At 48.9% G+C, this 57,671-nt stretch carries 48 protein-coding genes and 1 riboswitch (1 of these 49 running past the window's edge); of the genes, 22 read left to right on the top strand and 26 right to left on the bottom strand.

Annotated elements, in window-relative coordinates:
- Positions 1 to 618, top strand: the 3' portion of a protein-coding gene (locus tag ACN0T0_RS16825; protein WP_417227892.1) for a DMT family transporter. It extends 222 nt beyond the left edge of the window; the window shows 618 of its 840 coding nt (coding positions 223-840); the start codon falls outside the window, past its left edge; its stop codon occupies positions 616 to 618.
- Between the two features lie 385 nt (positions 619 to 1,003).
- On the opposite strand, the gene ACN0T0_RS16820 is transcribed toward ACN0T0_RS16825, so the two are convergent.
- From ACN0T0_RS16820 to ACN0T0_RS16810, 3 genes are all read right to left on the bottom strand, one after another.
- Positions 1,004 to 2,104: an extracellular solute-binding protein gene (locus ACN0T0_RS16820; protein WP_417227891.1), complete on the bottom strand. Its 1,101-nt coding sequence runs from the start codon at positions 2,102 to 2,104 to the stop codon at positions 1,004 to 1,006.
- A 203-nt stretch (positions 2,105 to 2,307) separates the two neighbouring features.
- Positions 2,308 to 3,780 (bottom strand): aldehyde dehydrogenase family protein, encoded by a 1,473-nt coding sequence (locus tag ACN0T0_RS16815; RefSeq protein ID WP_417227890.1) that lies wholly within the window; start codon positions 3,778 to 3,780, stop codon positions 2,308 to 2,310.
- A gap of 50 nt (positions 3,781 to 3,830) precedes the next feature.
- On the bottom strand, positions 3,831 to 5,240 hold the full coding sequence (locus ACN0T0_RS16810; RefSeq protein WP_417227889.1) for an aspartate aminotransferase family protein: 1,410 nt from the start codon (positions 5,238 to 5,240) through the stop codon (positions 3,831 to 3,833).
- A 322-nt stretch (positions 5,241 to 5,562) separates the two neighbouring features.
- Between ACN0T0_RS16810 and ACN0T0_RS16805 the strand changes: the two genes are divergently transcribed.
- Positions 5,563 to 6,444, top strand: coding sequence for a helix-turn-helix transcriptional regulator (locus ACN0T0_RS16805; RefSeq protein WP_417227888.1), 882 nt, complete (start codon positions 5,563 to 5,565; stop codon positions 6,442 to 6,444).
- A gap of 425 nt (positions 6,445 to 6,869) precedes the next feature.
- Positions 6,870 to 7,598, top strand: coding sequence for a GNAT family N-acetyltransferase (locus tag ACN0T0_RS16800; protein ID WP_417227887.1), 729 nt, complete (start codon positions 6,870 to 6,872; stop codon positions 7,596 to 7,598).
- Positions 7,599 to 7,700: 102 nt separating this feature from the next.
- Here the strand turns inward: ACN0T0_RS16800 and ACN0T0_RS16795 are convergent, their stop codons facing one another.
- The 3 genes from ACN0T0_RS16795 to dctP form a co-directional block, all read right to left on the bottom strand.
- Positions 7,701 to 8,999 (bottom strand): TRAP transporter large permease, encoded by a 1,299-nt coding sequence (locus tag ACN0T0_RS16795; RefSeq protein ID WP_417227886.1) that lies wholly within the window; start codon positions 8,997 to 8,999, stop codon positions 7,701 to 7,703.
- Positions 9,000 to 9,032: 33 nt separating this feature from the next.
- Entirely contained in the window at positions 9,033 to 9,521 is a 489-nt protein-coding gene (locus tag ACN0T0_RS16790) for a TRAP transporter small permease (RefSeq protein ID WP_417227885.1), read from the bottom strand.
- Positions 9,522 to 9,588: 67 nt separating this feature from the next.
- A complete protein-coding gene (gene dctP, locus ACN0T0_RS16785) occupies positions 9,589 to 10,605 on the bottom strand; it encodes a TRAP transporter substrate-binding protein DctP (protein ID WP_417227884.1) in 1,017 nt (338 codons plus the stop codon).
- A gap of 370 nt (positions 10,606 to 10,975) precedes the next feature.
- Here dctP and glyA point away from each other — a divergent pair, with 370 nt between their 5' ends.
- The 12 genes from glyA to ACN0T0_RS16725 all read left to right on the top strand — a co-directional run bounded on the left by glyA (position 10,976) and on the right by ACN0T0_RS16725 (position 26,005).
- Positions 10,976 to 12,229 carry a serine hydroxymethyltransferase gene (gene glyA, locus ACN0T0_RS16780; RefSeq protein WP_417227883.1) on the top strand — a complete coding sequence of 418 codons (1,254 nt, stop codon included), beginning with the start codon at positions 10,976 to 10,978 and terminating at the stop codon, positions 12,227 to 12,229.
- A 25-nt stretch (positions 12,230 to 12,254) separates the two neighbouring features.
- Entirely contained in the window at positions 12,255 to 13,640 is a 1,386-nt protein-coding gene (locus tag ACN0T0_RS16775) for an L-serine ammonia-lyase (RefSeq protein WP_417227882.1), read from the top strand.
- A 61-nt stretch (positions 13,641 to 13,701) separates the two neighbouring features.
- Positions 13,702 to 14,571, top strand: coding sequence for a formyltetrahydrofolate deformylase (purU, locus tag ACN0T0_RS16770; protein ID WP_417227881.1), 870 nt, complete (start codon positions 13,702 to 13,704; stop codon positions 14,569 to 14,571).
- Between the two features lie 234 nt (positions 14,572 to 14,805).
- Positions 14,806 to 16,125 (top strand): aspartate kinase, encoded by a 1,320-nt coding sequence (locus ACN0T0_RS16765; protein ID WP_417227880.1) that lies wholly within the window; start codon positions 14,806 to 14,808, stop codon positions 16,123 to 16,125.
- 22 nt (positions 16,126 to 16,147) lie between these two features.
- On the top strand, positions 16,148 to 17,344 hold the full coding sequence (locus ACN0T0_RS16760; protein ID WP_417227879.1) for a glycine C-acetyltransferase: 1,197 nt from the start codon (positions 16,148 to 16,150) through the stop codon (positions 17,342 to 17,344).
- The gene (gene tdh / locus ACN0T0_RS16755; RefSeq protein WP_417227878.1) at positions 17,341 to 18,366 is read left to right on the top strand and encodes an L-threonine 3-dehydrogenase; all 1,026 of its coding nucleotides are present in this window, start codon (positions 17,341 to 17,343) and stop codon (positions 18,364 to 18,366) included. Before ACN0T0_RS16760 ends, tdh begins: the two co-directional genes overlap by 4 nt.
- A gap of 237 nt (positions 18,367 to 18,603) precedes the next feature.
- On the top strand, positions 18,604 to 19,851 hold the full coding sequence (locus tag ACN0T0_RS16750) for a sarcosine oxidase subunit beta family protein (RefSeq protein ID WP_215952204.1): 1,248 nt from the start codon (positions 18,604 to 18,606) through the stop codon (positions 19,849 to 19,851).
- Positions 19,852 to 19,865: 14 nt separating this feature from the next.
- The gene (locus tag ACN0T0_RS16745; RefSeq protein ID WP_417227877.1) at positions 19,866 to 20,147 is read left to right on the top strand and encodes a sarcosine oxidase subunit delta; all 282 of its coding nucleotides are present in this window, start codon (positions 19,866 to 19,868) and stop codon (positions 20,145 to 20,147) included.
- Complete coding sequence (locus ACN0T0_RS16740) at positions 20,144 to 23,146, top strand: sarcosine oxidase subunit alpha family protein (RefSeq protein ID WP_417227876.1); 3,003 nt, start codon at positions 20,144 to 20,146, stop codon at positions 23,144 to 23,146. The genes ACN0T0_RS16745 and ACN0T0_RS16740 overlap by 4 nt, the downstream gene beginning before the upstream one ends.
- Positions 23,139 to 23,726, top strand: coding sequence for a sarcosine oxidase subunit gamma (locus tag ACN0T0_RS16735; protein ID WP_417227875.1), 588 nt, complete (start codon positions 23,139 to 23,141; stop codon positions 23,724 to 23,726). Before ACN0T0_RS16740 ends, ACN0T0_RS16735 begins: the two co-directional genes overlap by 8 nt.
- Before the next feature lie 64 nt (positions 23,727 to 23,790).
- Positions 23,791 to 24,810 (top strand): proline racemase family protein, encoded by a 1,020-nt coding sequence (locus ACN0T0_RS16730; protein ID WP_417227874.1) that lies wholly within the window; start codon positions 23,791 to 23,793, stop codon positions 24,808 to 24,810.
- A 133-nt stretch (positions 24,811 to 24,943) separates the two neighbouring features.
- Positions 24,944 to 26,005, top strand: a complete 1,062-nt coding sequence (locus tag ACN0T0_RS16725) for a GlxA family transcriptional regulator (RefSeq protein WP_417227873.1) — start codon at positions 24,944 to 24,946, stop codon at positions 26,003 to 26,005.
- A 22-nt stretch (positions 26,006 to 26,027) separates the two neighbouring features.
- Here ACN0T0_RS16725 and ACN0T0_RS16720 read toward each other — a convergent pair whose 3' ends face one another.
- The 11 genes from ACN0T0_RS16720 to ACN0T0_RS16670 form a co-directional block, all read right to left on the bottom strand.
- Complete coding sequence (locus ACN0T0_RS16720) at positions 26,028 to 27,308, bottom strand: amidohydrolase family protein (protein ID WP_417227872.1); 1,281 nt, start codon at positions 27,306 to 27,308, stop codon at positions 26,028 to 26,030.
- A gap of 137 nt (positions 27,309 to 27,445) precedes the next feature.
- Positions 27,446 to 28,393, bottom strand: coding sequence for an ABC transporter substrate-binding protein (locus tag ACN0T0_RS16715; protein ID WP_417227871.1), 948 nt, complete (start codon positions 28,391 to 28,393; stop codon positions 27,446 to 27,448).
- Positions 28,394 to 28,460: 67 nt separating this feature from the next.
- Positions 28,461 to 29,258 carry an ABC transporter permease gene (locus ACN0T0_RS16710; RefSeq protein WP_417227870.1) on the bottom strand — a complete coding sequence of 266 codons (798 nt, stop codon included), beginning with the start codon at positions 29,256 to 29,258 and terminating at the stop codon, positions 28,461 to 28,463.
- Complete coding sequence (locus ACN0T0_RS16705; protein WP_417227869.1) at positions 29,251 to 30,072, bottom strand: ABC transporter ATP-binding protein; 822 nt, start codon at positions 30,070 to 30,072, stop codon at positions 29,251 to 29,253. Before ACN0T0_RS16705 ends, ACN0T0_RS16710 begins: the two co-directional genes overlap by 8 nt.
- A complete protein-coding gene (gene thiD, locus ACN0T0_RS16700) occupies positions 30,026 to 30,877 on the bottom strand; it encodes a bifunctional hydroxymethylpyrimidine kinase/phosphomethylpyrimidine kinase (protein WP_417227868.1) in 852 nt (283 codons plus the stop codon). The genes ACN0T0_RS16705 and thiD overlap by 47 nt, the downstream gene beginning before the upstream one ends.
- A gap of 73 nt (positions 30,878 to 30,950) precedes the next feature.
- Positions 30,951 to 31,050: riboswitch (TPP riboswitch) on the bottom strand.
- 532 nt (positions 31,051 to 31,582) lie between these two features.
- Positions 31,583 to 31,849 (bottom strand): hypothetical protein, encoded by a 267-nt coding sequence (locus tag ACN0T0_RS16695; protein WP_417227867.1) that lies wholly within the window; start codon positions 31,847 to 31,849, stop codon positions 31,583 to 31,585.
- A gap of 200 nt (positions 31,850 to 32,049) precedes the next feature.
- Complete coding sequence (locus tag ACN0T0_RS16690; RefSeq protein WP_417227866.1) at positions 32,050 to 32,613, bottom strand: DoxX family protein; 564 nt, start codon at positions 32,611 to 32,613, stop codon at positions 32,050 to 32,052.
- Between the two features lie 9 nt (positions 32,614 to 32,622).
- On the bottom strand, positions 32,623 to 33,483 hold the full coding sequence (locus ACN0T0_RS16685; protein WP_417227865.1) for a DNA-binding domain-containing protein: 861 nt from the start codon (positions 33,481 to 33,483) through the stop codon (positions 32,623 to 32,625).
- A complete protein-coding gene (locus tag ACN0T0_RS16680; protein WP_417227864.1) occupies positions 33,483 to 34,409 on the bottom strand; it encodes a DUF692 domain-containing protein in 927 nt (308 codons plus the stop codon). The genes ACN0T0_RS16685 and ACN0T0_RS16680 overlap by 1 nt, the downstream gene beginning before the upstream one ends.
- Positions 34,399 to 34,746 (bottom strand): DUF2282 domain-containing protein, encoded by a 348-nt coding sequence (locus ACN0T0_RS16675; protein WP_417227863.1) that lies wholly within the window; start codon positions 34,744 to 34,746, stop codon positions 34,399 to 34,401. The genes ACN0T0_RS16680 and ACN0T0_RS16675 overlap by 11 nt, the downstream gene beginning before the upstream one ends.
- A gap of 456 nt (positions 34,747 to 35,202) precedes the next feature.
- Entirely contained in the window at positions 35,203 to 35,991 is a 789-nt protein-coding gene (locus ACN0T0_RS16670) for a helix-turn-helix transcriptional regulator (protein WP_417227862.1), read from the bottom strand.
- 132 nt (positions 35,992 to 36,123) lie between these two features.
- Here ACN0T0_RS16670 and ACN0T0_RS16665 point away from each other — a divergent pair, with 132 nt between their 5' ends.
- The 4 genes from ACN0T0_RS16665 to ACN0T0_RS16650 all read left to right on the top strand — a co-directional run bounded on the left by ACN0T0_RS16665 (position 36,124) and on the right by ACN0T0_RS16650 (position 39,091).
- Positions 36,124 to 36,714 carry a carboxymuconolactone decarboxylase family protein gene (locus ACN0T0_RS16665; RefSeq protein ID WP_417227861.1) on the top strand — a complete coding sequence of 197 codons (591 nt, stop codon included), beginning with the start codon at positions 36,124 to 36,126 and terminating at the stop codon, positions 36,712 to 36,714.
- 11 nt (positions 36,715 to 36,725) lie between these two features.
- Positions 36,726 to 37,061 carry a thioredoxin family protein gene (locus tag ACN0T0_RS16660; protein WP_417227860.1) on the top strand — a complete coding sequence of 112 codons (336 nt, stop codon included), beginning with the start codon at positions 36,726 to 36,728 and terminating at the stop codon, positions 37,059 to 37,061.
- Entirely contained in the window at positions 37,054 to 38,004 is a 951-nt protein-coding gene (trxB, locus tag ACN0T0_RS16655; RefSeq protein ID WP_417227859.1) for a thioredoxin-disulfide reductase, read from the top strand. Before ACN0T0_RS16660 ends, trxB begins: the two co-directional genes overlap by 8 nt.
- A gap of 70 nt (positions 38,005 to 38,074) precedes the next feature.
- Positions 38,075 to 39,091, top strand: coding sequence for a TRAP transporter substrate-binding protein (locus ACN0T0_RS16650; RefSeq protein WP_417227858.1), 1,017 nt, complete (start codon positions 38,075 to 38,077; stop codon positions 39,089 to 39,091).
- A 91-nt stretch (positions 39,092 to 39,182) separates the two neighbouring features.
- Here the strand turns inward: ACN0T0_RS16650 and ACN0T0_RS16645 are convergent, their stop codons facing one another.
- A complete protein-coding gene (locus tag ACN0T0_RS16645; protein WP_417227857.1) occupies positions 39,183 to 39,437 on the bottom strand; it encodes a DUF6552 family protein in 255 nt (84 codons plus the stop codon).
- A 141-nt stretch (positions 39,438 to 39,578) separates the two neighbouring features.
- Between ACN0T0_RS16645 and ACN0T0_RS16640 the strand changes: the two genes are divergently transcribed.
- A complete protein-coding gene (locus tag ACN0T0_RS16640; RefSeq protein ID WP_417227856.1) occupies positions 39,579 to 40,439 on the top strand; it encodes a LysR substrate-binding domain-containing protein in 861 nt (286 codons plus the stop codon).
- A 94-nt stretch (positions 40,440 to 40,533) separates the two neighbouring features.
- Here ACN0T0_RS16640 and ACN0T0_RS16635 read toward each other — a convergent pair whose 3' ends face one another.
- Both ACN0T0_RS16635 and ACN0T0_RS16630 read right to left on the bottom strand, forming a co-directional pair.
- Entirely contained in the window at positions 40,534 to 42,459 is a 1,926-nt protein-coding gene (locus tag ACN0T0_RS16635; RefSeq protein ID WP_417227855.1) for an FAD-dependent monooxygenase, read from the bottom strand.
- Positions 42,460 to 42,852: 393 nt separating this feature from the next.
- Positions 42,853 to 43,872 carry a TRAP transporter substrate-binding protein gene (locus ACN0T0_RS16630; RefSeq protein ID WP_417227854.1) on the bottom strand — a complete coding sequence of 340 codons (1,020 nt, stop codon included), beginning with the start codon at positions 43,870 to 43,872 and terminating at the stop codon, positions 42,853 to 42,855.
- 345 nt (positions 43,873 to 44,217) lie between these two features.
- Here ACN0T0_RS16630 and ACN0T0_RS16625 point away from each other — a divergent pair, with 345 nt between their 5' ends.
- Entirely contained in the window at positions 44,218 to 45,141 is a 924-nt protein-coding gene (locus ACN0T0_RS16625; RefSeq protein WP_417227853.1) for a LysR family transcriptional regulator, read from the top strand.
- Positions 45,142 to 45,146: 5 nt separating this feature from the next.
- Here the strand turns inward: ACN0T0_RS16625 and ACN0T0_RS16620 are convergent, their stop codons facing one another.
- From ACN0T0_RS16620 to ACN0T0_RS16610, 3 genes are all read right to left on the bottom strand, one after another.
- Entirely contained in the window at positions 45,147 to 45,983 is an 837-nt protein-coding gene (locus ACN0T0_RS16620; RefSeq protein ID WP_417227852.1) for a tetrahydrofolate dehydrogenase/cyclohydrolase catalytic domain-containing protein, read from the bottom strand.
- 114 nt (positions 45,984 to 46,097) lie between these two features.
- The gene (gene purU, locus ACN0T0_RS16615; protein ID WP_417227851.1) at positions 46,098 to 46,955 is read right to left on the bottom strand and encodes a formyltetrahydrofolate deformylase; all 858 of its coding nucleotides are present in this window, start codon (positions 46,953 to 46,955) and stop codon (positions 46,098 to 46,100) included.
- Between the two features lie 388 nt (positions 46,956 to 47,343).
- Positions 47,344 to 48,255, bottom strand: coding sequence for a LysR substrate-binding domain-containing protein (locus ACN0T0_RS16610; RefSeq protein WP_417227850.1), 912 nt, complete (start codon positions 48,253 to 48,255; stop codon positions 47,344 to 47,346).
- A gap of 251 nt (positions 48,256 to 48,506) precedes the next feature.
- Between ACN0T0_RS16610 and ACN0T0_RS16605 the strand changes: the two genes are divergently transcribed.
- Positions 48,507 to 50,948, top strand: a complete 2,442-nt coding sequence (locus ACN0T0_RS16605; protein WP_417227849.1) for a GcvT family protein — start codon at positions 48,507 to 48,509, stop codon at positions 50,946 to 50,948.
- Positions 50,949 to 51,254: 306 nt separating this feature from the next.
- Here the strand turns inward: ACN0T0_RS16605 and ACN0T0_RS16600 are convergent, their stop codons facing one another.
- From ACN0T0_RS16600 to ACN0T0_RS16590, 3 genes are all read right to left on the bottom strand, one after another.
- A complete protein-coding gene (locus ACN0T0_RS16600) occupies positions 51,255 to 52,985 on the bottom strand; it encodes a putative bifunctional diguanylate cyclase/phosphodiesterase (RefSeq protein WP_417227848.1) in 1,731 nt (576 codons plus the stop codon).
- A gap of 25 nt (positions 52,986 to 53,010) precedes the next feature.
- Positions 53,011 to 55,884, bottom strand: coding sequence for a response regulator (locus tag ACN0T0_RS16595; protein WP_417227847.1), 2,874 nt, complete (start codon positions 55,882 to 55,884; stop codon positions 53,011 to 53,013).
- Positions 55,881 to 57,671: hypothetical protein (locus ACN0T0_RS16590; protein ID WP_417227846.1), on the bottom strand; the 1,791-nt coding region annotated here is incomplete at its 5' end. The genes ACN0T0_RS16595 and ACN0T0_RS16590, both read right to left, overlap by 4 nt.

Raw genomic sequence — 57,671 nt, 5'->3', positions numbered from 1 at the left:
GCCGGGCAGTACGGCTGGTTTTTAGGGATAGGCGCTCTTCCGTTAGCTGAGGTTTTTGCCCTTGAGTTCACAGTCCCTATATGGACATTGATTATCGCGGCTATTTTTCTCAAAGAAGAAGTTACGCTCACCAAAATCGTCTCGGTATTACTCGGGATGGCGGGGGTTTTAGTTATTGTTCAACCCGGCTATGCCATCGTTGATCCCGTATCATTAATAGTACTCGGTGCCGCTGTTTGTTATGCCATATCACATACGGCGACAAAGTCCTTAAGTGCCTCTGAATCGGCGATCTCTATCTTATTTTATATGTGCTTAATTCAGCTTCCCATTGGCCTATTCCTGTCTATTGGTAACTGGTCTTGGCCGGTTGGCTTGCAATGGCTGTGGTTGGTCATTATCGGCATGACTGCACTGTCTGCCCACTTTTGCATGGCGAAAGCGATGCAATATGCGGAAGTAACGAAGGTGATTACATTAGATTTTCTGAGACTTCCGTTAATCGCCCTTGTTGGCATTTCGCTCTATGCCGAGGCGTTTGAGATCTCATTAGTGTTAGGTGGCGCGCTGATGTTTATCGCTAACTTAGTCGTTCTGAGGCGTCGCAGGGTGCTTTGATAAAACGGCACAAGCCATCACGCAAAACGAAAAGATAGCCACTAGATAGATTTAAAATAGATCTGGCTGATGAAAGGATGCCATTAAGGCTTACTTATCAGGTAGATCTTTTCAAACGATTATGCAGCCCTGTGGTGAATAGAATCACCTTCTGATTAACGACAACAATATAAACGGCATCCGTTTCGCCGAGGCAGAGGTGTTGTAAAAAGAAGCCAAGCCGCTTCAGAAGGAAGGCTTTAACCTTAATTTCTGGGCCTTAAATAGTGGAGCCTTGGTATAACGAGGAAACAAGGATATCACTCGTTAAATAACAACCTCAGCCGCTACGCTGATTTATTGATAGCACTCAAATTAATATCGGGGGCCTACAGCCCCCGAAAGCTTATCGATTAGCTTTAAAGTCGGTCCAGAGCCGTGTTGACACTCGGTCGATTTTCTTCGGCATCACCTTCAGCGAAAACAACTTGGCTTGCACCTCTTCACTTGGATAAATGGTTTCGTCACTGGTAATTGCGGTGTCGATTAACGGTAAGGATGCTTTATTACCATTCGCATAGGCAACATAGTTAGACACGCCAGCGATCACCTCGGCCTGAAGTAGGTAATCGAGTAGTTTATGCGCCTTATCGGGTTGGCTCGTATCTGAAGGGATCGCCAGCATATCAAACCAAACCGCAGTTCCCTCTTTCGGAATACTATAAGCCACCTTGACCCCGTTACCCGCTTCTTCTGCTCGAGTCGCCCCCTGCAGAATATCGCCAGACCAACCCACGGCAACACAGATATCACCATTGGCCAAATCATTGATATATTTTGAAGAGTGGAAGTAAGAGATACTCGGACGGATCGCAGACAGTAGCTGACCGAGCTCAGCATCACGACGATAATCGCCCTTTTCCATACTATTTGGATTCTTACCCAGATAGTTCAACGCGATCGGCAGTATTTCAGAGGGGGCATCCAGCAGAGCAACACCGCAGGAGGCAAGTTTCTCTAGATTTTCGGGTTTGAAAATCAGATCCCAACTATTCACCGGTGCATCATCACCCAGCGCTTTTTTGACCTGCTCCACATTATAACCAATACCCGTCGTCCCCCACAGATAAGGGATACCATAACGATTACCCGGATCGACTTCACTCAACACTTTCATCAAGCCGGGATCTAGGTTTTTATAATGGGGCAGCTTATCCCGATCAAGCTCTAGAAAAACGCCGGCCATAATTTGACGACCCAAAAACTGAGAGCCAGGCACAACCAGATCAAAGCCAGAACCACCCGCCATTAGCTTCGCTTCAAGCACCTCGTTACTATCAAACACATCATAGGTGACAGGTAAACCGCTCTCTTTTTCGAAATTAGACAGGGTGTCCGGGGCAATATAGTCAGACCAGTTATAGAACTTGATCGACTCGTTGGCCGAGGCGCTCATGGACACTGACATAGCTACAACAGCAGTAAGACTTAACTTCTTCAGATTCATGTGATGCTCCAATTAAGGTGCTTTCGATGTCACAATTTCAGCCGCTTCATCGTATAAGCTTGAACTCATTAAATGCCGTAAACGGCGCTTATCAGAGCCATATCGATTATATTTTTTATAATGGCTGCCCCGCTGATGTCGGCGGCAGCACTTAAGCTTCTCAAGTTGTCACAGTATGTTCTGCGACCAGGCAACGCTCAGTGTTACGATTTTAGATACCATCCCCAAGGCTTATCGCTGTTGTATTTGGTCACCTGTTTGGTTTCCAGGTAATTGTTTAATCCCCATTTGCCTAACTCGCGGCCAATTCCCGATTGCTTATAACCGCCCCAGGGCGCTTCGGTAAACGTTGGTTGAGAACAGTTAATCCAGACGATGCCCGCACGCAATTTGCGAGCAACTCGATCACACCGAGAGTCATCCTTCGACATCACCGCGGCCGCTAAACCAAAGCGAGAATCGTTAGCCATACGAACCGCCTCAGCTTCGCTACTAAAGGGCTTTACGCAGACCACTGGGCCGAAGATTTCTTCCTGCCAAACTTCGCTCTCTTCAGCCATATCGATCAGCACGGTAGGCTGAACATAATAGCCCCGCGGCATTCCAGCCGGACGCTGACCACCACAGGCGATCTTAGCCCCCTCTTTCACCCCCTGAGCGATAGCCGCCAACACTTTCTGGTATTGCGCCTCACTCACTAACGGGCCAAGCAAGACCGCTTCATTGCCTGGCCCAATGGTGATCTTATTCGCTTCTTCAACCAACCGTTCGAGCAGTGGGGCGTACAGAGAATCTTCTACCAGAACACGAGAGGTCGCGGAACACACCTGTCCCTGATTCCAGAAGATACCAAACATAATCCATTCAACCGCCGCCTCAATATCACTATCGGCAAAGACAATAAACGGCGACTTGCCGCCTAGCTCTAAACTGATGTTTTTAACATCCTTAGCGGCCGCACGCATAATCGTCGAACCGGTGGGTACCGAGCCGGTAAACGCTAGTTTATCCACTCCAGGGTGCTCAGACAGTGCCCGCCCAGCATCGGCACCAAAACCGGTAACAACATTCAGCACACCCGCCGGCAGTTTCACATCATCAACGATGTCAGCCAAGACCAAGGCTGTCAGAGGCGTCACTTCCGACGGTTTTAACACCATGGTGCAACCCGCCGCTAACGCCGGAGCCACTTTCCATGCCGCCATCAATAACGGAAAATTCCACGGAATAATCGCGCCGGCAACCCCTAACGGTTCTTTTACTGCGATGGAACTGAAACTATCGTCCGAGAGTTCGATCGTCTCATCAGCATCATCAAGCCCTTCAGCCAAATCGGCGTAAAAGTTAAAGGTGCCCACCGCGTCATCAATATCCCATTCGGCTTCAGGCTGAGGCTTACCATTATCCAGCACTTCAAGTCGAACAATCTCATCCTTGCGCTGCTCAATTTGGGTGGCTATCTGGCGTAAAAATACAGCCCGCTGCGCACCACTCATCATCGGCCAAGGACCATTATCAAAAGCATCACGAGCAGCCTTAACCGCCGCGTCTACATCTTCGGCATTAGCGGCCGCAACCGAATCAAAGACCTCCTCTGTCGCCGGATTGACCACTGGGATAGTCTTAGAGGATGTCGATTTAACCCATTTACCACCAATATAAAGCTGCTTACTCATACACGCATCCTACTCTCAATTCACATACATCAAGGTTATCCATTAAAAAATCAGACCGTCGATGTCACTAACGTCTCTTCCACTAGTTCGCTTGCCTCAGCAATCACCTTGTAAAGAATCGCCGCCATCTCGCTGATCTCTTTGCGCCCTGCGACCAAAGGTGGCGATAGCTGAATAACCGGCTCGCCTCTATCATCGGTACGGCACATCAATCCCTCTTCATAGAGTCTTGGCGAGAGGAATTTAAACAACACATTTTCAGATTCTTCTGCCGAAAAATGCTCTTTAGTCTGCTTATTTTTAACCAGCTCGATACCATAGAAATAACCTGCCCCTCGGACATCACCCACAATAGGCAACTCGAGTAACTTATCTAACTCACTCTTAAAGAACGCTTCATTTTCACGCACATTAGCTAATACATTTTCAGCTTCAAATGCATCCAGAGACGCTAACGCAGCGGCACAAGCAACCGGATGTCCGCCGAAGGTAGAACCATGTAGAAACAGTTTTTCTTCATCTGCGAGGAACGGCTGCATCAAGAAATCACGGCAGATCATTGCGCCCATCGGTACAAAACCACTGGTTAATCCCTTAGCACAGGTAATGATATCGGGCATATAATCAAAGCGCTCACAGCCAAACATATAGCCGAGTCGACCGAACGCACAGATAACCTCATCAGAGACCAACAGCACGCCGTACTTATCGCAGACTTTCCTGACTTCCTGAAAATAACCGTCAGGTGGGACAATACAGCCACCCACATTTTGTATGGGTTCCAAAAAGACAGCGGCAACGGTTTCTGGCCCTTCAATCTCAATGGCACGTTCGATATCCAAGGCGCATTTTTTCGCATAAGAAAGCTGACTGTCATTAAACTCGACACCATTGCAACGATATTGATCGGTATTCTCGACATGGCGAGCACCCGGCACCAACGGCTCGAACACATTCTTAATTCCAGTAGCACCATTAATCGACAATGCCCCTAGGCTAGTCCCATGGTATGCCAAGTTTCGCGAGATCACTTTATAGCGCCGCGGCTGTCCAATTTCGGCAAAGTACTGGCGAGCTAGTTTCCATGCAGCTTCTACGGATTCGCCACCGCCACTGGTGAAGAAAACCCGATTTAAATCCCCCGGTGCCATGTCCGCAATCCGCGATGCCAGTTCAATGGCTGAGGGGTGGGCATAACACCAGATTGGGAAAAAGCCCAACTTCTCTGTTTGCTCTGCCACTGCCTTGGCAATATCTTTACGGCCATGACCTAACTGCGATGTAAACAGCCCCGCTAAGCCATCAAGATATTTACGGCCTTGAGTATCATAGACATAGCAGCCTTCGCCATGAGTGATAATGGGAATCTCTCGATTTTGATAAAACCCCATACGGGTAAAGTGCATCCATAGATGGTCTTTTGCTTTCTGCTGTAACAGCTCGTCGTTCATAACATTCATAACGTCACCCTAAGTATCACCACCGGTAAAGATGAGTGGTGTGATTTGACTTTCAGTGTAACGAGAGCACGAAAGGTTCTATATACCCCACCTTGGTTACAGTAAAAGCTGGTTTAAAGCGTTACTCAGGCTAAACAATTAGTGTGGAATTTACCGATACAGAAAAGCACACCCGTGGAGAGCATCAGCGGCACATGACTCGATAAAGGCTCGCTGTTTGACTTTGAGATGCCCTTAACGTAGCGTCAGATGCTATATGCCGGGCATCAACAAGATGCATAAATAGTGACAAGCGAGCGGTTTATTCCGTCTAGAAGAGCCCATGACATCCCTTTCTCTTTCATCAACACCCAGCTTCGCCGAGTGGAACAAACAGTTAGCTAAATTGGTGAAAACACTGGGAGATAATGCATTTTTCCCCTGTTTAATCGACGTACTCAGGCAATCTGTACAAATTGACTACCCTCAAGTATGGCTTTATCGGCGTCAAAAACTACCCAAAGCCCTCTATTTTGAGGTCAGCCGAGAAGAGCGCGCAGCACAAATTGATACCTATATAGACGGTTCATACCAGCTAGATCCTTTTTATCTGGCCGCACTCATCAACCAGCAATCGCCCGGCTTATATCGCATTACCGAGTTAAGTGCTAAAGGCTTTCAACAAAGCGAGTATTACCGCAGCTATTACGCCCAATGTGATACCGCCGATGAGATTGTCTATATCATCGAGATCGATCAAGATACCTATTTACAGATATCGCTAATGCGCAAGAAAAGCTCCTCGAAATTTAGCGAGCAAGCCTTAGCATTTCTGCGCAGTGTCGAACCGATTATTAGAGAATTAAGTTTACATCAGTGGGCTTTTTTAAAGCTGTCTCGGCAAGAAGAGCAAGACTTAAAAGTGATGCCCGGTTTTGAAAAAAGCGTTAACTTAGCTTTTGATCTGTTTGGCCGCTCATGCTTAACCGGTCGCGAAAAAGATGTCTTAGGTCTCACCCTACAGGGCTATAGCACCCAAGCCTGTGCTGAACAGCTCAACATATCAATCGAAACGCTACGGCGGCATCGTAAAAATATCTATGCCAAGCTAGACATTAATTCTCAAGCAGAGCTGTTTTCACTGTTCCTTAACTCGCTTGGCTGTCTCGAACAGGAACCCAACAAAGACCCCCTCGAGATCTACATGAACAAACCATCAAAATAGGAAAAAACAAATAGATGGTTATCTTCTTTTACGCCCCGGAATACCGTTATATAAGTATTTAGGGGCTCTTTTAACCGGCCTTAGCTTCTAAGCAATCAACCGTTAAAAACGGTGCTTTTATGACCGTTGATATCGCCGTTTTGTGATTAGTCGGCAGCTCATATGACAGGAAAATTCTACCTATATAATCATCTCAACATGAACACCGTTGCGTTGGCCCCTTTCAGCGAATGCTAAAAGGGGTGGTTTATCTTAGAACGCGGCAATAATCCGCCCCATGGCGATCACGATACGCCTCTCAATTAATGCCCAAGCCTTGTTAGATATGGTAAAAAATAAAGACGCCCCAGCTAAATAGATAAGCGCAGCAATAAAATGGCAGATTAGAGCGATAAGGGTAGAACCGACAGAGGTGGAATAATCAAATGCTCAAGAATACGTTACCACAGACTAGCCAGATCAATGCTTTAGGACAACCGACAGGATTGCCACTCGATAACTGGACGACGCGGCCCCGACCGCTGCGCACCACGATGGTGGGCAGCTATTGTACCGTTGAGCCTCTCTCACCTAAAAATCATGCTGAATCGTTATATACAGCATTCTCTGAGGATACTGAAGGTAAGAACTGGACATATCTACCCTATGGACCTTTTGACTCTTTTGATGCCTTTAACCAATGGCTGGAAAACAGCTGTAACGGTGAAGATCCGCTCTTTTACAGCATCCTCGATAACGCCACAGACAAGGCCGTCGGCATCGCCAGTTTTCTACGTATTGAGCCAGCCATTGGCGTGATAGAGGTCGGACATCTTCATTTTTCACCGCGCTTACAAAAAACACCTATCGCCACAGAAGCGATGTTTTTAATGATGCAGTATGTTTTCGATGAACTAGGGTATCGACGCTATGAATGGAAATGTGATGCCTGCAATGAAGCATCGAAACGAGCCGCTTTTCGGCTTGGTTATCAGTTTGAAGGGATCTTCAGACAAGCGACAATGTATAAGGGCCGCAACCGGGATACCGCATGGTTTTCGCTGTTAGATACGGAGTGGCCGCGACAAAAGGCGGCTTTTCAACGCTGGCTTGCGTCGGACAACTTTGATGCGCAAGGAAAACAACTAGCCAGCCTTGATGGCTGTTTAGATTAATACCGATTAGCCGGCGATGATCTCTTCAAACAGCCAACAAAGCATCGCCTAAACCTCATTGCTGAGATTTAGGCCATCGCTATCAACGCTTAAACGCCGCGACTAACCTAAACCGGCTAGCTTCGGTAACCAGAGGGAGACCTCGGGTACAAAGGTTACCAACATCAAGGTGGGTATCCAAGCAAAGCAAATCATATACAGAGTCGGCTTCATGGTGTCTTTAATAGACGCCCCACTCAGTTGACCCGAAAGATACAGTAATGGCGCGGTAGGCGGAGTAATGTTGCCCATCCCTAAGTTCACACCAACGATGGCGGCAAACTGCGTGCCCGACACCCCCAGCTCAAGCGCCAGCGGTAACATCAGTGGGGTTGCCAGCAACACGGCACTGACATCATCCATCAGCATACCGATAACAACCATGACGATGTTAATCAGTAATAACACCATAATTGGGCTAATCGATAGATCATCAAAAAAGCTTAGAATGGTGCCGGGCAAGTCTTCCATCACATACAAACGGCTCAAAATCATGACGCAATACAGCATGATCATAATCACACCGGTGGTAACGGCGGACTCTAAAAAAACCTCCCACAGGGTTTTATGATTCAGCTCTTTATACACAAAGATACCCACAGGGATGACATACAACACCGATAACGCGGCCGCTTCTGTCGGGGTTACAAAACCGCCATAGATTCCGCCCAAGATCAAAATAGGCATCGCCAATGCGGGCATTGAATTCAGACCGCGACGACGAAACTCGGCGACAAACTCACGCCCTTTTGGCGCGGGTGAAACCGTAAGACCATCGTGATTACGGAGGAGGAAGTAGTTAACGACACAGAGCAATATCGTGACAATAATGCCAGGTATAAAGCAGGCTAAGAAGGAGGCTAAGACCGATTGGTTACCCACCCATGCATAGAGAATCATCAAGGCACTGGGGGGGATTAACAACCCTAACACCGAGGCATTGGCAATCAACGCGGCTGAGTGCCCGACCGGGTATCCTGATTTCGCCAAACGCGGAAACATAATGGTGCCGATCGCTGAAAGCGTTGCTGATGCGCTCCCCGTTAGCGCGCCAAAGACCGCACTGGAGACAACCGTCACCGCCCCAAGACCGCCTTTAATATGACCAACAAACAGTTCGATCAGATCAACCAATTTATTGCCTAGGTGAGATTTATTAATAGCACTACCCGCAATAATAAACAGCGGGATGGCTAGTAAGACGATATTATTCATACGGCTAAAGCCATAGGGCAATATAAATGCTGGATCATAATCATATAGAAATATGATTGAGGTTGCCGAGGCCAAAAAAGCGAATGGCACAGACACCCCGATAATCAGGGTAAAGATAAGAATAGTAAGCGCAAGTGCAATAACCATAGAACCGCCATCCTTAGAATATAAAGATTAACTTTATGAACGTATTTTTTTTATTGTTTGCTTTAAGTCCCGTGCGGAATAAAGCGTAATCAGGATAAAACCAATTAAAATTGATACGTGTACAATGACTAAGGGGATTCGCCAAACCGGTGTTACCCCGCCCTCCAGAAAGCTGCGTGAGACAAACTCAACTGCCCAGTAGGTATAGAGCGCCGCGAGTCCTAGGGTGATCATCTCGGCCAGCACTTTGACGGCTGATTTAATCGTTTCCGAGCGACAATAGACTGAAAAGACTTCCGCGCAGATATGTTTACGCTGATAACTGGCATGGCCAGCACCTAGAAAATAGATCCAAAATGCACTGATCAAAATGATCTCTTCTGCACCATAAAGATTGCTTTCAAACACATAGCGCATGATCGCCATCGCACTGACGCCGATAACAATAAAGACTGAAGCCAACACCATCAGCACGGCCTGACCCTTAAGTTGCAGTCTGTTTAATCTACATAGTAATGACATGTGATATACCCGATCGAAAGCTGAACGAAAATAACGGAGGGGATTACCCTCCGCAAATACACAGGGTTTACTTAACAAATTCCTGTGTGAGCTCTTCAATCAGATCAGCACTTAAAACGGTGCTGAGTTTTGACCAGGTTTTAACCCGGGCATTATTAGCCCAGTCTTGCAGTTCAGTATCATTCAGACGAATAACCTGAATGCCTGCGGCTTCGAGCTGTTGCAGCCCTTTTTCATCATTCTCTTTACTTTCATCGATGCTTTGCGCAGCCAGTTCATTGGCAAGCCGCTCAATCGTAGCGGCGTCTTCTGGCGATACCTTGCTCAAGGATTTCTGGCTCATCAACCATGCGGTGTGCTCAATAAAGTTGTTATTGACCACATAGTATTTGATTACATCTCGGAACTGCTGATAGTTGAGGCTCGACGTGCCGCCTACCCAACCATCGGCTACGCCGGTTTGCATCGCGGTATAAAGATCGGCCCAAGGGATGGAAACCGTTCTAAAGCCTTGGTCATCCGCCGTGAGTTTAAAGATATCCATCGGCGGCACTCGCACCAAAACATCATTCTTAGGTGAGCTAACATCTTTAATTTTTGCAGGTAGCTTGGTCAGTCCGATGCCACCAAAACCATCAACATGGAACCCCATGAACTTCACACCCTGCTCATTATGGAGCTGGTTCATTTTGTTATAGACAAAAGAACCTGGTGAATAATTTTTACGAATCCCTTCATAATCTTTGGCAATATAGTGCAAGTAACCCAGCTCTAAACGCTTATCGTACTGGCTGGGCACACTGATCAACGCCATATCAATGGTCCCGATACGCAGCTCATCATACACTTGAGTATAATCACCCAACTGATTAGCGGCGAACACACGAATCTGCACCCGACCGTCGGTTTCAGCTTCGACTCGCTCGGCAAACACCCGCTGCGCTTTGGTGGCGATGTGGTCTTCGTTAAATTGCCCTGCCATCGTCAGTCGTGTGGCCGCGCTAGCCTCAATACCGCCTAAGCAAGCGGCGGCGATGGTAAGACTAGAAATAATGCTTTTCGATATCGACTTTATCTTGTTCATAAAAGTAGCCCTAAAAGAGTTCGTTGTTATATTTGTTGCTCACACCGGACGGGGAACGTCGCTTTGATGTCTATTCATCCTGCAAGTTATCGCCAAAGCAAAATTGAACGCAGACAACTTATTCTAGAACGAGCGATCCAGTCGCCACACCTTCAGCCACGACTACCATTGATGAAAAGCCAGCCACACACTCTGCTGAAACCGCTTTAACGCGATGAAACCACACCTCTTACAGGGTGAAAAATGCCTTTTTAGTTAAGCCACTAACAAACCCTTTTATTCAAATTTAAGTATCAACCGTTCTATTTCAAAGACCGAACTGTGAATTAACGTTAGCGCTCCAATTGATTTGCTAATGAGTATCGGTTCTATGTTTAATAAAAAAAATTCGATTCAAGTAAGTGACCCGGCACTGTGGGACGCCATTACCGCTGAGGGCATTCGCCAAGAAGAGCATATTGAGCTTATCGCTTCAGAGAACTACACCAGCCCACTGGTGATGGAAGCTCAGGGCACCTCGCTGACCAATAAATATGCCGAAGGCTACCCCGCTAAACGCTATTATGGGGGTTGCGAACATGTCGATGTTGTCGAATCTCTGGCGATTGAACGGGCGAAAGAGCTCTTCAATGCCGACTATGCCAATGTGCAGCCGCACTCAGGCTCACAAGCCAATGCCGCCGCCTATATGGCCCTGCTAGAACCCGGCGATACCGTACTCGGTATGAGCCTCGCCCACGGCGGTCACTTAACACACGGCTCTCATGTCAATTTCTCAGGAAAAATGTACCACGCCATACAGTATGGACTCGATGAAGCCAGTGGCGAGATCGATTACGCCGAGGTGGAACGTCTCGCCCATGAGCACCAGCCTAAAATGATTTTAGCGGGTTTCTCTGCCTACTCTCGAACCGTTGACTGGGCGAAATTCCGCGCGATTGCAGACAGTGTCGGCGCCTACCTGATGGTCGACATGGCACATGTTGCCGGACTGGTCGCAACCGGCCACTACCCCACGCCGATTCCCTATGCCGATGTCGTCACCACCACGACCCATAAAACCCTGCGCGGCCCCCGTGGTGGTCTGATTCTGGCGAAAGCCAACCCGGAACTTGAGAAGAAACTTAATTCTGCGGTTTTTCCAGGACAACAGGGCGGCCCGTTGATGCACGCCATTGCGGCAAAAGCGGTCGCGTTTAACGAAGCGATGAGCGACGAATTCAAGCACTACCAAGGTCAGGTTGTCGCGAATGCCAACACCATGGCGGAAGTCTTTATTGAGCGGGGTTATAACATCGTCTCCGGCGGCACCGACAACCACCTGATGCTGGTTGATCTGATCGATAAAGGACTGACAGGTAAAGCCGTCGACGCCGCCTTAGGCCAAGCCAACATTACCGTTAATAAGAACGCCGTGCCTAACGATCCACAATCGCCGTTTGTCACTAGCGGTATTCGCGTCGGCACACCAGCGATCACCAGCCGAGGCTTTAAAGAGCCAGAAGTCCGCCAAATGACCGGCTGGATATGTGACGTCATGGACGCCCTCGAAGACCCTCTCGTAATCGCCCAAGTAAAAGAGAACGTCAAAGCGCTCTGCGCCCGTTTTCCTGTCTACGCATAATAGGTTAAGAACCTAAGAGGTATATATGGCCATCAGCGTTTTCGATCTTTTTAAAATAGGTATCGGCCCGTCCAGTTCGCATACGGTTGGACCGATGCGGGCGGCAGCTAGTTTTTCCCACGAACTGCAGCTTAGTGGCCTACTGCCGCAGGTTGTGCGTATTCAAATCGAACTACTGGGTTCGCTCGGCGCCACAGGAATAGGCCACGCCTCCGATATGGCGGTGATCCTCGGGTTAGAAGGACAGCAACCCGATACCGCCGAGCCGGAGGTGATGCAGCAACGCTTAAAAGAGATTCGCGAACAGGGCCAATTGCGCCTACCTGATGGCCATCGCATTCCATTTAATGAAGCGGGCGATCTCAAATTAATTCTCACACCTTTACCGCAGCATCCTAATGGAATGCGGTTTAGCGCACGAGATGCGGCGGGAATAACCCTCCTAAACCGCGAGTATTTTTCTATTGGCGGAGGTTTTGTCGTCGATGATGCGGCCCTCAAACATGCCGCCGCAACAGACAGCGACTTAATCGACGCTCAAACACCCTACCCGTTCGACAGTATGGAACAACTGCTAGGGCATTGCCAGCGCGAAGGACTGTCGATCAGTGACATCATGCTGGCTAACGAACAACAATGGCGCAGCCGTGCCGAGATCAACGATCAATTAATGATCATCTGGCAAGCGATGCAAGACTGCGTCAATCGAGGCTGTCAGCAGGAAGGTATTCTTCCCGGTGGCCTCAACGTCAAACGACGAGCCGCTGAACTGCACCGCAAGCTGACATCCCGTCCAGAGCAATCACTGCGTGATCCTCTTTCTGCGCTGGATTGGGTGTCGTTGTATGCCTTGGCGGTTAATGAAGAGAATGCCGCCGGTGGCCGAGTCGTCACGGCTCCCACCAATGGCGCGGCAGGCATTGTTCCGGCTGTCTTGCATTACTACATGCGTTTTTATTATTCCGGCAATGAAAGCGGTGTGATTCGCTTTCTCTTAACCGCGGCAGCGGTCGGCATTCTGTGCAAAAAGAATGCCTCGATCTCCGGTGCCGAGGTCGGCTGCCAAGGCGAAGTGGGCGCAGCCTGCTCGATGGCGGCAGCAGGTTTAGCCGCCGTTTCTGGAGGCACGCCACAGCAGATCGAAAATGCCGCTGAAATCGCTATGGAACACAATCTCGGCCTGACCTGTGATCCGATTGCCGGCTTAGTTCAGGTGCCCTGTATTGAGCGTAATGCGATGGCGGCGGTGAAAGCGATCAATGCCTGTCGCATCGCCTTAAACGGTGATGGCGAGCACTTTGTCAGCCTCGATAAAGTAATCAAAACCATGAAACAAACCGGCATCGATATGCAAAGTAAATATAAAGAAACCTCACTCGGCGGTCTCGCGGTCAATGTTATCGAATGCTAGCGCGCCGCATTGAATACCCTAGATCACCCTATAACAACTAAAATGAAACAGGTATGCCAATATGAATACAGATACCACCCATATACTCACCGCATCGGCTCCTCGAAAGATCGGTGCGCTTGACCTACTCACCTCCAGCCTGTCTCATTTTGGCGCCTATATGAACGAAGCTCACTCCTTCGACGATGTTAAAACTGATAAATTCTTTTTCCGATCAGCCTTTGGTTTTGATGACGGTAAAGACTTTGATATGGCTGAATTTAACCGTTTTTTCACAGCTAAAAGTGCGCAACACGACATCACCTGGGAACTCGCAGAAATAGGCCAAAAACCTCGGGTTGTAATACTAGTATCCAAACACGATCACTGCCTGAATGATCTACTTTATCGCTACCGAACCCAGCAGCTTAAAATAGAAATTCCTGCCATCATTTCCAATCATCCCGACTTGGCGTCGCTGGCCGAGTGGCATGGCATTCCCTATTATCACCTGCCGATAACCGCTGACACCAAGCCAGAACAAGAACGTCAGATGATGGCAATTATCCAAGAAAAAAATGCTGACCTCGTGGTGCTAGCTCGGTATATGCAGGTGCTATCTCAGGACATATGCCAGCAGTTAAATGGCTGGGCTATCAATATTCATCACTCGCTATTGCCCGGTTTCAAAGGGGCAAAGCCCTATGAACAAGCCTTTGATAAAGGTGTAAAACTGGTGGGGGCCACTGCCCATTATGTCACACCTGACTTGGATGAAGGCCCTATTATTACTCAGTGTGTCGAAACGGTTGATCATACTTACAGCACCGCCGGCCTGACCGAAAAGGGCCGCCATATCGAATGCCAAACATTGGCCCGGGCACTGCAATACCATATTGAAAAACGGATTTTTGTTGACCAAGGTAAAACCATTGTCTTCGCCAATGCCTAACCCAGAATTAACATATTTACATCGATGGTGCGGATCTTGCCTCGGTGTTCAGGTGAACACTAAAACGCTTGAGAACACCCCTTCAGCCGCGAGCATATCGTCGCGGCTGCTTTTTTATTCTAAAAAACGCTATTTTTATTCAATCTTCAAAGTCCCCTGCCCCTTATGTTATACCTATACTTCCTGTCTTCTCGCGGGGCACCGAGAAGAAAAATAATAACCCGGGTGTACATGATGATAGTAATTAAATTTGGTGGCAGCTCAGTTGCCGACCGACAGCAGATAGAGAAAGTAGCCAACATTATCAAAAGCCGTGCTGACCAGCCTCAGATGGTGATTAGTTCGGCCCATAAAGGGGTGACATCACAACTGATCGAAGCAGCGACTCAAGCGGCACAAGGCCATCTTGATATCCCCCTAGCATTGGCTCGACAACAGCAAATTTGCCAATCATTGGGCTGTCCTGATGCCTGCTTAAAAACACTCTATGAAGAACTAACCGCCCTACTACGTGGCATCTCGTTGGTTCGCGAACTGAGTGCCCGCACACTCGATTATGTCGCCAGCTTTGGCGAGCGTATGTCGGTCAGAGTGATTGCTTGGTATCTACGGCAACAGAGGCTTAATGCACTGCCCTTCGATGCTTGGGAATTAGGCTTAATCACCGATTCCAATTTTGGTGCAGCCCGTCCTATCGAGGGTTATCAACAGGCGATTGCCAAACAACGGACCACCTTTGAAAACGTTATTCCCATCGTAACCGGTTTTATCGCTAAGGATCAGCAGGGCAATATCACCACCCTTGGCCGTAATGGTAGTGACCTGAGTGCGACCCTATTTGCTGAGGCGTTAGTCGCCGACAGCTGCGAGATATGGAGTGATACCGACGGTGTCATGAGTGCGGACCCTGGCCTAGTTGCCAATGCCCGTAATATTCCTCAAATGAGCTTTAGAGAGGCCTCCGAACTAGCTCGTTTTGGCAGCCGTATTCTACACCCTGCTTCACTCGAGCCGGTCACTCGCGCAGCCATTCCTCTGCGAGTGATGAACACTAACGCCCCGGAGCATCCCGGCACACTGATTCGCCAAACAACATCGGATCATCGAGATCACATCACCAGCATCGCCTATAAAGAACACCAAACCATTGTCACCATCAATTCTTCGGCGATGTTGCAACATTCAGGCTTTCTCGCGGAAATCTTCACTATACTGGGTCGATACCAGATTGTTGTCGATATGATTTCAACATCAGAAGTGTCGTTATCATTTTCGACGGAAAGTTCTGCTCAACTTAATTTAGCACTGCGGGAGCTAAAAGCGTTCGGCGACTGTGAAGTGGTTAATAACAAAACCATTATCGCGATTGTTGCGCCACAGCCAAACGACTTCATCCGCTATAACGTCGATGTGTTGGCGATCCTACAAGCACAACAGATCGACACCGAGATGCTCAGTCTTGGCTATCGAAGCATCAATCTGATGTTACTGATCGATGATGTGCATATTAGCCAGGCGGTTCAATCCCTGCACAACGCTTTTTTTACCCACTAATAATTAATGAGGAGCAACCTCTGTGAAACAATCATTCTTTGATCACCTTGAAAACGAACTTAAAAACATTGAGCAGCAAGGTCTGTTTAAACGTGAACGGGTGCTCAGCTCGCACCAAAAAGCGGAGGTTAACATCACCACCGGTGAACAGGTGGTCAACATGTGTGCCAATAACTATTTAGGCCTCGCTGATAACCCACAACTACGGGAAACAGCCAAAGAATCGATTGACCAATATGGCTATGGCATGGCATCCGTGCGCTTTATTTGCGGTACTCAAACCATCCATAAACAGTTAGAAAACCGTATTAGCCAGTTTTTGCAAATGGAAGATACCATCCTTTACTCCTCCTGTTTCGACGCTAATACCGGCTTATTCGAAACCCTGTTAGGACCTGAGGATGCGATCATCTCTGATGCCCTCAACCACGCCTCCATTATTGACGGAGTGCGTTTGTGTAAAGCCAAACGTTACCGTTATGCCAATAATGATATGGCCGATCTAGAAGCTCAGCTAATAGCCGCCGATGCGGCGGGTGTGCGCTTTAAGTTGATCGCCACCGATGGTGTCTTCTCCATGGATGGCACCATTGCCAATTTACAGGGCGTATGTGATTTAGCCGAACAATATAATGCACTAGTGATGGTGGATGACTCTCACTCGGTTGGCTTTATGGGGGAAAATGGCCGTGGCACCCATGAGCACTGTAATGTGATGGGACGAGTCGATATTATCACCGGCACATTGGGCAAAGCCCTCGGAGGCGCCTCGGGGGGTTATGTCGCCGCTAAAGCATCGGTCGTTGAGATCCTGCGTCAACGCTCTCGCCCCTACCTGTTCTCAAACACTCTGGCGCCGGTAATTGCCGCGACCTCGGTAAAAGTGCTGGATATGCTGGAAGAATCGGCCGAATCTCGCCTGAAACTGCACCACAACGCGGCCTATTTCCGTGCAGCAATGGGTGAACTTGGGTTTGATTTAGTACCCGGTGAACACCCGATCATTCCGGTAATGCTTGGGGATGCCAAACTGGCGCAAACCATGTCGGCCCGATTATTAGAAGAGGGGGTCTACGCGGTCGGCTTTTTCTACCCTGTCGTGCCTCAAGGTAAAGCCCGTATCAGAACCCAGATATCCGCCGCGCTCGATAAAGAGCATATCGATAAAGCAATCGCGGCCTTTGCCAAGGTCGGACGAGATCTGGGAGTCATCGCATGAAATCACTGGCGAAATTAAAACCCGAAACCGGGCTCTGGTTACGCGATGAACCGAAACCGGTGCCGGGCTATAACGATATTCTTATCAAGATTAATAAGACCGCCATCTGCGGCACCGATATGCATATCTATAACTGGGATAGTTGGGCCCAGTCGACCATTCCCGTACCCATGACTGTTGGCCATGAGTATGTTGGCACCGTGGTTGAGATCGGTGAAGGAGTCTCCGGTTTTAAACGGGGTGATCGGGTCTCCGGTGAGGGTCATATCGTCTGCGGTCATTGCCGTAACTGTCGTGCGGGCAAGCAACATCTCTGCCGCGAAACCGTCGGTGTCGGTGTTAACCGGCCCGGTGCCTTCGCTGAATATCTGGTGATTCCGGCGAGTAACGCGTTCAATTTGCCGGATTCTATCAGTGATGAAATGGCTTCGATTCTCGACCCACTCGGCAATGCCGCCCACACTGCACTGTCTTTCGATTTGGTTGGTGAAGACGTGTTGATTACCGGTGCTGGCCCTATCGGCATTATGGCAGCGGCGATCTGTCGTCATGTCGGTGCCCGGCATGTGGTAATCACCGATGTGAATGACTACCGACTGGAACTGGCCAAGAAAGTGGGCGTTACCCGGGCGGTCAATGTCGCCACCGAAGACCTCAAAAGCGTCATGCAGGAACTCAACATGAGCGAAGGCTTCGATGTAGGCTTGGAGATGTCCGGAGTTGCCTCGGCGTTTCATAGCATGCTCGACTGCATCAATCACGGCGGTAAGATCGCCATGCTCGGCATTCCTGGTGACAATATGGCCATCGATTGGAGTCAGGTGATCTTCAAAGGGTTGATCATTAAAGGGATATACGGCCGTGAAATGTATGAAACCTGGTACAAAATGAGCGCTATGCTACAGAGTGGTCTCGATCTTTCTCCCATTATCACCCACCGTTTCAACATCGATGACTATCAGCAGGGATTCGATGCCATGCTGTCTGGTGCTTCAGGTAAAGTCATTCTCGAATGGACCTAAACGCTCTCACTTAACCTTCATCGGTTTACCTTAATCCGCTTAATCCCCTGCAAGTTAAGGCAAATTCACACCACAATTGATGCAGAAGCCCCGCTTCTGCATTTTTTTACCTGCAATTACCTCTCTGTACAATAAAACGCACTTAGCGTTCAATTTAAACAAGCCATATCTTCTTAAATTGTAATGGCCATCCACTCGAAGGCATCAATAAATATAAACGCTCTATAGGAGTCCATTATGCAGAAGTACTCGTTTTTCAAACTCCTGCAACACAGCCTTAGCCACCATAAAAACTGGCAGGCCGCTTGGCGTAATCCGGCGCCTGCCCGTGAATACGATATCGTTATCGTCGGGGGTGGCGGTCATGGATTAGCCGCTGCTTATTATCTGGCTAAGAAACATGGCGTTAAACGTATCGCAGTCATTGAGAAAGGTTGGCTGGGTGGTGGTAACACCGGCCGCAACACCACGGTTATTCGCTCGAATTATCTACGCGATGATAGTGCCCGCTTGTACGAGCACTCCCTACAGTTGTGGGAAGGCCTCTCGCAAGAGCTTAACTATAACGTGATGTTCAGCCAGCGCGGCTTGCTCAACCTCGCACACTCCCATCATGAGATGTCGACCCTGTTACAACGACACTACGCCATGATTGAGAACGGTATCGAATCCGAAATTCTCAACATGCAGCAATTAAAGAAATGGCTGCCTAATGCCAACCTAACAAGCTCTGCCCGCTATCCCATTACTGGCGCCATTGTGCAGCGCCGTGGCGGAACCGCCCGCCATGATGCTGTTGCTTGGGGTTATGCCCGTGGTGCCGATGCACTGGGCGTCGATATTATTCAGCAATGCGAAGTGCAGGATTTGATCGTCACCAATAATGCGATCAAAGGGGTGGAAACCACCAAAGGCACAATCAAAGCCGATAAAGTACTGCTCTGTGCTGCAGGCCACTCAGGTCACCTCACCAAGATGGCGGGACTGGAATTACCGATGGTCAGCGTACCGTTACAGGCGATGGTCTCTGAGCCCATGAAGCCTTGCATGAACACCATTATTAATGACTCCACCGTGCATGCCTATATTAGTCAATCTGATAAAGGCGAACTGGTTATCGGCGCCTCTAATGACCCATACCTGTCCTATTCGCAACGGGGCAGCTGGCAAGTCAACGAAGAGACTCTACAGGCGATTCTCGAACTCTATCCGGTATTCAGCCGCGTCAAAATGATGCGTCACTGGGCCGGTATCGTCGATATCACCCCAGACCGTAGTCCTCTGATGGGACTAACCGATGTTAAAGGCCTCTATCTCGATGGTGGTTGGGGCACAGGCGGTTTTAAAGCAACACCCGGTGCCGGCGATTTGATGGCTGATACCGTCGCCAATGATAAAGCCCATCCGCTAGTGAAACCATTTGGACTGGATCGTTTTACATCCGGCCGACTGGTTGATGAAGGCGCGGCGTCCGGCGTGCACTAACAGAGGGAAAAACCATGCTATTGATTAATTGCCCCTTCTGCGGGGCCCGCGAAGAACATGAATTTCATTACGGTGGGCAGGCCCATATTACCCGCCCGGCAGATCCAGAACAGGTGGATGATAAAGCCTGGGCTGATTATCTATATTACCGCAAAAACACTCTGGGCCTGCAGGCCGAGCGTTGGCAGCACAGCTTTGGCTGTGGCCAGTGGTTTAACGCATTACGCTGCAGCCAGACCCATCAATTTAAGGCCGTGTATAAAATGGGCGATGACGCTCCGGAGGGTCTGCAATGAGCCATGCCAAAAACCGTCTCACTCAAGGTGGATTGATCGACCGGCAACAGACGATCAACTTCAGCTTTAATGATAAGCCCTATACCGGTGTCGCCGGTGATACCCTCGCCTCGGCGTTGATGGCTAATGGTGTCGATCTGATCGGCCGGAGTTTTAAGCTGCATCGCCCAAGAGGCATTATGTCCGCCGGTGTTGAAGAGTGTAGCGCCTATGTTCAAGTGGGTAACGGTGCGCGACACACCACCAACGTCAATGCGACCCAAATTGAGATCTATGAAGGTCTCAACAGCCGCAGCATTCATTGCTGGCCGAGTGTCGAACATGACGTTGGCGCGATGGTCGGGGCATTTTCACGCCTATTACCCAGCGGCTTTTATTATAAAACCTTTATGTGGCCGGCTAAGTTCTGGAACATCTATGAGCATGCTATTCGCGGCTCTGCGGGGCTAGGTAAGGCACCTGAAGTCGAGGATGCCGATACCTATGAATATCGCTATGATCACTTCGACCTCGTCATCGTTGGTTCCGGCCCAGCCGGTCTCATGGCAGCACGTCAGGCGGCACCGAGTGGCGCCCGTATTTTGCTGGTCGAGCAGGATTTTAAATTTGGCGGCAGCCTATTAGCGGATACCGCTAAAATCGATGGGCAAGCACCGCTGCAGTGGGTCGAGCAAAGCCTCGCCGAACTGCAACAATTTGCCAACGTCACCCTATTGCCGCGCACCACGCTGACAGGCTATTACGATGGTAACTTTTTAACCGCCCTCGAACGGGTCACTGATCATCTGGCGGAAAACGTCCGCCGTCGAGGCATTGCCCGTGAACGGCTGTGGAAAATCAGAGCCAAGCAGGTCATCTTGGCCACCGGCTCAATCGAAAGACCGTTAGTCTTTGGTAATAACGATCGTCCAGGTGTGATGTTAGCCTCTGGTGCCCGTAGCTATATCAATCGCTTTGGCGTTAAACCGGGGCAAAAAGCGGTTCTGTTTACCAATAATGATACGGCCTATCAGACGGCCATTGAATTACAGCAAAAAGGCGTTACTGTTGCCGCTATTGTAGATGTTCGCCAAGCGCCACCGGAAACGCTACGCCAACAAGTAAGCAACCACAATATCCCGCTAATAAGCGGCTCGGTTGTACACAATGTGTTGGGTAAGAAGCGCGTCACCGCGGTTGAAGTAGGCGGCCTTAGCGCGCAAAACACACTCACCTCTGAACAACAGCAGATTCAGTGCGACCTGGTTATCCAATCCGGTGGCTGGACACCAACGGTACACTTGTTTTCACAGGCCGGTGGTAAACTGCTATATGATGAAGCACAGCTTTGCCTGCGACCCGATCCCGCCTCCATTCCTCAGCAGCTTCAGTCGGTGGGTGCCTGCAATGGCCACTTCAGTCTGATAGATGCCTTACGTGAAGGCGCTGAAGCCGCTCATCAGGCGCTGCTCGCGGCCGGTTTCCAAAGCTCTCAGGCTAACTGGCCAGAGGCCGAGGAGTCGCCATCTTGCACACCACAAGCCTTATGGCGAGTGCCGGTGCGCAAACAGGGCACCAAACGCTTTGTCGATCTGCATAATGATGTTTCCAGCAGCGATGTAGAACTGGCTAACCGTGAAGGCTATCGATCCGTTGAGCACCTGAAGCGCTATACCGCAACCGGTATGGGCCCTGATCAAGGACGAACATCCAACATCAATGCGCTCGCCATTCTGGCCGAAGAACAGAGCAGCACCATTCCGGCCGTTGGCACAACCCGCTTCCGTCCGCCTTACACTCCGCTTTCGTTTGGCGCTGTTGCTGGCCGTCAGGTTGGGGAGTTTTTCCAAGTTCGACGCAAGACATCCCTGTATGAAACCCATCAACAAGCAGGGGCGGTTTTTGAACCGGCAGGACTCTGGTTGCGTCCCGATTATTACCCACTCGCGGGCGAAAACCGCGAACAAGCCGTACTGCGCGAATGCCGTGCCGTGCGTCAAGGGGTTGGTATCTTTGATGGCTCATCCTTAGGCAAACTGGATATTCAGGGCCCTGATTCACTGAAGCTTCTTAATATGCTCTATGCCAACGGCTGGAACACCCTCAAACCGGGGGCTTGCCGCTACGGCGTGATGTTAAAAGAGGACGGTTTTATCTTTGATGATGGGGTCACCGCCTGTCTGGGTGAAAACCACTATCACATGACCACCACTACCGGTAATGCCGAAACCGTTTATAGCTGGGTAGAAGAGTGGCTGCAGTGTGAATGGAGTGATTGGGATGTTTATGTCACGCCAGTAACCACACAATGGGCTGCCGTGTCGATTGCCGGTCCAAATGCACGTGAACTCCTGCAACAGGTGGGCACGGATATTGACCTCTCCACCGAAGCCTTTGCGCATATGCAATTTAGGGAAGGCACCGTTGCCGAGATACCGGCGAGAGTGTTCCGCATCAGTTTCACCGGCGAGCATAGCTATGAAATTAATGTGCCTTCAAGCTATGCGCCAGCTCTGTGGAATGCGTTGATCAAAGCCGGTGCGAATCTAGGTATTCAACCCTTCGGCTTGGAAGCGATCCATCGACTGCGGGCAGAAAAAGGCTATATCGCGGTTGGCCTAGAAACCGATGGCACGGTCACGCCCTTCGATCTTGGCATGGGCTGGGCGGTCGGTAAGAAAAAAGCTGACTTCCTCGGCAAACGGGCACTGAGCCTACCGGAGCTAACCCGTTCTGGCCGACGTCAACTGGTTGGCTTGCTGACCGATGAACCTGCTTATGTGATCCCCGAAGGGGCTCAAATCCGTCTTGAATCTGCCGGGCAAACACGCTCGCAAGGTCATGTGTCGTCAAGCTATATGAGTGCAACCCTCGGTCGCTCAATGGCCATGGCGCTGCTGGAAAACGGCCTCGAACGGTTGGGCGAAAAAGTCACCCTGCATATTGATGGTAAAACCGTGACCGCTCAGGTCACCAAGCCACTGTTTTATGACGAAGATGGAGGACTACTCAATGCTTAATATCGCCTCTAAGAGCATGCAAGCCCAGCGCATTGGGCCTATTCCAACCCGCTTGCTACAGCAAAGTAGCAATCTGAAGACGTTGAAACTATCGGATCAAAGCTTCCGGGGTAAATTTATTCTTTGGGGCAATCCAGAGGATAGCCACTTCACCGACGCCGTCTTTACCGCAACGGGATTAACACTGCCGCAGCAAAGCGGAGAGGTTACTCAAGCGGGTGCCTTTCGCGCTATCTGGGCGAATCCGCAACGCTGGTATCTGATCTGTGAAGAGCAAGAGGAAGCGACACTGGCGAATAAACTGGCACAAAGTGGTCAGGTTTATATGTCGGTGACCGATGGGCAATGTTGCTTTCACCTTCAGGGCCAAGCCAGTGTCGATCTGCTAAAAAAAGGCTGCAGTCTTAATTTTAGTGAAACGACCTTCCCACCGGAACAATGCTTACAAACCCGCCTAGCCATCACCAAGGTGTTCTTGCATCGACACAGTGTCGATAGTTTCGACATCTATGTCGAACGCAGCTATAGCGAGTATATCTGGAGCTGGCTGCTCGACGCCGCGAAGGAATATAACCACTAGCATCGTACAGCAGCAACGGGGGTCGGCCAGACTACTGGCCGACACTCTCAGCAGAGGTAATATCATGCAATGGAATAAAAAAATTTCGGTGCTGGGCGTACATGCCGAGGGAGAGATTGGCCGAGTGATTACGGCTGGCGTACTGGATATTCCCGGGCGCAGCATGATGGACAAAATGAACTATATCAATACGGTCGATGACTCCATCCGCCGCTTCGCACTCTTTGAACCCCGCGGTTTTTCTCAGATGACCGTGAATCTGTTATTGCCCGCCACCCAACCGGAAGCCGATGTTGGCTTTATCCCGATGCAACCCGATTGTGCCCATGCCTTATCGGGCTCCAACAGTATGTGCGTCACCACCGCCCTGCTCGAAACCGGCATGATACCGATGCAGGAGCCACACACCGAAGTGGTACTGGATACCCCAGCAGGCTTAGTCACCGCCACGGCACATTGCGAAAACGGCAAGTGTAAAAGCGTTTCATTGACCATGGTGCCCAGTTTTGTCGAAGCCCTCGATCAGCAGATCGAGGTTGAAGGCCTCGGGAAACTAACCGTTGATATCGCTTATGGTGGTTGCTACTTTGCCCTCGTCGATGCCAATGCCCTGGGCTTAAAACTACGCCCATCCGAGGCCCGCACCTTGGTAGAACTGGGCACCCGTATAAAGCAGGCGGCGGCCGCACAAATTAGCGTCCAACACCCACTCTACCCCTCCTTGAATAAGATTGAATATGCCATTTTTACCGGAAACTATGAGGGCGAGTTGCGCAGTACCAATATTATCTACCCCGGTAGAGTGGATCGATCCCCCTGCGGAGCCGGCAGCTCCGCCCGCTTAGCAGTGATGTATGCCCGTCATCAGATCGCAATGAATGAGCCGGTGAAGATAAAATCCACGATTGATGGGCGCTTTATCTGCGAAGTCGTCGCCGAGACCACCGTCGGCGATAAACAGGCCATTATTCCGCGTATTGAGGGCCGGGCTTGGATCTACTCGATGGAAGAGTATGGCGTTGACCCATCCGATCCCTTCCCGCTGGGATATACACTGTCAGATACCTGGGGGCCTGAAATCTAATCATCAAAAACAACGAGTTACAATACCGCTGGGGCAGCATTGCTGCCTTATTTAACTGAGAGTCACATAACGGGTTTGAGCCTACTGATCGATACGCTATAGTCAATTAACGATATTAATCAGGCTTGCTGTTATGACTGACGCAGATGAAACTCTCCCGCCCATCGATATGTTAATTAACACTCAGGAGCCTAACTTGCGTGTCGCCTTTGTACTAAGCCCTTTTTTCAGCATGCTCTCTTTTTCGGCCTTCGTCGATGTATTGCGTTTGGCCGGTGATACCGCTGACCGCAGCCAAATGAACCTCTGTCATTGGACCGTGGTGTCCAACAACAATGATAATATCTGTGCCAGCTCGGGGATTGAAATAGCCCCCAAAAAGCTGATCACGGAGGTTAGTTATGATGACTTCGATTACATCGTAGTTGTCGGCGGTATTCTGCGCGGAAGCTATATATTACCTGACGCCTTAGGCGAATTTATCCAGCGAGGTGCAGAACATGGCTTACCAATTGTGGGCATCTGCACCGGTAGTTTTATCATGGCAGAACTCGGCTTGCTGGAGGGCTATCGCTGCAGCATTCACTTTCAGCACTTTAATGAATTTACCGAAAAATATTCGGCCCCACTGCCCTTATCAGACCAAACCTATACCGTCGATCGCGACCGTTTTACCTCCATAGGCGGCGCCGCCCCCGCCTATTTAGCCGCCGAGTTAGTGAAAAAACATTGCGGCCCTTTGCTGGCCCGCAAAGCACTCAAGCTGGTTATTTTGGATTACGGCAACGACGAGCAAAGTAAAACCCATATAGGTAATCAGTTTGCCGATATTGTCTTGCAAGTGAATGATGTTCGCGTTCGCCGCGCGGTCGCCATGATGGAAAAAACCATCGCTGAACCGTTGGAAATTAGAGAAATTGCTCAACAGCTGAATGTCACCATGAGGCAATTGAATAAAGCCTTTATGGACTCACTCAATGTTACCCCCTCCGACTTCTATCGCGATATGCGTATCCGACATGCCGAATGGCTACTTACCAATAGCGCCCGCTCCATCACCCTAATCTCCCAAGAATGTGGCTTCGCCGACAGCGCCCACCTGACCCGCTGGTTTAAACGTAAATACAATGAATCACCGAAGCATTACCGACATCGTCGAGAAGAGGCGATTCACCTGCAAAAAGACAGCGAATAACGCGGCCGCTCAGGGCTTAAGTTCAGATGAGACCGGTGGAAAAGCTAACCGCCTGTTGCTGACCGCCCAACATAATAGAACGTTGTTGCTCTGGAGTGGTGGCGATCACTTTCCCCCTACGAATCACATATAAACGCGCTGGCTTCAACTGCAACGCCTCAATCGGGCTGCGAGCCTGTAGAATCACCAAGTCAGCATAGCAACCGGGTTCTAGCCCATAGCCTTCTAGCCCCAGCACTTTTGCACCATTGACCGTAACCGCATCATAGGCCTGCTGCATCCCCTTTAGACTCGTCATCTGAGCCACATGCAAACCCATGCTCGCCACCTCTAACATATCGTGTGTGCCCATGCTGTACCAAGGGTCCATGACGCAATCATGGCCAAAGGCAACATTGATACCCGCATTCATTAATTCGGGGACCCGTGTCATGCCCCGTCGTTTGGGGTAACTATCATGGCGGGCTTGCAGAGTAATATTGATTAATGGATTAGCAACCGCATGAATGCCAGCTTCACACATCAGTGGCAGCAGCTTACTGACATAGTAATTATCCATAGAATGCATCGAGGTCAAATGGGAACCTGTCACCCGACCGTTCAACCCCAAGCGTTGCGTTTCATAGGTCAGTGTCTCGATATGGCGCGATTGAGGATCATCGCTTTCGTCGCAATGCATATCAACCCGTAGGCCCCGAGCGGCGGCGATCTCACATAATTCGCGTATCGAGGCGGCCCCCTCACTCATGGTCCGTTCAAAATGGGGAATGCCTCCCACCACATCAATCCCTTTATCCAGTGCCCGTAACAGGTTTTCCCGAGCACGTCCGTAGCGTAGAAATCCATCCTGAGGAAACGCTACCAACTGTAGATCGAGATATGGCTGCATCTCTTCGCGCACCTCAAGCAGCGCCTCCACAGCGAGCAAACGATCGTCGCATATATCCACATGGCTACGAATACACAGGGTACCTTGCGAAATAGACCAACGGCACATCGCTAATGCCCGCTGCTTAATCGACTCCACCGTCAGCTGAGGCTTTAGCTCGCCCCATAAGGCGATCCCCTCAAGCAGGGTGCCGCTCTGATTTAAGCGTGGCTGACCAAGGCTGAGGGCCGAATCTAGATGAAAATGGCTATCCACAAAGGGCGGTGACGCCAGATATCCCTGTCCATCAATCTCCGAGACAGCGGCCGCTTCAATCCCCTTGGCAAGTTGAACAATTTTGCCCTCTTTAATGGCAATATCAACACCCTTGCGACCATCGGGCAAATTCACATTGCGCACCAATAGATCTAACATGCCTCACTCCTCGATAGCTGATGATATAAAGATAGGCCAATCAAATCGTCACGTGCGTCTCGCCCCAGTGTCAGAAACGCCGTTAACTCTACACTCTTGTGCGCATCCGCCGCGACGACGGATACTCAGGGCCTGTATTACAGCGTAGGAACATAATCCTGTGCTTTCGGTAACGTCTTGATGATCTTCTGTTCATACATAAATTCAGCATAATCATCATAGCGTTGCAGGTCGACCGCCGAAGGACGCAGAGCAAAACGGTTAAGAGTATCGCGCCAAGCCCGCTTGTTCAGTTCATTGTTCAAAGTATCCGGCGCGTAAGCGACAAACTCTTCCCAAGCCGCTTGCGGATGGTTCGTAATATAAATTGTCGCCTGCTCGATCGCTTTATTAAAACCACGGATGGCGTCTTTATCATAGATATCGGCATTCGCAACAAAGATCAATTCGTCATACACCGGCACGCCATGCTCTTCGGGAAAAAAGGCTTTCGCTTTGAAACCTTCTAGGGCTAATTGATTGGTTTCAAAGTTACGTAACCCACCCCAAATAGCATCGACCTTACCCGATGCCAGTGACGCTGATAGCGCCCAACCAACATTGATAATATCAACATCAGCATAGTTCACACCGACGGTATCGAGCATGGTGCCGATACTGGCTTCTTCGGTGCCGGCGATCGCGATACCAATTTTCTTTCCCTTTAGATCTGCTAGATCATTAATCTTACCGTTATCTAGCACCATCAGCATATTCAACGGTGTTGCAATCAAGGTGGCCGAGCGAATCAATGGCAAACCCGCAGCGACATCAATCGTCAGATTAGGCTGATAGCTAATCGCTAAATCAACCTTATTAGCGGCCACCAGCTTAGGTGGCATATTCGGATCAGCAGGCTCTTGAATCTCGACCTCAAGACCTTGATCGGCAAAATAGCCCCGCTGCTTAGCAATAACGATAGGACCATGATTCGGGTTTACAAACCAATCCAGCATTAGGCTAAGGTTTTTCGTTTCTGCCTGAGTCGTCGCCGACAGCAACGTTGCCACCATTGCCAGTGCGGCCAAAAAAATACGCTTTTTCATGAAATTTCCTTTAATATTGCGATTGTTCGACATACATCGAATCGATACATTCATAACGACCTAGGGATTAGATTTCCCAGGGAATTAGTTTTTTCAGCAGCCGGTCGGCGACAAAATAAAGCACGATAGACAGCACGGATAATATAAACAGCGCGGCAAACATTTCATCTATCATCATGCGCGCATTGGCCTGCAACATGAGATAGCCCAAGCCCGCGCTGGACCCCACCCACTCACCCGCGACAGCCCCAATCGGCGCGATCACCACCGCCACACGAATGCCCGAAGCCAGTGCAGGTAACGCCGCTGGAAGTTGAATACGGCGTAACATTTGCCACCTTGACGCCCCCATGGTTTTGGCCAAATCCAGATAGCCTACCGGAGTATTGCGTAAACCGTCATAACAACAGATGGTAATCGGGAAAAAAATAATCAGCGCCGCCATAACGATTTTTGAGGCGATACCATAACCCAGCCATAACATCAGTACCGGCGCGATGGCGAAGACAGGGATCGCCTGACTGGCAATCAAAAGGGGCAGTAACCAGTGTTTAACCGGTTTAAACAGCAACATTTGTAACGCAAACAGCAACCCCATAGTTAAGCCAAATAACAATCCCAATAAGATCTCTTGCGCGGTCACCCAGCTATGCTGCAACAAGATCGCATATCTTTCGATCAGCCGTGCAAACACGTCAGCGGGGCTAGGAAGAATAAATGAAGGCATCTCAAACAAGACCACCACCGCTTGCCATAGCCCAATCATCACTGCTGCACTGATAAGTATGCGCATCAACGGATGGGGGATGCGTTCTTTGTTTTTTAGCTGACGGGATAAAGCGTTGGCCTGAATGAGATCATTCATAATCATGCTCCAGACGCGCCATAATGGTTTGCTGCAACTGTGCACACTCAGCCCCAAAATCGCGCGGTGTCGCCGAATCGGGCACCGTTAGGGATTCGGCAAAAGCAGGCCGACCTTGCATGATATAGAGCCGATCAGCCAAGCGAATCGCTTCCTGTGGGTCATGGGTAATCAATACCACGGTTTTATCTTGCAGCAACTGATGGGCTAGGTTTTGTAATCGATAGCGGGTGACTGCATCCAACGCCGAAAAAGGTTCATCCATCAACACAATGGGCTTGTCTTGCATCAGCGTCCGCGCCAATGCTACCCGTTGGCGCATCCCCCCCGAGAGCCGCTGCGGTAAATAGTCTGATTGGTCCGCCAAGCCTACTTGTTGCAATAACCCCTGCGCTTTCGCCCGCTGTACATCAATGGCGCTTGGCTGAGAATCTGTACCAAATTGAGTGCTTAACAGGACGTTATCTAATACCGATAACCACGGCATTAAGAGATCTTGTTGTGCCATATAGGCAATATGATCTTTCAGGTCACACTGTGGTTGTGTGCTTAACTCGCCGCGCCAATCCGCTTTATCATCAAGCAGGTTGGCTAGATACCGCAGTAATGAACTCTTACCACAACCGCTACGGCCCAAAATACAGGTCCAAGCTCGGCTAGGCACATCAATATTCAATCCGGTTAAGATAGCGTCGTCACTGTCGTGGTAACGCAGATAGCCGCCCGAGATAGTGATACTAACCGCTTGGTTATTAGCCGCTAGTCGATTAGCGGACATCCGCATGGCCACTGAAGAAATGATTGACTGGACCATGCCCCTTGCCTATCGCTAATTCGTCAGCATGGGCAATCGCCTGAGAGATATACTGTTTACCCAACCGTACCGCCTCTAATAGTTCACGGCCCTGAGCTAAATAGGAAGCAATAGCCGACGACAGGGTACAACCGGTACCATGGGTGTTGCGTGTATTAATTCGCTTAGCCGCAAAGTGGTGTACCTGCTCTGACAAAATCAGCAGATCATTACTGTTTTCGTCCTGCTCTAGGTGGCCACCTTTGAGTAACACAGCGGTTGCGCCCAACTGACGAAGGCCAGCGATCATGGTCGCCATGCTATCTTCATTGTCGGGCACCTCACAGTCAATTAGAGCAGCCCCTTCGGGTAAGTTTGGTGTAATAAGATCGGCTAGAGGAAGCAATTCTGATTTCAACGTGTTGATCGCTGAAGTTTGTAATAATAAGTCACCGCTAGTAGCGACCATAACCGGGTCGACCACTAAGAATGCTGGCTGATACTGTTTTATTTTGGCGGCAACGATCTTGATGATGTCACAATCAGCCAACATCCCCACCTTAACGGCAACGACATTCAGATCGGTAAACACGGCATCTAGCTGCTTTTCAACATGTTCCAGCGGTATCGGAAAAATAGCGGACACGCCCAAGGTATTTTGGGCGGTAATGGCGGTGATCACAGAACAGGCATAACTGCCCGTCGCGGAGATCGCCTTAATATCGGCTTGAATACCCGCACCGCCACCGCTATCGGAGCCTGCAATCGTTAATACGATAGGTGTGGAAGAGCCTTGCATCGGCCGCGTAGCTGTAATATTTGACATAAAAGCTCCTAACACCAGGGTCTAGGAACTTTATCGAGCTGAAGATTTACGACTTAAGGGGATCAAATCATACCAAGCTAGATTTATAGTTCCCTACGCCAGTGTTAACTGAATCAGGTTCAACGGGTCTCGAAACATGCAATCTCAGCCTAACGGCCCCCCGACTATATGGGTGAATAATAACAAGTTTGATTGAAAGCGCAATCTAACCCTTATATTTGCCTATTCAGGTTTGATTTTCATCCCATCAAACAGGCTTTTTTAGCCATTTAAGTATTCATTATGCGAAACAAAGCAATACATAGTTAAGATCGGTTAACCTCTTGGTTTTCTATTTATCGCCATAATTATATAGAGAATAAAAAACTAAAAACCGTCCAGATATACCGCTTAAAAATAATCGTGACTAACTTTCATTATCCAACTTAATAAAAAAGAAAGCATCGATTAAAAATTCATAAAAATAATATAACCTAATACACAGCCCAGCAGACATTTAACCGTTCAACTTATCCACAGCTAACAAGGGTCAACCCATGTCATCAATAAAATAGCATTTTATCTTTGTCACCTAAGACTTAACAAACGACAACCTAGGTTATCGCAAGTTCAGCTGGGTCATAAAATCGTACTCATAAAGATAAAAACATTCGAGCTTATACAAAAATTATACAAAATACGGAAAAAGCTCGGTTAACGCTTCGACTATCGTTTGTTTTTTTGATAACGCGCCATATCTTTCACTAATCCACCAAAATCATAACCGAGGGTCGCTGCTTCATTAAGAACAGATCCCACTTTTGGTAGCTCTACCGTCACGCCTGATCTTGCCAGCTTGCGTGAAAGATATTCCTGCCGCTTCTTTTGTTTTTGTCTACCTAAGTCGGGGATTTTAGCCAGAATATTATCGAGTTGTTCACAGGTTAAATCAGTTAAGCAGTCTTCCAAAGAGACCATTTGATCTATCTTCATTCATTATCCTTACATCATTGCAATAATCTCAGTACAGCCTAATAGATGTGACGCATTTTTTCACCTATTGAATGTCCCAAAACAAGGAATCACCCATATCTCTAGGGTATATTGCGTCCGGCACTCGGTTTAGCCGCTATGATAGCCAACTAAACCGTTATTATAGAGCCTAGTTGAAGAGCAACCAAGCCCGCTTAAGATCAATGGCTAGCGTCATGATGAACTGACGTTGGCTTTGCGTCCAAGCCAAGCAAGCGATCGATCGAGAGGATGCCTGGGCCCCGTGCAACAATCACTAATAAGGAGATCGCCCACCAAGATGCAGGGTTGATCCAATGATCCCAGGTCGGAAACACCGCCAGTTGAATGAACATCGTCATACCAATTAGCCCTAACGCAGCAAAACGTGAAAACAAACCGATAATCAATAATATGGGTAACAGTACTTCAGCAATACCGGCAAATACCGCCAGCAGCTCAATCATTTTTACTACAAATGAGCCTTCAACATAATCGAGTGTCTCAGGGTTACACAACTGCAAAGCCCCTGGCCTCACCGGATCAGGACAGAAAAATTCATACATAAACAGGTCATACTTATCAACATTAAACTGCAGGAAGCCATCCCACTTACTCAAGCCCGAATCGAGAAAAACCTTCGCCACCATAAAACGAAGAAAAAATAGAGCTAAGGGTTCTAAAAACCGAGATAGCTGTAAACCCATTTGCACATATAACGCGCGAAACTTCTCTATCATCTTCATATTAATGTCCTAATGTTTATAATTATATTTCGTCAAATCAATATCTAATATTTCATTCTGCAGGCAGGCAGAAAAAACATCGCTCACATCAAACTCAGGATCTAAGGCCAATGCGGCAGCAAACGCTTTATCGAGTACACCGTCATCCTGTAATGCTCGCATCAATGCCACTTCAGGGGCTGACAGTAAGCGCGCTTGAACCGCATCGTTGAGTCGCCAAAACATCACAGTATCAACATCTATAGTGCTATCCGCCTGCGCCAACTCAGACAAATTCATATGCCCTTCTGGAGACAACACCAGTGGCTCGACATCAGGACTATTCGTTTTAAAGCCAATCCATTGATTCAAGGTGCCGGCATTAACCCGCAGCAGGTCAACACTGGCATTTAATGTCACCTGCACTTGAGTAAAATCCTCACCATGCTCAACCAACCAAGTGATTTTTTCGGCGGTTAGGGTCTGCGTCGCATCAGCACTCATCAAACTCGTAAGCCAGGCATAATCTAAGCGTGCCAAATCAACTAGACTCGCGGGCAAGAGCATTGGCCCTCCTTGCTCTTCTAATACCGCCAATAGATCTCTTATAAAATAAGGAAAGTATTCTCCATAACCGACCAATGTGCCGATCTCCGGTGGATAGTGATCCACATACAGACTGGCAAGCTTGTTAAAAGATTCTCGCCCTAGGCTTTTTTCGCACACCGGAAAATTCGCGGCTAGTGCGTCTATACAGCCTTTATAAAAACCATTCCGATAAACCGCTAACCGTTTTATCTGCGTTGCATCAACGCAATAGTCATTCATCCCGCGTGTATCACCGGTACGCAGGTAGTCTGTAAAAGCATCAATATAAGGGCTAAGTGCCATTACCGAGTCTCCCCTAGAGAAACGTTAGCTGAGGCAGCTTCATGGCGGCATTGATCTAAGTAACCTTGTGCTTGCTGACGTTCATTCATTAATTCAGCAAACGGCGGTAGATTAGCATCTCGTTCCACCAGCACAGGTCGGTGACCAAACAGTGTTAGCGCATACTGTAACAGCTCCCATACCGGCAAATCGACGGGTGAGGCATGGCTATCGATTAATAACGCTTGGCCTAACTCGGGATCAGGATCATGACCAGCTATATGAATTTCGCCCACCAACTCAGCGGGGATCTGTGATAAATACTGTGCGGCATCAATACCGGTATTCTTGCTGCTGAGATACAGGTTATTAATGTCGATTAATAGTCCGCAACCACTACGCTGCGCCGCCTCAACTAAAAACTGAGGCTCATCCATCTCACTAGTAAAATCCAAATAGTTACTCGGATTTTCAATTAAAATACGCCGTCCAATACCGGATTGAAAACGATCCACACCATCCACCAATGACTGCAGTGCATCCTGTGTTCGAGGCAGGGGCATCAAATCGGCAAAATATGCGCCGCCAGAACGGGACCAAACGGCATGTTCGGATATCAGGGTTGGCTCGAACTCATCAATTAACGCTTTAACCTGTTTAATATGCTCAGGCATGGATTGATGGTCATAACCGAGTGAGCCGCCCACACCGTGAAAACTAAGCTCGTAACGTTCACGGATTGAGCGCAAATAATGTCGCCGTGGACCGCCTGCTACAAAGTAGTTCTCCGTATGCACCTCAAACCAAAGGCGATTGCCCTGCGGGGCATCATCAGCCACCGGCAAGGCTAAAATATCATCCAGATGGTCGGCCTTTAAACCCAGGCCGGCACCGAGATGCGCCCCTGCTGTCAAAGACGGCAGAGGCCGATATTTATTAACCTTCAAGAGAACCTGTTCCATTTGGAGTGATAATCGATTCGCAAGTGCCTTTAGGCGCATAGGTCCAAGAGTTCGCTTGGAAATCTTGAGTTGAAGTACCTTCACAGCTAGTACCCGCACCGGCAGCGCAGTCATTCTCACCGGCTAACGCAATGCCAAAGCATTTATCTTTACGGCCACTAATTTTATCGCCCGCTAACCAACCATTCACTTTCGCCTGAACTTCAGCAGATGCTGTTTCAGAGACTTTAAGTTGGCTATTAGGACCGGCAACAGCACCTGCGCTAAGCAGTGCAGTTGATGCGCCAAGAAGTAGTGCTGTCGCTAAGCTTGCCTTATTCATTTTTATTACTCCACGTTAAATCGATAATATTGCTTTCGTTATTTTTACATTTAATCTTTGAGTTAAACGTATTCAAGCACAGGCTATTTCAGTATGTAGATAACTCTAATATCAGGTTATCCATCGGCTAACTTAATTAATCGCTAGCCCAACACCGAATCGATATAAGCAAACGATTTACATCAGCGCCGCTTCATCTCTACTTGATGTCTCACACTTTAATGATTAAAACTGAAACTAAACTGAAAGCAGTAAAAATAAAAAAGCACGGAGCAATCTGTGCCAAACAGATCCCCTTCTGGCGCCTTACTCACCGGCTTACCCGGTCATGGCATCGACAACAGCAAAAGCATGAGCCCGCCGTTAAGCACGCTATCAGAAACCGACAACTAAAGCCGTTAATATGACGTTGAACTCGCTGAAGAACAGGGCTAAACAAGCCCAATCATGACCGATTTAAGCAGTTGTTAAACATAGAGAAAATAGTTCATTCTGGCTGGTGATACTAAGGCGAGCATAGGCCCGTTTACGATACGTTTGGACACTCTGCATCTTTATATCGAGGTCCAGTGCAATGCCTTCAGAACTCATGCCTAACAGAATGCGAGAACAGACCTCTTTCTCTCGCTTGGTCAGGCTCGCATCGATGGTTTCAAGCCTTTCAATCAAGGTGTAAATCTGCGCGCCCCGTGTCATAAAGCTCGATAAAGAGCCACTCAAACGTGTGTGCCTAACCACCAACGCCGACAATACCTTACTCAAAGCTTGAATCAAGGATACTTCCTCTGCCGTAAAGCCTTTTTCAGTCCGGAATAGATTCAAACAATAAAGCCCGTTATCGGCCCTGGTTAATATAGAAAGCCGATCAACTATGCCCATTCGCTCATACCAAAGCTTTCGATAATCAAGATCTTGAATATCTTTTGGCTGTAACCGACGCACTAAGGTTTGATAATCCTCATTAAAATGATCGAAAAAATCTTTATTGGGATCTAAGCGGTAATAAATAGACAGATAGAGTTGTTGCATCGTTTTGGTGATATTCACCTGCTGATCACTGGCCGAAAACACATAGGTCACCCGGTTATTTTCCTCTAGATGAACAAGAGATAGGTGATTCACCGTCACAAACTGATTCAATTTATCGAGAAGCTTAGCGGGGAATCCCGCACTGCCAAGCGCGATGATGGTCTCAGCAACGGAGTCTACCCACGCTGAATCTGCTACTTCATTTAAAACCGACATCTGGCCTCACTGGTTTTATTTAACATCTTAATTATTTGTCCCTGTTTAGAGGGACAGACAGCTTTGCGAGCCATCCCTAATATAACCTCAAACAGTATCACTCAAGCAGAAGAACAGACAAGAGGAACAATGATGGCTCACCTAAGACCTTTAGAAAACAGCGAAGTAGATCAAGAATTACGCGAGATGTTTGAGCACTATGAAAACACCCGTGGCTTCTGCCCGAATAGTGTAAAAACAATGGCCCGCCGCCCCAACATATCGAAAGTGTTCGGCCAGTTAAATCAAGTCATTCTATATGAAGGAAGCGTACCTAAAGAACTCAAAATGCTGGTCGCACTGGCATCCAGCCTCGCCTCAGGTTGCCGCTACTGCCAGTCACATATGAGCAACTTATCCAGCATCTACAAAGCGCCAGACGAGAAAATCGCTGCCATCTGGGAGTTTGAAACCAGTGAGCTATTCACTGACGCAGAACGCGCAGCCATCACCATCGGTATTAAGGGTGGCACGCTACCAAATGAAGTCTCGTCAGAAGATTTTGATGCCCTGAAAAAATATTTTGATGAAAGCCAAATTGTTGAAATTGTGGCGACCGTTGCGCTATTTGGATATCTCAATCGTTGGAACGACACGATGGCAACTGAGTTGGAGGAGCTACCGACCCAAGTAACTGAACGTGCGGTCGGCCACAAAGGTTGGGATGCTGGCAAACACGTATAAGAGGACCTCGAATGGATATTTTAGATGTAACTGATGACACTTTTGAGACGTTCATCAACTCGGCAACTAAGCCTGTGTTAGTGGATGTCTGGGCACCTTGGTGCGGGCCCTGCAAAATGGTAGGGCCCGCCATAAAACGACTATTAGGGAAGCAGCCCGAGCGTTTCCAAATAGGTATGGCCAATATGGAAGTATTTGAACTCACTGCCGCCCAATACGAGATTAAAACAACACCAACCCTGATTCTTTTCTGGCACGGACAAGAAATTGCTCGACGCAGCGGAGCCCTCATGGAAAGTCAGATTAGCCAGTGGCTTGATCAACATGTGGATAACGGCCATGACTGAGAGTACACATGCTTCGTTGATTATTCTTGGATCAGGCCCAGCCGGTTATACCGCGGCGATTTATGCGGCACGGGCAGGCCTAAATCCGGTGATCATTACCGGCACGGCTATCGGCGGGCAATTAACCGGCACCACGGATGTGGACAACTGGCCGGGTGATGTTGACGGCGTTCAGGGGCCTGAATTGATGACCCGAATGCAACAACATGCGGAACGCTTTGAGACAGAGATCATATACGATCATATTGTCTCAGCCGACGTATCTCGCCGCCCTTTTAGCTTAATTGGCGATAGCGGTGTGCGTTATTCCGCCGATGCATTGATTATCGCGACTGGTGCATCGGCACAGTACTTAGGTCTGCCATCTGAAGCTGAATATATGAACAAAGGTGTCAGTGGTTGCGCAACCTGCGATGGCTTCTTCTACAAAGGCCAAAAAGTCGCTGTGATTGGTGGTGGTAATACGGCCGTTGAAGAGGCGCTTTATTTAGCCAATATTGCCAGTCACGTCACCTTAATTCATCGCCGCGATGAGTTAAAGGCGGAGAAAATACTCCAGGAAAAGCTCGCCGCTAAAGCAGCAACCGGCAATATCGATATCCTTTGGCACCATCAATTAGAAGAGGTGTTGGGCGATGGTCAAACCGTAAGCCATTTACGCTTGAAAGACCGCTTTAATCATCAAGAAAAAATCATTGATGTTGACGGGGTTTTTATTGCCATCGGCCATCAGCCAAACACAACCCTATTTGAACAACAGCTTGATATGAAGAATGGCTACCTCACGGTAAACGCAGGGCTAGAAGGCAATACAACCCAGACCAGTATTAACGGGGTCTTTGCGGCAGGCGATGTCGCTGATCATATTTATCGACAAGCAATTACTTCAGCAAGCATGGGCTGCATGGCGGCGCTGGACGCTGAACGTTTTTTAAGTCGTTAAATTTTGAGCTCCCGTTCTACCGCGACCTTCGCGCTATTCAACAACAATAATAATTTTAGGTATAAATACGATGTTATCGACAATAACTAAGCGTTGCGTCTTCTCATTAACACTTATCACCTCAATGTCTGCGACCGCTGAAACCGTGATGAAGTTTGCCAGTTGGGCACCACCATCTCATGTACAAAACAGCGTCGTTATCCCAACGTGGGGGAAGTGGGTAGAGGAAGCCACAGAGGGCCGTGTCAGGGTAGAGATTGAATATGGACTCGGCCATCCAAAAACGATCTTTGAGCTCGTCGAAGACGGCGTAGCCGATGCCGGATGGAGTTATCATGGCTATGTCCCAGGCCGCTTCAAACTCACCCAAATGGTTGAATTACCGTTACTCGGAGCCAACGCCGAAGCAGCGTCAGTCGCACACTGGCGCATACATAATAAATACTTAGCCCAAGCCAACGAACATGAAGGACTGGAAGTGATTGGGCTGTTTACTCACGGTCCCGGGCAAATACACAGCGCTCACCCAATTAATTCACTCGCTGACTTGCAAGGACAGAAAATCCGCATCGGTGGTGGTATTCAGGGAGAGATCGGTCATCGCCTTGGTATCACCGCGGTGGGCGCCCCGGCAACAAAAGTATATGAAATGATGCAACAGGGGGTCATTGATGGCGTGTTTATGTCGACGGATGTGCAAAAATCATTGCGTTTAAAAGAGGTCGCCCCCTATCTCACCTTACTCCCGGGAGGTATGTACCTAGGAAGCTTTGGTATGTTCATGAATCCCGACTTTCTCGCATCCCTATCCACCGAAGATCAACAAGCAATACTCAGTGTATCGGGTGAAAAACTCTCAGCGATGGCGGGCAGAGCCTGGGATCAAAGTGATACAGATGGATTAAATGCGGCTCAAACCTATGGTGTTAAGATTACCGAAATCACCACCCATGATGCTATCTATCAAGAATTTGAGCAGGTGATTAAGGGGATGGATCAGGCATTTATCGACATGGCAAAGGAGCAAGGTGTGGACGCTAAATCCGCCTTAAATGAACTTCGGCAAATTGCCCGTTCATATGAATAATCATTAACCAGCCTTTGCTAAAAAAGTCCACAGATCGATATATAAAGGTCTGTGGACGCTTTTCCTAGCCTATCTCCTCGGCTAGCCCCTCTTAAAACGACTGTAGCATCCCGACCAACATCGCTCCCAGTGCGATCACATGAATCAACATAATCGCCCTATCATTCCACAGTACACCGACGATAAACCAACCCACTAAGCCCACTAAAAACAGATAGATATTCATAGGCGTGTAACCAAAAGCTGTTGCCGAATAGCCCAGTATCTGTATCACCGAAGCAGCCCATTTAAGCCAAAAAGCGGTTCTGTCTCGATGCCAAAAACGGTTGGTTGCGATCATCTGCATATTGGTATTCCTCATCATATTAAGTGCATCACAGGCCATGTCGATGACTATAAAATCCACAGCGGACATTGACTAATCATATAAGCTGTCATAAGAATGTAGAAAATCTACATCCTCATCAGCAGATGGACATGATCACCGATGCAGATCAATCTAAATACTCTGAGAATATTTGATGCGGCAGCCCGCCACCTAAATTTCAGGCTGGCCGCTGCAGAACTATGCCTAACCCAAGGAGCGGTTGCCCAAAGAATTAGAAAGCTAGAACAGGATATCGGTATTAAATTATTTGCCCGACACGCTCGGGGAGTGACATTCACACCTAAAGGGGAGGCCTATCACCAATCGATCAGACAAGCGCTGAGCCTGATTAACAAGGCGACGGATGAATTGACTGGGCAGCGGCAACGGCTCGCCATAAGCGCTCCACCGTCGGTTGTCACTAAATGGCTGATGCCTCGGGTGGCTGCTTTTAGCCAACGCTATCCCGATATCAATGTCTCTATCGCCGCCAGCGAAGATCTTACCAATTTCTCAATGGAGGATGTCGACCTCGCAATCCGCTTAGGCTCTCCCCCTAGCGAGCCTAAACTCAACCATCAGCAGCTCTCAGGCATGGTTCTATATGCGGTATGTGCGCCACAACGATTGTCGAGAGAGGAACAGCCTGTCGATCTGGCGGACTTTGCCGATCATCGTCTAATAGAGGACAGTCATCACTCCTGGTCTCGCCTACTCGGTCATACCCCTAGGCAGGTATTAACCTTGAGCCACTCCTATCTTGCCATTGATGCCGCCGTTAACGGCCAGGGAATAGCACTCGTGCCCGGGTTCTTATTAGAGGAGGAGTTAGCACTACAAAAACTAACAGTGCTGAGAAAGATCGAAGGTAAAGACCAGGAAGGGTTACATATCGTCTGGCCGGCGTCTGAAGAGAATCACAATAGCTATCGGGGTGTCCTTATCGATTGGCTAAATAATCACGGCACATCACTCACATAACCTATTGAGCCTGCACACCGGACTAATGGTAATAAAAAAAGCAGCTGCTAGATAACGCCAACACCTGCTTTCATCCGTTTTCCCTATCTTTTTATCATTGGGTTGTGGGCAAATAGATCCCGGCAAAGAACGCGGTTAAAGCGTCATAAGCATCCAGCGGCAGTACATGGGCAATGTATTGGTCCGGTCGCACAACAATCATACAGCCCTGCTCACGATCGATACCCCGCATATCATAAATATCACCCAAGCCTTTGTGATCGACACAAAACACTTTTTCATGATCCTGAAGACCCAATTTACCTTTTGTTGGCCGCAGCAGCGACGGCATCTCTTCATAAGCCAGCTCATCAAAGGTTTGCTGAAACACGGCCCGCAGATCAATCAAACCATCGATATCTTCATCTTCCGCGGTAAATGTCAGCACTGGAGAGCGAGGATCATGTTGCAACCAATCCGCCAGTTGATGAATCGCAGAACCCGGCGATGAACTGTCGTTTTTACCCGCAAAAGCATAGATCCGCCAGCGAGTATCAGCCTCGGCGACATGCCCCAACTGCATCTGTTTTGCATCAGCAAGCCTAACCACCGGGGCTGAATGGAAACGTCGGCCGATCTCCTCGCCGCTCGCCAGCGCCTGATAGGTAGGTGTACCAACCAGCGACGATGAATCATATTTAACCGCCAGCCCGCCAGTGAATTCCAAGTTCGCTTTAAACTGTTGCATAAAGCGGGGTTCATCGCCGTTATCCAATGTGGATTCACCTACTGGGGCCGACATTATGCGGGCCCATTCGTGGTCGGTTTCGACCAGCCGCTTAGCCTCGGTCCAACGTTCAGAGGAATAGCTGTGTAGCAAGTCAGCCGAAGCACGCCCTTGCAACACATGCACCAGCTTCCAGCCCAGATTGAAGGTATCCTGCATCGAGACATTCATACCCTGCCCGGCTTTCGGGCTATGGGTATGGCAGGCATCCCCAGCAGTAAAGACGCGTGGATTGCGGCGACCTGATTCCCCCTCAGGCACATCATCAAAGCGATCAGTCATACGATGACCAATCTCATAGATCGACCACCAAACGACCTCTTTCACATCCAAACTATAGGGCTGCATGATCCGGTTAGCCCCAGCAATCAAATGATCCACGGTGAAGTTACGGTTAGCAACGCGCTCATCGGCATTCAGTTTATCTAGCTCGACATACATCCGAAAAAGATACCCCCCTTCACGGGGAAGGATCAGCACATTCCCTTCATGAGCCGAAGTAACAAGGCATTTTTGTCGAATATCGGGGAAATCCGTATTCGCCAGAATATCCATCACGCCCCACGCCTGATGCGCCGCATCACCATGCAGTTTGCCACCAATCGCCGTACGCACTGCCGAACGCGCACCATCACAGCCAACCACATAGTTAGCCCGCACGACTTTTCTTTCGCCCGCATTGATACCGGTATTTTCAAGGATCACCGTCACCGGATAATCAGTTGCGGTTGTATCGACCTCAAGATCAACCACAGACCAACTATAGTCGGGTGTCAGCCGTGTTGGTGATTGATTCATATCATCCAGAAACAGTTCATGCACCCGCGCCTGATTAATCAGTATGTGCGGCATCTCTGACGAGTCATCGGTAACATCCTGTACTCGGCCAATACGTTTAATATGGGCGGGGTTTTCAGGATTAGGCATCCAAAAGTTGGTCTGATTCACCCAATAACTTTCACGCTTCACCTTATCGGCGAACCCAAACGCTTGGAACATCTCCATCGTGCGCGTATTAATACCGTCTGCTTTCCCCTTTTCCAGCGGGCCCGGCATAGGATCGACGATCATGGTATCGATCTCAGGAAAATGCGATAGCTGTGCTGCCAGACAAAGACCAGCAGGGCCACAACCGGCAATTAATACATCGACCTTTTCCGGTAGCGGCGCAAACTCGCCACGATCACGGCGGGTATTGGTCGCATTTTTCTTATCGGGATCGCCACCACGAAATCCATCCACATAATATTGCATCGCATCATCCTTCTTGTTATGTCGTTCTTGAGATAACAGCACTTTAGCTTATTACAGATATAAGGAATAATTGATTTTTAATGCCAGATATAAAATTTTCGTATACCTTGCCATCAACCAATGGATAACGCAGAGATCAGCCAAGTTCAGGCCTCAATAACGCCAAAGGCTGAATGGAAGGACTTGATGGATGACGCCATGACTACGACTGAATAAGCAGGGAGATGAAAGGTGTCACACTTGGCGAGAGCAATCAAAGAGGGGCAAAGCCCTGCGAGAGATAGAGAATAGATGGATGACTTAAGATTCAATAGCGCGGTAGCGCTAAGCACATCACCTTAGTCTCAATCGAGGAATCAACTGCGGCCTATATGGATAGGCCGCAGCAGCATGTTATTGGCAGCTTTGCGCCAACTCCTGTGCCCGAGCATAAACTTTATTTGCCGCTAATCCCTTAGCTTCCAGCGCCGCAAGGTACTCTTCTGCCGCCTTATCTAACACGGGCTTCCAAGCCGGATTATTAACGCCATCTTTAACACGATAGATCTCATGTTTTTCAGCTTTAGCCTGTGCCCGACCTCGGACATCGGCCGCATCAAACTCACTCGCCGCAATCTGCGACCAGCTATCGCCGGAGTTATTATCGATCACCTTTTGCAGGTCAGCAGGCATACTGTTGTAGACATCTTTATTCATGGTCATCAAGAACGACAAGGTATACAAACCACCAATCTCAGTATGGTAAGGCGTCAGGTCATTCATACGGAACGTCAGTTGCCCTTCCCATGGCAGTGCAACACCATCAATAACGCCGCGTTGCACCGACTGATAAGCCTGAGGTGCAGGCATACCCACCGGTTTGGCGCCCAAACCTTCCAACAGCTTTGCGACCACCGCGGTTGGACGACGAATTCTTAAACCTTCAAAATCGGCTGGCTCTTTAATTAGTTTTTCAGTGGTATGAATATGGCCCGGCCCATGGGTAAAGAGGAAGAGCGGCTTGGTATCTTTATACTCATCGCTAATCAGCTGCTCGTCATACAGATGCTGAATAATACAAGAACCATTAGCGGCACTTTTCGCCACTCCCGGCAGTTCGACAATCTGGGTCAGAGGAAAACGGTTTGCGGTGTAGCCTTGCACCGTCAGCGAGACATCGGCGATCCGATTAGTCACCGCATCATACAGTGCCGGAGGTTTAGCCAAAGTCGACGAAGGATACACTTCAACGGCGATACGCCCGTCAGATTCTGCGGTGACCTTATCTGCCCAAGCCTGCGCGACATTTTTGTGTATCGCTGCTACCGGTGGGAAAAAATGAGCTAAACGTAACGTGTAATCCGCCGCCTGCGTGGTTTGCACCATTAAACCAGCGGTGACCGCCAGTACACCCGTTAAAATTGTTTTCTTCATTGCATAGTATCCATTGATGTTATTTTTGTTCTATCTCTAAAACACAACCGTCTTAGAAACCCATTGTCTGCTTTACGCTGATAAAACAACCCGCAAACCCATGGCGACGACGGCGACACTCTTTGCCGACCCAGCAGTAAACCCTCGCGAATTGGATATCCCTCTTTTTAGCATAGCCCTAATTCTAGCCAGAGTAGCGTAAACAACGTTTGCAGCATGTTTTAATCCGTATCAGTCGCTTGCCTGTCGCTGCACAAATTTTCACTTATAGCAAAGACCACTTTAAAGCACTATAAATATAAGGAATAATTACTTTTTAAGATCAGACATAAAGAATATGCATAGATGAACCCTAACTTATTGAAGCAATTAGCCATTATCGTCAAACAGGGTTCTCTCACCAGTGCCTGTGAGCAACTGCACGTCACCCAACCGACCCTGAGTCGCAGCATTCAGCAGTTAGAGATGAAAGTCGGTGCCCCCCTATTAAAGCGCACCCGCTATGGTGTTATCCCTACGGAGATTGGCGCACGGCTCTCACAGATTGGTGAGCGAATTCTGGCTGAAAGTGTGAAAGCAGATGAAGTTATTCGACAGTTTCATAGCGGCTATAAAAGTGAATTTGTGGTCGGTATCGACCCGCTCTGGGAGTTTGCTACGGTCAAACAGATGACCGATTACTTTCTCACCGAGAAACGCTATGCCTTTCATTTCCGTACTGGTTCTGCCGCGGCACAGATAGGTCTGTTACAGGAAGGTGAATTAGATTTTTTAATTGCCCCAGCACATTTATCGGTGACGCAGAAATCACTCGATCGACAGATATTATTCCGCGACCGAGCAGGCATCTTTGCAGGGAAGAAATCCAAGCTGATTGATGCTAAACAACCGATAAGCAAAGCCGATATCGCCCAGCAAAAATGGATCATCGCGGGGGCTAGTGCTGGCTTTCTAGAAAGTCAGGCCGAGGTCACCGGGGTGGACGCCGCACAGATGGCGTTTACCGGCAGTATTCGCTCAGTTATCCATCTACTCAACACCACTAATATGCTGGTCTGGTTACCCGCCCGTTTGGCCTTAATGACCAAGGAGATAAACCCCCAGCAAATGCTTCAGGTAGAGGGAGTGGCCTCATCCCGTCGTGATATCGCACTCTGGTCGTCACTTGAACACAGTGAACGACCCGAAGTACTAAAAGTTAGGCAGATTATCAGCGACTTTATGATCAGCCAGGATCAAACACAGCCGCTGTATGGTTTAGATCTATAACGCCGTTAACGTTGTAGCGCCGCATCCAATGTTTGGCTGATCAGCGCATTGATGGTCATCGGGCCGACACCACCGGGCACCGGTGTCAGTGCGGCAACACGCTCAGCCAAGCCTGTCTTTTCTATATCACCAACGCCACCCGGATGATAGCCAGCATCGACGACAACCGCACCGGCGCTTATCCATTCCGCTTTAATCAATTCCGGCTGGCCAACGGCGCCGACGACAATATCAGCCCGGGCAACCTGTTGTGCAAGATCGACTGTCCGGGAGTGACAAATCGTTACCGTGGCATTCGCATTGAGTAACATTGCCGCCATCGGTTTACCCAAAATAGGGCTGCGTCCGACCACCACCGCATGTTTACCTGCCAAGGGAATATCGTAGTGTCGCAATAGTGTCATGATGCCCGCAGGAGTCGCCGATCCAAAGGCGGCCTCACCCATCGCCATTAAACCAAACCCTCGGGTGGTGACGCCGTCCACGTCTTTAGCAATCGCAATGGCATCAAAACAACGTCGTTCATCGATCTGCGCTGGCACCGGGTGTTGCAATAAAATACCACAGATATCGCTATCCCGATTCAACTGATCAATTACCGCTAATAACTCGTCAGTGGTCGTGGCTTGAGGCATATCTACCCGCACAGATCCCATCCCGACACGTTCACAAGCATTCGCTTTCATCTGCACATAGGTCGCCGATGCTGGATCACTGCCGACTAGAATGGTTGCCAATACGGGTTTGACACCGCCATCCGCCCGGAGCTTTTCAACCGCGGTGTGCAGTTGCTGCTCGCGATGCTTTGCGACCGCCTTACCATCCAGAATCAGTGCAGACATTCATTAATCCTCTCTATTATTGTTCGACCTTAGCCATTGAATACCCTATCGGCGGGTCATGTTATCAAACATCGTCCCGGAAACAACAAATACAGATCGAATCAATCCACGTGGTTAATTAAACACTACCGTTTTATTACCATGCACCAGCACTCGGTCTTCTAAATGAGCGCGTAAGCCCCGCGCTAAAACGCTTTTCTCGACATCTTTACCCAGACGCACTAAATCACTCACCTTATCGCTGTGGGATACGCGTACCACGTCTTGATCAATAATCGGCCCTTCATCGAGTTGTTCGGTCACATAATGACAGGTTGCTCCGATCAACTTAACGCCTCGCCGAGACGCCTGATGATAGGGTTTGGCGCCCATAAATGAAGGTAGAAAGCTGTGATGTATATTGATCACCTGATGGCGCAATTTCTCACAGAGCGCTTGCGGCAAAATTTGCATATAGCGGGCCAACACAACACAGTCGGCCTCCTTCGCCTCAACTAATGCTTCAACCTTGGCAAACCCAGCGGCTTTATCCGCTTTATCGATCACCACATGGTGATAGGGAATACCATACCACTCCACCAGCCCACGCATATCCTCATGGTTAGAGATCACCCCGACAATATCACACCGCAAATCACCGCTGCGCCAGCGATCCAGTAGATCTGATAGGCAGTGGCTACCTTTACTCGCCATCAACATCACCCGCTTCGGCTGATCGCTATCCACCAGCCGAAGATTCATGCTTAATTCTTGCTGTAACGGCATCAGGATTTGCTCTAGCTTATCCAAGCCAAAAGGTAGAGTATCCGCCTGTATCTCAAAACGAGAAAAGAACCAGTTGCTATCGACATCAGAGTGATGGGCTGCTTCACTGATCCAACCGCCGTTGGAGGTAATCGCCTCACATACCCGAGTCACGATACCAACCCGATCTGGACAATCTAGTACAATTCTAAACGTTCGACTCGTCATTTTATCGCTCTCCGGCCATCCGCCACCGAGGTGACAACCGTTACAGGGGCATAGCTCAGCAGTGTGTCTAATACGTGCCGTGCTATATGAGTAAAAAACACTAGTAAGTTCGATTTACATAGTCATATAGCCGCTTTTTAGTGTCAATGAAGCCAACTCATACATTTTTTGTACAAACCACAAAGAAAATTAACCATTTATCTCAATGCGGCCGATACGTTCACAAATCGACTTTTCCACGGGTTAAGGCGAAGAGGTTTTCAGCTAATGAATAACATCCGATGAATACAGAACATCAACAACCGAGAAACAGAGGAGAGTAAATATTAAACACACCAACAAGTGATGCCTGTGCACAAACGCGCGTTGACCGCCCTAACAGCTGCGATTAACCATGACCCTTAACATCAGCAATCAACCAGCTCATAAAGATACTAACCCGCTCATCATTCAGCATATCCTTACGACAAATAATGCCCCACTCACCCGGACTGAGCATCGCATGACTCACCGGCCGAATCAGCCGACCTGATTTAAGATCATCATCCGCAAACGGGCCATTCACCAGCGCGATACCTTCACCGTCGATAGCCATCTCCAAAGCGGTTGCCGTGGTATCAACCACCAGCGCCTGCATCGGCAAGATGCCCTCCAGACCAACCGACATCAGCCAATCAGGCCACTGCCATTTTTCGGTATTCACCGTGATTAACGGATAATCCAACAAGTCAGCCGGTTGCAGTTCGGTGCCCCGTGCACCAATCAGGCTTGGGCTACAGACGGTAAACAAACTAGGCTTGAACAAAGGCGTCCAGTGCAGGTGATCCGGCGGGAGGGTCTGACTATAGATGATGCCGATATCCGCATTCGCCTCATCAAACTGCTGGTTAACAATTTGAGATGACACCCGTAAATCTAAGTCGGGATAGAGCCCTCTAAACCGTGGCAAACGCCGGGATAGCCAACGAATTGATACCGTCACATAGGTTTGCACACTCAGCACCGAGGGTGCGCCGGCTCGACGGATGGTTTCCGCGCCATTGATCAACATCTCAATTACTTCACGAACCACCGGATAGAGTTGTGCCCCCTGAGGCGTCAGCACAACATTTCGCCCATTACGGGTAAAAAGTTCGCAACCTAAATCGTCTTCCAGAGCGCGAATCTGATGGCTAATGGCGGCATGTGTCAGATGTAACTCCTCCGCCGCCTGACGCAAACTCAGCAAGCGGGCCGCCGCCTCAAAGCCTTTCAGCGCCTTTAGCGGAGGTAACTTTCTAATATCAAGCGGCTGCGGCATTAAGGACCTCGGGGGTGTCGTCAGTTGGTCATTTAGAAGGATGTTTAGTGTAAGCATGATCGCACGGGATTGCGCCCCATGAAATAACAAAAAAAACTAACCATTAAGGAAATTTTTATCAATTGTACTGTGCCGGTAGGTATTCCAACATCTAGCTTCTCATAATCAATCATGGCGGTCGGTGTGGCAGACTTAGGCTAGGCCCACACCGAGAAACGGCGCGGTTAACCTCTTTAGATAAGGATTCAACGATGGAAGCAAAAAAACCACTACCGTCCCGTGCACAGGTCGTTATTATCGGTGGCGGTATTGTTGGCTGCTCAATCGCCTACCACCTCACCAAACGGGGAGTCACCGATGTAGTGGTGCTCGAACGTAAACAGCTTACCTGCGGCACTACCTGGCATGCGGCGGGGCTAGTGAGCATGCTCTGGCAAACACCGGAACTGACTAACCTCGCTAAATACAGCCATGAACTCTATGCCTCACTGGAAGCCGAAACCGGTCAAGCCACTGGCTATAAACGGATCGGTAGTCTGTCGATCGCCCGAACCCCTGAACGCTTAGAAGAGTTACAGCGAACCTCATCGATGGCCAGCGTCTTTGGTGTGGAATCCGAAATGATTGATAATCAGCGCCTCGTTGAGCTGTACCCCGGTATCGATACCGAAGGCGTGCTTGGCAGCCTATATATTGAAAAAGATGGGCAGACTAACCCTGTCGACACCACCATGGCGCTGGCTAAAGGGGCCCGCATGGGCGGCGCTAAGGTGCTAGAAAACGTAAAAGTAGAAGAGATACTGGTTGAAGATGGGCGCGCGGTGGGAGTGCAAACGGAGCAAGGCACGATTAAAGCCGATCAGGTTATTCTTGCCGGAGGTCTCTGGTCCCGTGATATCGCCGCTAAAATAGGCGTCGATCTGCCGCTATACGCCTGTGAGCACTTCTATGTGGTCACCGAAGAGATGGACCAGCTCAGCAGCCGCCCTGTACTGAGGGATTTTGATAAAGGCATCTACTTTAAAGAAGATGCCGGCAAGATGCTGATTGGCTGGTTCGAGCATAATGCTCGAGGCTGTCCTATGACTCGCATCGCCGAAGACTTCTGCTTCGATGAGTTTCCCTGCGATTTTGATCATATCGAAGAATACCTACTCAACAGCATGGAAACTTTCCCGCAACTGGAACAAACCGGTATCCGTACCTTCTTTAACGGCCCAGAAAGCTTCACCCCGGATAATCTACACCTGCTGGGCCCAACGCCTGAAGTGGATAACTTTTTCGTTGCCTGCGGTCTTAACTCCAAGGGCATCGGAGCCGGCGGCGGATTAGGCAAACTAATGGCCGACTGGATTATTGATGGCTATCCATCGGGCGATGTCTGGGAGTGTGACGTGCGTCGACACAATCCGGTTCAACGTGAGCAAGCCTATATTGAAGCACGGATTCCCGAAGCTTTAGGCCACACTTATGCGATGCATTGGCCCTTCTACCAATATGAAACAGGGCGCAATAAGCTCCAGTCACCACTGCACCAGACACTGCTGGAACAAGGTGCATGCTTCGGTGAAGTGGGCGGTTTTGAGCGCCCCAACTGGTTTGCCCGGCACAGCGCAAAAGCCGAATACCATTACAGCTATAAACGTCAAGACTGGTTTAAGTTCTATCAAGCGGAACATTTGGCGGTACGGCAGAATGTCGGCGTTTACGATATCTCCTCATTCGGCAAATTTGAAGTTTCTGGCCCAGATGCCGAACAAGCCTTACAGTGGATCTGCGCCGGTAATATTGCGCAACCGGTCGGCTCACTCATCTATACCCAATGGCTTAACCCTCGCGGCGGAATCGAGGCGGATGTGACCGTGTCCAAGCAGGCCGATGATCGTTTCATGATCACCACTGGCATTGGTTCTTTTTATCGCGATTGGTGGCACCTGAAGAAAAACTTAAAAGGCGATGTGCAGTTACGGGATATCAGCGCTAACTATGCTTGCCTATCCGTGCAAGGCCCTAATGCACGTGTCTTGCTGGAACAGATCGCCGAAACTGACCTCGGCGTTGATAGCTTTCTGTTCGGGACTGGCCGTTTTGCCCAGGTCGCCGGCATTGATGTCTGGATACAACGACTCTCCTATGTCGGCGAGCTAGGTTGGGAGATTTTCGTCCCGGCCCTTCAAGCAACGGCCTTTTTCCATGCTCTGCAGCAAGCCGGAGCCGCCTATGAGCTATGTAATGTCGGCCTACACGCCGTTAACAGCCTGCGGCTTGAAAAAGGATTTCGCCATTGGGGCCATGATATCGGCTCTGAAGATAATCTACTGCAAGCAGGCCTGAGCTTCGCCGCCAGCCCCGATAGTGGTGACTTTATCGGCCGTGATGCCTTTCTCAACGCCAAAATGGCCGGTTTACCCGATCGACGTATGGTGCAGTTCCGCTTACAGGATCCAGAACCGCTGCTGTATCACAATGAACCCATCGTTATGAATGGCGACATTGTTGGCTACCTAACCTCTGGGATGTATGGTCATAGTGTTAGTGGGGCTATCGGAATGGGCTACGTGGATGTGCCCTCGTTAAATGCCGAACGCCTTAAAAACGCTCAGTTTGAAATTGAAGTAGCGAAACAACGCTTTAGTGCCGATGCCTCTTTACGGCCCTTTTATGACCCGAGCGGTGCGCGGATGAAATCCTAACAATTCCCAGCCAACACAACCGGAGCAACTGCTCCGGTTTCTGCTATCGAAAACAACGCTTGTCCCCATTAAGACATACCACTCAACATAGCCGGTATTGAACACCCCAAACACTCTAAAAACGAAGGAGATCATTGGCTAATGATACAAGGGAGTACAAGTGTGTAGGAAACCTATAGCCTTGCAGAAACGACACCGAAGAAACAATACCAATTAAGCAAAGCGCCCCGAGGAAATTTGCGACCGTATACATTATCTAAGCGTTAGGCTAGGGCAATACCAGACGCTAAAAAGGTGAGTACGCGACTAACGGTTAAATTGCTCAACGAACGCCCTGAAGTCAGCGACTGAAAGCGCCTTACTAAAATAGAACCCCTGAATAAGATCGCTCTGGGTGCCTTGAAGAAGCTTCATCTGCGCTTCCGTCTCGACCCCTTCGATTGTCACAGTCAAACGTAACGCTTTTGCCAATGCAATGATGGCTAACACGATCTGCACCTCATCTTCGCTCTCAGGAATCCCCGAGATAAAAGATCGATCGACCTTAAGTTCATCCAAAGGAAAGCGTTTCAAATAGCTCAAGGACGAGAAACCGGTACCGAAGTCATCGATCGATAGGCCAACACCCAGCATTTTTAAGCTGGTTAATAATTCCACATTGGCTTCGACATTCTGCAGCGCAAGACTTTCTGTTAACTCCAACATCAATAAAGAGGGAGATAACCCTGATTTAAGCAGGGCCGCTTTCACATGCTGTCGGTAATTTACCTCTTTAAACTGCTGACTCGAGACATTCACGGATACACCGATACTGCCAAGTCCCGAAGACTCCCATTCCTGGGCCTGACGGCAAGCTTCATTAAGCACCCAATCACCAATATCGAGAATTAAGCCGCTTTCTTCCGCCAACGGAATAAACACCACGGGGGAGATCATACCTTTTTCTGGATGTTGCCAGCGTACCAGCGCCTCGGCACTGGTTACCCGTCGAGTTCGCAGATCAATCTTAGGCTGATAATGTAACAATAATTCGTTATTTTCGAGGGCCTTGTGTAACGCCGTTTCAAGTTCAATTTTCTCTTTCAGCTCTGCGCTATCGGTTTGCGAATAAAAACGCACCGTTTCAACACTCTCGGTTTTCCCTTGGCGCATCGCCGTACTGGCCGTGTTAATAAGCTCATCGCTCAACATGCCATCATCAGGCGCCACCGTGATACCAATACGTGCATTAATAAAAAGCTCATTGCCATTAATATCAAAGGGCTTGGAGATCTCTTTAATAATCTGCCTAGCGATTGATGCGGCATGGTTACGCTCCTTAATCGAAGGAACTAACACACCAAACTCATCACCGGAAAGCCGTGCGGGGTAAATTTCGGTCTCTTGGCTATGAACACCGAATAAGTTGTTCCGGCTGTCCACCACCGACTTAATCCGCTGCGCCACCTGACGTAACAACGAATCACCACACTGTATACCAAAGGATTCATTCACCTGGCCAAAGCGGTCTAAACCGATGCTTAACAAGGCTGTTTTATTCTCATTTAACTGATCAAACTTCAACGCCCAAACCATTTTTTCACTCAGCGACTTCCGATTAGCGAAATCAGTGAGCGCGTCAAAACTCGAAAGTTGATCAACATAAGCTTTCAATGTCAGAGTATTGCGCAACCGAAGTTTCAGCTCACTGGCATCAACCGGTTTCGCTAAGAAATCGGTGGCCCCTAGCTCTAAGGCTTTTAACTTAGAAAAAGAATCCGTAGATGAGGTCAGAATAATAACCGGCAGATAGGTAAATTCTTCATGGGCTCTTATCCGCTCGAGCAGATCAAAACCACTGACGTCGGGCATCACCAGATCAAGAAATAAAATATCCGGCCGTCGATGATTCAACACATCAAATGCTTGTTTTGAGTCATCGATACTAATAAAACGCGAATATCCGGCCTCTTCCAAGTGAGCCTGAACAATTTCCATCATGATGGGCTCGTCATCAACCATCATAATGAGTGCGTTATTATCCTTTAACACATTCATATTAACGTCTCGGGCTGCAGAATATTCAAATCTTAATCCTGCGATTAATTTGATTTATAACCTTAAGCAAGGTGCTACATTCAGCACGATCTTGTGCACCGGCGGCTTTTTCTAAAGCACTGGATATATCAGTAAATATATCGAAGCCAACTGAACCACCCGCCCCTTTCAACCAATGGGCATCCTGTTGTAACGCGTCAAAATCAGCCGCCTCAACGGCATCCTCCATCGCTTGAATTTTAAACCCCAACTTATCTACAAATTTTTCAACTATCGCTCTAAATTTATCACTATTAGCAGCAAGCTCGGAGGTTACTTGATCCGGCACGGGCCAACGCGCATTCGCCACTGAGCTATCTTTAGGCGCCATTGCCTCGGCGTCAACCGGCCCAGGGCCGGCTACATTAATACGCGCCACGAGGTTTTCCATTTCCGCCAGCAGCAACTCAATTTCCGCCTCATTAACATCCACCAACGCGCGCTCAAGCTGTCGAGCAAGGTCCGTTAACTTTGGGAAACCAACAGAACCTGCCGATCCTTTCATCCAATGAGCATGACGACCTAAAGCCGAATAATCCTGCTGCTGAAAAGTGGCCTGCATCAAGCGAAAAACATCATTCAAACGAACAATAAAATGCTCAATAATTGGTGCAAACTTAGGATTACTCAAAGGCAGCTCTGAATAGAGCGGACTCAAACCATTTAAAGGCGAAGTGACTGATAGTATTTCCTGTTGATCGACGTAGATAACCTCGTCCCCTGCCGTTTTAACGACGGTATCAGTTTGTTTCACTGCCCCGAGTTCTTTAACCAGCAGCAATAATAATTTATCAATACTGATGGGCTTACTCATATATCCCGAGTAACCCGCAGCATGGCATTGCTGCTCGATACCTTTCATCGCATGGGCCGTTAACGCAATGACCGGTACCTTACTACCCTGTGCACGAATAGCCTTCACGGCCGTATAACCATCCATACGCGGCATCTGTACATCCATCAAAATCAGATCATAAGAGTGCGATTCAATGAGCGACAACGCCTCTATTCCATCCGCTGCTTCATCAGTATGCAGCCCCTGTTCTTGTAAGACAAGACTGATTAATTCTCTGTTTTCGGCCCCATCATCCACAACTAATATACGAGCTGCAGGGAATACCCATCGCGCGCCCTCTGCCACACTTAACTGATCTTGCCAATTTTGTATCGCAGGCGCACCAATTAACGCCACAGGGCCTTCGGTCTTGATCTCCATTTCAAAAAAGAACTGACTTCCCGCGCCCTCTTTACTGGTTGCGTAAATATCGCCATGCATGGCCGCTGCAAACTTCTTACTAATGGCTAAGCCAAGCCCTGTGCCGCCAAATCGACGAGTAATTGACGCATCTGCCTGGACAAAAGGATCAAAGACCGTCGCCACTTGCGCTTCGGTCATACCAATACCGGTATCTGCAACCTCAATAATCAATCGCTTATGGTCTTTACTCATACGAGTATAAACAACGATACTTCCCTGTTGCGTGAACTTAATCGCATTGCCAATCAAATTAGTCACTATCTGGCGTAAACGACCCGCATCACTGAGTAATGTTTCGGGAATGCTACCTTGGGGAGTATATTTAAGTTCAACACCTTTCTCTGCCGCCTTAACCGACAACACCTGAATAACCTCTTTAATAATCTGGTAAGGCTTACATCTTGTAGACTCGACTTCTAAGCGACCAGCCTCCACCTTGGACAGATCAAGAATATCATTCACTAAATTCAATAGATGCTCACCATTGACTAAGATGGTACTCAGATAATGGTCGTTACTTTGCTCATCCTTGCCATAGCCACGCCGTAAAGCCTCAGTAAAGCCAAGAATCGCGTTCATCGGCGTGCGTATTTCATGACTCATATTCGCCAGAAAATCACTTTTTGCTTGGTTGGCCGCCTCGGCTTCCTCTTTAGAGCGACGCAGCTCAATCTCTTTTTCTTCTAGTTCGGTAATATCATCAAAGCTCACCAAAACGCCGCTTGGTTTACCTTTATCGGCCAACACCGGCGAGCAGTTAACCATAAAGGTTCGCACCCCATCCTCCAGCTCGAGACGCACAGTCTTGTTCATCACCGTTTCGCCACTGGTCAGCGCGGTTTGCCAAGGGAAATCAGCCGAGGTCGAGCTATCGCCTCGACGCCAAGGTAGGCGACGCACTTCATAACCCATCAATGACGTTGCTGAACGACCTAATAGGTCAGAAAATGCCTTATTCGCTAACACCACCTGGAATTTTCTATCGAGAACAATTAACCCTTCTGCCATAGTATCGAGAGCAGAGCGGACTCGGTCCGGTATCGCTTGGGATGGATCTAGTTGCTTCAACATCTTGCGTAAATAGAGGCTATACAACAAAAACAGAATAACGGAGCAAAATAGCAAGAACTGTACTGTTGGACGCTGATAAAAACCAATAATGCCCTGCCCATAGAGCGGTTTAAAACGAAGCTCTAACGCGCCCCATTGCTGATTGCCCGCAAAAATAGGTACGCTCATCTGTTCATCCACTTGCCGATCTGCACTATTCGTCAGCCATGCATCCCGATGATCCCCAACCTCTGCAACCAATCGCTGCGATGCACTACGAACACCAGCGGACAAAATCTCGGCATTACGCTCCACCACCAACGTTAATACTGACTCCAGCCGTATCACGTCGGTCTGAGTGATCAACATCGAACTGTTTGCCGCAATCGCTTCCGCTAACGCCACACGATCCTTAAACCGAGTCCCTAAAAAATCCGGTAAAATACCGAACATAATCGCAATCAGTGCCACACTGATAAACATACTCACCTGACCCACGGCGATACGACTGGTTGTACTTCTCGCTAAGAACAATCGCTTAAGCCATATCATGGTTGGCCCTCTTTATCCGCTTCATCGTCGTCATCCTTGCTCTCGTCGTCTGAACCATCTGAGCTTTCATCGTTTCCTTCGACCATCGAACCCAGCGTTTCCTCATCTTGCCCAGCACCTGCGGCATTACTTTCATTGGTTGAGGTCTTAGACAAAATAGGCAGAGGGTCAATAAAGCGCCACGCAGGCAAAGACGTCAATACAGTGCTCAAGAGCACGCCACTCCGCGCCAGCCAGATAACATAGCCAACAGACAAACCAGAAGACAGTGCGATGGATCCACCAACCATCATGGTATTCAAGGCATGTTGTTGATCGGCTTCGTCCTGAAGCTGGTCAATACCAGCCATAAATTGATCAAATTTATGCAACGTTAACGGTTGGGCCATCGTATCGAGAACCGATTGGAATCGCAGAGTATTAATCTCTTGCGCAATGGCTTTATTCAGCTTATTCGCACCTAGCTGCTCTTTTACATGATCGGCGGTATCAATAATAAATTGTGGCGTTTCATAGACCGTAATAACTTTATCCGATTCCATCACCACAACCACCGGCTCAGGTGTATTTATTGAATCAGCAGGCCCCGAGGCAACATCTGGAGCCTCTTCACTCTCCTCAAGTTCGGCCTCCGGTATAGCAACGACAACACTCTCTACTTCTGGAACGCTCAAAAAGACCTGATTACTCGTCACGGATTCTGCACGCCCCAGTAAATCAACATAACGAGCAATCACATAGATCTCTTTACCGGCATCAGCCGCGGTTAAAACATAACTCTGTTCGGTGGCGCCATTAATCACCACACCACTGCGATACCATTGGTATGCAATAGCACTGATTCCATCAGGATCTGCCAGAGTATTATCAAGCATCAACCGTTCACCAACCGCAACATTGCCACTAATCGTTAAACTACCGGTGTGTTCATGGTTAAAAGGACTAACGGCATCGGTCGCACTACTGATTAATGGCCCTTCAGCAAAGCCCTGATCATCGGTGATGCTCAGGGCGACTCTTAGATATTGACCGACGTCAGCATCATCGAGTGTGTAAGTCGCGTTAGTAGCACCAGATAGATCACTCCAGTTCACACCGTCGGCAGAGCGCTGCCATTGGTAGGTGAAGCTATTATTCAGACCATCGACATCACTGATACCGCTGGTATCGGCACTGAGGGTTTGGTCTTCTTCGGCGCTGCCGCTAATCAATGGCAAGCCAATAATAGGATCGTTCACGGGACTGATGGCAGCCGTTGCACTGCTCACCAATGGCCCTTCGGCGAAGCCCTGATCATCGGTGATGCTCACGGCCACACGAAGATATTGGCCAACGTCGGCATCATCCAATGTGTAAGTCACATCGGTTGCACCGGTGAGATCATTCCAGTTTATGCCATCGACGGAACGCTGCCATTGGTAGCTGAAGCTGTTGCTCAAGCCATCGACATCGCTAATCCCGCTGGTATCGGCCGTCAGAGTTTGATCTTCTGTGGCGGTGCCACTCACTGACGGCAATCCAACGATCGGATCGTTCACGGCGCTGATGGCGTCGGTTGCGCTGCTAATTAATGGCCCTTCGGCGAAGCCTTGGTCATCGGTGATGCTCACCGCCACCCGGAGATACTGGTCGACATCGGCATCATCGAGTGTGTAAGTCGCGTTAGTAGCACCAGATAGATCGCTCCAATTCACACCGTCGGCAGAGCGCTGCCATTGGTAGCTGAAGCTGTTGCTCAGGCCATCAACATCGCTAATGCCGCTGGTATCGGCAGTGAGGACTTGGTC

This window comes from Amphritea sp. (genome assembly GCF_048266285.1).
GTDB lineage: Bacteria > Pseudomonadota > Gammaproteobacteria > Pseudomonadales > Balneatricaceae > Amphritea.
The sequence above is the reverse complement of the archived record's forward strand: the minus strand, read 5'-3'. Positions and strand labels throughout refer to the sequence as shown.

Bases quoted from the DNA above. Each gene is read 5' to 3' on its own strand.
- ACN0T0_RS16820 (WP_417227891.1), bottom strand. From the start codon at position 2,104: ATGAATCTGAAGAAGTTAAGTCTTACTGCTGTTGTAGCTATGTCAGTG.
- ACN0T0_RS16815 (WP_417227890.1), bottom strand. From the start codon at position 3,780: ATGAGTAAGCAGCTTTATATTGGTGGTAAATGGGTTAAATCGACATCC.
- ACN0T0_RS16810 (WP_417227889.1), bottom strand. From the start codon at position 5,240: ATGAATGTTATGAACGACGAGCTGTTACAGCAGAAAGCAAAAGACCAT.
- ACN0T0_RS16805 (WP_417227888.1), top strand. From the start codon at position 5,563: ATGACATCCCTTTCTCTTTCATCAACACCCAGCTTCGCCGAGTGGAAC.
- ACN0T0_RS16800 (WP_417227887.1), top strand. From the start codon at position 6,870: ATGCTCAAGAATACGTTACCACAGACTAGCCAGATCAATGCTTTAGGA.
- ACN0T0_RS16795 (WP_417227886.1), bottom strand. From the start codon at position 8,999: ATGGTTATTGCACTTGCGCTTACTATTCTTATCTTTACCCTGATTATC.
- ACN0T0_RS16790 (WP_417227885.1), bottom strand. From the start codon at position 9,521: ATGTCATTACTATGTAGATTAAACAGACTGCAACTTAAGGGTCAGGCC.
- dctP (WP_417227884.1), bottom strand. From the start codon at position 10,605: ATGAACAAGATAAAGTCGATATCGAAAAGCATTATTTCTAGTCTTACC.
- glyA (WP_417227883.1), top strand. From the start codon at position 10,976: ATGTTTAATAAAAAAAATTCGATTCAAGTAAGTGACCCGGCACTGTGG.
- ACN0T0_RS16775 (WP_417227882.1), top strand. From the start codon at position 12,255: ATGGCCATCAGCGTTTTCGATCTTTTTAAAATAGGTATCGGCCCGTCC.
- purU (WP_417227881.1), top strand. From the start codon at position 13,702: ATGAATACAGATACCACCCATATACTCACCGCATCGGCTCCTCGAAAG.
- ACN0T0_RS16765 (WP_417227880.1), top strand. From the start codon at position 14,806: ATGATAGTAATTAAATTTGGTGGCAGCTCAGTTGCCGACCGACAGCAG.
- tdh (WP_417227878.1), top strand. From the start codon at position 17,341: ATGAAATCACTGGCGAAATTAAAACCCGAAACCGGGCTCTGGTTACGC.
- ACN0T0_RS16750 (WP_215952204.1), top strand. From the start codon at position 18,604: ATGCAGAAGTACTCGTTTTTCAAACTCCTGCAACACAGCCTTAGCCAC.
- ACN0T0_RS16745 (WP_417227877.1), top strand. From the start codon at position 19,866: ATGCTATTGATTAATTGCCCCTTCTGCGGGGCCCGCGAAGAACATGAA.
- ACN0T0_RS16740 (WP_417227876.1), top strand. From the start codon at position 20,144: ATGAGCCATGCCAAAAACCGTCTCACTCAAGGTGGATTGATCGACCGG.
- ACN0T0_RS16735 (WP_417227875.1), top strand. From the start codon at position 23,139: ATGCTTAATATCGCCTCTAAGAGCATGCAAGCCCAGCGCATTGGGCCT.
- ACN0T0_RS16730 (WP_417227874.1), top strand. From the start codon at position 23,791: ATGCAATGGAATAAAAAAATTTCGGTGCTGGGCGTACATGCCGAGGGA.
- ACN0T0_RS16725 (WP_417227873.1), top strand. From the start codon at position 24,944: ATGACTGACGCAGATGAAACTCTCCCGCCCATCGATATGTTAATTAAC.
- ACN0T0_RS16720 (WP_417227872.1), bottom strand. From the start codon at position 27,308: ATGTTAGATCTATTGGTGCGCAATGTGAATTTGCCCGATGGTCGCAAG.
- ACN0T0_RS16715 (WP_417227871.1), bottom strand. From the start codon at position 28,393: ATGAAAAAGCGTATTTTTTTGGCCGCACTGGCAATGGTGGCAACGTTG.
- ACN0T0_RS16710 (WP_417227870.1), bottom strand. From the start codon at position 29,258: ATGAATGATCTCATTCAGGCCAACGCTTTATCCCGTCAGCTAAAAAAC.
- ACN0T0_RS16705 (WP_417227869.1), bottom strand. From the start codon at position 30,072: ATGGTCCAGTCAATCATTTCTTCAGTGGCCATGCGGATGTCCGCTAAT.
- thiD (WP_417227868.1), bottom strand. From the start codon at position 30,877: ATGTCAAATATTACAGCTACGCGGCCGATGCAAGGCTCTTCCACACCT.
- ACN0T0_RS16695 (WP_417227867.1), bottom strand. From the start codon at position 31,849: ATGAAGATAGATCAAATGGTCTCTTTGGAAGACTGCTTAACTGATTTA.
- ACN0T0_RS16690 (WP_417227866.1), bottom strand. From the start codon at position 32,613: ATGAAGATGATAGAGAAGTTTCGCGCGTTATATGTGCAAATGGGTTTA.
- ACN0T0_RS16685 (WP_417227865.1), bottom strand. From the start codon at position 33,483: ATGGCACTTAGCCCTTATATTGATGCTTTTACAGACTACCTGCGTACC.
- ACN0T0_RS16675 (WP_417227863.1), bottom strand. From the start codon at position 34,746: ATGAATAAGGCAAGCTTAGCGACAGCACTACTTCTTGGCGCATCAACT.
- ACN0T0_RS16670 (WP_417227862.1), bottom strand. From the start codon at position 35,991: ATGTCGGTTTTAAATGAAGTAGCAGATTCAGCGTGGGTAGACTCCGTT.
- ACN0T0_RS16665 (WP_417227861.1), top strand. From the start codon at position 36,124: ATGGCTCACCTAAGACCTTTAGAAAACAGCGAAGTAGATCAAGAATTA.
- ACN0T0_RS16660 (WP_417227860.1), top strand. From the start codon at position 36,726: ATGGATATTTTAGATGTAACTGATGACACTTTTGAGACGTTCATCAAC.
- trxB (WP_417227859.1), top strand. From the start codon at position 37,054: ATGACTGAGAGTACACATGCTTCGTTGATTATTCTTGGATCAGGCCCA.
- ACN0T0_RS16650 (WP_417227858.1), top strand. From the start codon at position 38,075: ATGTTATCGACAATAACTAAGCGTTGCGTCTTCTCATTAACACTTATC.
- ACN0T0_RS16645 (WP_417227857.1), bottom strand. From the start codon at position 39,437: ATGCAGATGATCGCAACCAACCGTTTTTGGCATCGAGACAGAACCGCT.
- ACN0T0_RS16640 (WP_417227856.1), top strand. From the start codon at position 39,579: ATGCAGATCAATCTAAATACTCTGAGAATATTTGATGCGGCAGCCCGC.
- ACN0T0_RS16635 (WP_417227855.1), bottom strand. From the start codon at position 42,459: ATGCAATATTATGTGGATGGATTTCGTGGTGGCGATCCCGATAAGAAA.
- ACN0T0_RS16630 (WP_417227854.1), bottom strand. From the start codon at position 43,872: ATGAAGAAAACAATTTTAACGGGTGTACTGGCGGTCACCGCTGGTTTA.
- ACN0T0_RS16625 (WP_417227853.1), top strand. From the start codon at position 44,218: ATGAACCCTAACTTATTGAAGCAATTAGCCATTATCGTCAAACAGGGT.
- ACN0T0_RS16620 (WP_417227852.1), bottom strand. From the start codon at position 45,983: ATGTCTGCACTGATTCTGGATGGTAAGGCGGTCGCAAAGCATCGCGAG.
- purU (WP_417227851.1), bottom strand. From the start codon at position 46,955: ATGACGAGTCGAACGTTTAGAATTGTACTAGATTGTCCAGATCGGGTT.
- ACN0T0_RS16610 (WP_417227850.1), bottom strand. From the start codon at position 48,255: ATGCCGCAGCCGCTTGATATTAGAAAGTTACCTCCGCTAAAGGCGCTG.
- ACN0T0_RS16605 (WP_417227849.1), top strand. From the start codon at position 48,507: ATGGAAGCAAAAAAACCACTACCGTCCCGTGCACAGGTCGTTATTATC.
- ACN0T0_RS16600 (WP_417227848.1), bottom strand. From the start codon at position 52,985: ATGAATGTGTTAAAGGATAATAACGCACTCATTATGATGGTTGATGAC.
- ACN0T0_RS16595 (WP_417227847.1), bottom strand. From the start codon at position 55,884: ATGATATGGCTTAAGCGATTGTTCTTAGCGAGAAGTACAACCAGTCGT.